A 57671-nucleotide genomic window follows, 5' to 3' on the forward strand; every position below is an offset into this window, starting at 1 on the left:
AACGGTAAGATAACCGATGGATCCTTTATTTTCGCCACCAAGTTCATTCGCGATTCAGATGACATGCATCCTTCAAAGGCCTTGGCCATTACCAAGGAAAAAACACTGAACGCGGCATATGATGCCATAGAACACAAAGCCCAATTTTCGGAATACCTCAATCAGATTCCGTATCGCCATCCGGCCCAATTGTATGAAGGGGTCTGTTATATTTTCCTTTTTATACTCTTGTATTACCTGTACTGGAAAACCGACAAAAAGGATAAACTGGGATATCTTTTTGGCCTATTCCTAGTAGTGCTTTGGACCATTCGATTCTTTGTTGAATTCGTCAAGAAAAGCCAAGGGGGCTTTGAGGAAACCCTAGGGCTTTTGTCAACAGGACAGTGGTTGAGCATCCCTTTCATTATCATAGGCCTTTATTTTATGCTAAGACCAAGCACCCAAAAATCCTAATTTGACTGTAACTTGGTCCTTTCATCTAGACATCATGAAAAAACAAAGCCAGCTATCACTTCTTATTTTGATCATGCTTATAGGATTTGTTTCCTGTAAGGATGACACCAAGAAAGTCATCAAAACGGAAGCTGTGACCTTTACCAAAGAAGGCACGCTGACCATATACAAAGCACAGACCGATTCTGTCCTTACCTCTTTGGATATTGAGATAGCGGAGTCGGATTATGAAACCGAAACCGGACTTATGTACCGCAAGGGAATGGATGAAAACCAAGGAATGCTTTTCATCTTCCCCGATGTAAGGCAGCATTATTTTCATATGAAGAACACCGAATTTGGTTTGGATATCATATTTATTGATGAGAACCTGAACATCGTCAGCTTTCAGGAAAATGCCCTCCCTTTTGACGAAACGTTGTTACCCTCCCAGGTACCGGCAAAATACGCTTTGGAGGTAAATGCAGGCCTTTCGGAAAAATGGCTCCTTGAAGTTGGCGACAGGGTGGAGTTCAAAAAAGACTAGCAAAGTGGATTGTCTTTTACGCGGAGAGACGTCTGAAAGATTGATTTACAGAGAGCTGGAACCATCCGATTTCCATGATTGGCTCCCTTTCTTCTCCGACCCAACGAGTTCCGAGTATTGGTCTGAAGAAATATTACGCCCCGAAAAAGCCTGCCAAAAATGGTTTGATAAGGCTTTTTTTCGTTACCAGAACAATTTAGGCGGCATGAATGCCCTTATTCATAAAGAAACTGGAATTTTTATAGGGCAATGCGGATTACTCAAACAAACCGTAGACGGTATTGACGAGCTCGAAATAGGATACTCTTTACTCCCTGAACACAGAAAGAAAGGGTATGCCACGGAAGCGGCAAAAAAATGTAAATCCTTTGCCTTTGAACATAAATTGTCCAATTCCCTGATTTCCATAATCCATGTAGATAACAAACCCTCACAACGGGTAGCCCTAAACAACGGAATGTTATGGGATAAGACCACAACCTATAAAAACAACCCAGTCCATATTTATCGCGTCATCAACAAATAGGACCTACTCGTTTTCTTAATTCCACCCACTGATCAACCCGTATTACGATTGGCTCCTGCTATGGCATTGATTGTAAGCATAAGTTCTATTTGGGTTGTTTGGGCAGCCTCAGGATTATTGATTTTCTCCGTTCTCCACCGATCCAACAACGCCACTTGCTTCGCATGCAAACTATCCATCAAGGGTGCTCTTAGGTGATTGGAATAATACAGATCCTTTCGCCTTTCCTCTATAGGTTTCCCCGTTAGATCATCCATATGATGGTGCATTAACTTCAATTCATCCAAAAATTTTGTAAGGAACCTATGCTTCAATTCCGCATCAGGGACAAGCTCCGAATATAATCCCATAGTCTTCTCGTCGGTAGCAACAAGACTACTATCGACATTGGTAAATACATATTTTAAAAAGGAGTCTGTCTCTATCACCTGCTTAAGTTCTTGATATTGCTTTGGTCGTTCGGTCTTCAATTTTTTCAAGGCAGAACCCAATCCGTACCAACTGGTCATATGGTAACTGGCCTGACTCCAAGAAAAGACCCAAGGTATTGCCCTTAAATCCGCCAAGGTATTCGCCCCTGTCCTTTTGGAAGGCCTAGATCCAATCTTACTGGTTTCTATGGCATCTATAGGTGTTGCAGCCCTAAAGTACGCTATAAAACCATCGGAGTTTATTAGGCTGGTATATTGATTTTTACTCTCTTCAGCCAACCATTCAATAATCTCAGCATTATCATGATAGCTGCGATCATTGTTTTTATCCATTAATGTTTTGCTCAGGGTATTGGCCACCAATAATTCCAGATTAAAAGCCGCATTCACTTTATGGGCATATTTCTGGGCAATGGTTTCCCCTTGTTCGGTCAACCGGACATTTCCATTGGGGGAATTATACGGCAGTGCCTTAATAAAATAATGTGTGGGGCCAGACCCCCTACTGATGGAGCCACCCTTACCGTGGAAGAAACGTATATCGATATTATATTCCTCGCCCAACTGCGCCAATTTGTATTGGGCCTTGTACAAATGCCAGTTACTGGACATGATACCACCATCCTTATTACTATCACTATAACCAATCATGATCTGTTGCATAGGTCGTTTTAGACCTTGTTGTTCCTGATGGTATTTTAATGAACGTTGCACGATTGGATTTAAAAAGTAGGCTTCCAGGATGGCAGGACCATTTTCAAGATCCTCTATGGTCTCCAACAGCGGCACCACATGGATTTTTGAAACCAAACCTTCCTCTTCCATAAACGTGAGTCCGGCTTCTTTGGCCAAAAGATAAACGGTCATGAGGTCTGAGAACGAACGGGTCATACTCACAATAAACGATCCAATACAATTAAAACCATAGATGGCTGTGTGTTCCTCAATTGTTCGATAACAATCCATTACCGCCTTCGCTTCCTTGTCCAATGGCATCTTTACATGCACAAATGGTCTGGCATGTTCCAATTCCTTCAATAAAAAGGCAATTCTTTTTTCTTCATCCCAATCCATATAGGAACTTTCGTCCCAATGTGCCGCCTTTAAAAGCTGCCCAATGGCCTTATCGTGAAAATCACTGTTCTGACGTATATCCAACGCCGCAAGATGAAAACCGAAAACCTCCACAATACGCAGGGCTGAAGTCACTTCCTCATAGGCTGTGGACTTTGCCCCATACCCCAATAATTCTTTTTGCAACAATCGAAGATCCGATTGCAACTGGGAGGAATGTATATACGCCCCTTGGGTCTTCGATAATTTTGTAGCATGCCCGCGCTCTGTATCCACCGGTAATTTTGCGATCATCAAAGAGATCATTTGCCGAAAAGCCTCCCCTACATTACGGTGCAATACCTTAGCTCCACGTTCACCCAATTCGGCAACCATTTCGTAGGTGCGTTCTTGATAGGCTTTGGAACATTTTTCCAAGGGAACGCTAAAACTAAGCCGACGAACCAATTCATTCAATTTTCGACCGATGACCACAAAGGCATTAAGCCTAAGATGCAACAGTGTATTTTGTGTAACATCGGCAGTCACCAAAGGATGACCGTCACGGTCTCCCCCAACCCAGTTTCCAAAGGTGATTTTGGGATAGGCATGATTTCTTTGGATAGCACCCTTATTCAGGTCCAACACATCCACAGCCTGTTCCAACCGCTGATCTACGATTGGGATAACCTCTGGAAAAACATTCACCAAATAATGTACAATGTTTCGCAATTCGGATTCCACATCGGGTTTTTCCAAATAGATCTCACCGGTTTTCCAAAGACGGTACAAACTCAATTTTATGGTATTCCTGATATGGGTCTTTTCATGTTTTGAATACATGGTGTTCTCCAATTTCACCAACAACAGGTACAGCTCACGATGGTGCTCCAAAACCGTGGCCCTTTTAGCCTCGGTGGGATGCGCCGTAAGGACAGGCTCTATGGATATTTCCTTTAACAAAGGTATGATCTCCTTCTCGCCCATTCCCCTTTCCTTCAAAAATTTAAGGTTAGCGGCCCAAAGACCATTTACCCCCGCAAGATCGTCTTCTTCCAAAGACCTTCGGTTCTGGACTGCATTATTTATTTCTACCATATTCACCAATTGAAACACGAGCGAATACAATTGGATGGTTTTGGGAGTGATGGGGAGTTCATGCAGTTGGCCCTTATTGATCCAGGGGATAAACTTTGCTATATCAGCCTCGCCATTTTCAATCAAAACCTCATATAGGGCTTCAAGCAAAAACCGAAGCCCTTTATAGGCTTTACCCATTTCTTTCTCAACAGTATCAAGTGTCATCCCTTTTTCCATTTCCATATCATTTTAATCGGCTAAACCGAGCATGGAAAATACCTTATTATTTTCAAAAAACAAAGGTGACCAACCTTATAAACAATATAAAATCATTTCAATAACCTTATTATATCGGTTTGTTCAAAACAAGGGTAAAACCTATTTTATCAAACCTTTTAATATGCTTCCCTTACGACGTATATTTGACAAAAAATTGTTTCAAGGCATGAAGAAAGAGAAACATTGGGCTATTTTCATTGACAACACCTCCAACATTGGCAAGTTCACCGAGACACTTTTCAGTAGCTCCCCCGCTAACCCATTTGAATCACTTTCAGAACTAAGGGGAGCCTTATTCTCCAAACTGACCTTACTTAAATTCATCGATGAGGAAAGTCGACATGGCCATAGTGGCATACCCCATGGAAACCATCAAAGTTTGCATTCCATGTCGAGTGGGGAACAAAAGAGGGTACTTCTGCATCATTTATTGGAATCGAAACCTGATTATTTGGTACTGGACAATCCTTTTGACAATCTCGACAAGCAGTTTCAAGAAGCGCTACAAAAGCAGCTTAATGACATTGCCAAGCACACTACCATTATTCAAATCATAAGCCGGAAGGATGACCTTTTGCCCTTTATTGCCAACTATGCCAAACTTGAAGGGAATACCATTATTGAGCCAATAACTTTGGAATCCTTGACAAACACAGGGAAGGACCAGGTATTCACGGGTAACATACCCCAGCCTTTAAAACCAATGGACTATAAAGACGACTTGTTGATACAGCTCAACAATGTAAATGTCAGTTATAGCGAAAGGCCCATATTAGAGAACATAACCTGGCACATAGGAAAGGGGGAATTTTGGGAACTAAGTGGACCCAATGGAAGTGGTAAGACCACCATTCTTTCCATGATTACCGGAGAGAACCCTAAGGGTTATGGACAAGAACTCTATCTTTTTGGAAACAAAAAGGGAAGTGGGGAAAGCATATGGGACATAAAAAAGAACATTGGTTATTTTACCCCATCTATGACCGACAAGTTTACGGGATACCACACGTTGGAGCATATGTTGATTTCCGGTATCCTGGATTCTATCGGATTATATGTACAACCAACGGAAGCCCAATTACGATTGGCCAAAGAATGGTTACAACTTATTGACATGTGGCATTTGAAAGACACACTTTTCCACGATTTGACCATGGGCCAAAAACGTTTGGTGATGACGACAAGGGCCATGGTTAAACACCCTCTACTGTTGATCTTAGATGAACCTACTGCCGGACTAGATGATGAATCCGCAGCATTATTGGTTTCATTGGTCAATAAAATCGCAAAAGAGAGTCAGTCTACAATCATTTTTGTATCCCACAGGACTGAACCCAACTTGCTACCCCAATACAAATTCGTATTACAAAAAACCAAAGAGGGTTCTAAAGGACTAATTACAAAATCTTAAAGTTGTATTTTCACTACTGATGGATGTCATTTGGCAATTCCGCCCAAAAGGCTATATTTATTTACTTTTCCAGTTCAGCAACCTTACCGAATTAAAATGCCAGTAGAGCTTACCCATCAGATTGAAAATCCCTATTCAAAAATAGAATTGACCGGTGAAAGAACCGTAGGAAATAAAGCAAAGGGGGGTATAGGTATTTGGAAAAATATAACCGATCTTCGCGAATTATATAAATTGAACCGAATACTGGTTCGTTCTAAGACAGAAGGCCGATTACCGCCAACCGACATATTTGAAACAACTGAGGTCATCGTTAGGTATTCTTAGGGAAGAAAATTGCGCGGCCTTATTGAATTTCACGATTAAAACATTTACGCTGGAAGCAGAAGCCTTACAATGGCTACTAAAATAAAAAACAAACGCTTATGCCTATCTCTCTCAAACTGACCGTACATGATGAGTACCTGGAAGCTGAATTTAACGGCAGTCGTGATACTGTTGATGAACTGGGTGAAACCTTTGAAGCATGGTCAAAAATACCCATTGCGTGCGAAAAACACGGCCTCACCAAAATATTGGCCATATCCAAATTGGACAAAAGGCTCAAACTGGACAATACTTTTGTACTTACCGATAAAATGACCGACATCGGATTCAAACCCCATTACAAAATATCAGGTGTGATCTATGATGATCAACTGCATTTGGAATATGAGGTCACGGCTACCTTCATTCGCAATTTTGGTTTTCAGTGCGAAATATTCACCACAGAGAAAGAAGCCAAAAAATGGTTATTGGATTCTTAGTTAAATAAAAAAAGACCGCTCTAGAGCGGTCTTTTTTTTTATCGTAATGATTTTTGATTATTCTTCTATTTCCTCTCCTGAGGCAATCTTCCTTTTCAATGTATCGAACATGACAGGAGTCGCAATGAATATCGATGAATAAGTACCTACAACGACACCCACGATCATAGCGAACATAAACCCTCGCAGCGATTCACCACCAAAAACAAATATCGCCAATAACACGACCATTGTAGTTAATGAGGTGTTCAACGTACGACCTAAGGTACTGTTTACCGCAGAGTTAACATTGTCCCCACCGCGCCAGCCACGCTCTCCGATAATTTCACGTATACGGTCAAATACCACCACGGTATCATTCAGCGAATACCCAATTACGGTCAATATAGCCGCAATAAAGGCTTGATCAATCTCCATATTAAATGGCATAATCTTACCCGTTAAGGAGAAGATACCCAATACAATCAGCACATCATGGAATACGGCCACAACCGCACCCAATGAAAATTGCCATTTTCTAAAACGCAAAAGAATGTATAGGAACACCACCGCCAAAGAACCTAAGATGGCTAAAAAGGCATTCTTCTTAATATCATCCGCAATGGTAGGCCCTACTTTAACGGACTGCATGATACCTACCGCTTTATCCGCACTACCGACAATGAAATCGGATTTGGTAGTTCCGTCGGGAAGGTATTTTTGCAGGGATGTATAGAGTTTATCCTGAATCTCATTATCAACCTCTACCCCTTCCGCTTCCACTTTATAGGGAGTTGTTATTTTAATTTGATTGGCCTCACCATAGGTTTTCACATTGGTACCACTACCAAAAACCGTATTCAACTCAGAAGCAATCTCGGAAGGACTCACCTCATGTTCAAAACGAACTTGGTATGAGCGTCCTCCTATAAAATCGACCCCTTGTTGCAAACCAGGTCCAAAGAACAAAGAGAACAATCCTATTCCAACCATAACCGTTGAAATGATATATGCGATTTTTCGTTTGGCCAAGAAATCAATATTCATGTTTGTGAATAGATTCTTCGTTAAGGCAGTTGAGAAATCCAACCTTCTTTCCTTACCGCTCAAATACCAATCTACCAATAACCTTGTAATAAATATTGCAGTGAACAAGGAAGTAATGATACCTATCAATAAGGTAGTCGCAAATCCTTTAATAGGACCTGAACCAAAAAGGAACAAGATCAATGCTGTTAAACCAGTAGTGATATTGGCATCCAGAATTGATGAAAGGGCATTGCCAAAACCATCGGCAACCGCTTGGGACTTTCCTTTTCCCCTAGCTACCTCTTCCTTGATCCGCTCAAAGATAAGTACGTTGGCATCAACCGCCATACCTATGGTTAAAACGATACCGGCTATACCAGGTAATGTAAGCACCGCACTTAAGCTGGTCAGCACTCCAAAAATCAAAAGAATGTTCAACAACAAGGCAACATCCGCAAAGATTCCGGCCTTACCGTAATAGAACACCATCCAGATCAACACAATGGCCATTGCAATCAAAAACGAAGAAAAACCACTATCAATAGCCTCTTGACCCAAAGAAGGCCCTACAACATTCGATTGTATGATTTCCGCTTTCGCAGGAAGTTTACCGGCGCGTAATACGTTGGCAATATCCTTGGTTTCCTCAACGGTAAATGAACCTGTAATCTCAGTACCACCACCGGAAATACCACCTACAACGGAACAACCGGGAGCCGTATATACTTTATTATCCAGAACAACCGCAATACCTGTATTATTAACATTCGCATCGCTGGTTAATTTCTGCCATTCCTTAGCACCCCTTGAGTTCATACTCATTGATACCGCAGGCTTATTGTATTCGTCATAAGTATCACGTGCATCACTTACGACATCCCCACTTATTCTTGGGGAATTTGACCTATTTGATTTTAAGGCGTATAGATCAAGTATTTCCACATCACTGGTAGAAGGTCGCTCCCACAAGAACTTCGTATACTGGATATCCGCAGGCAATAACCTTCGAATTTCAGGCATCCTAAGGTATTCCCCTACTTTGGCAGTATCCTTAACCGCTGCCCTAAACATGGCATGGGTACCAGGATTGGCAGGCAATAGGATATCATATAAAGGATTTACTTGACTTGCAAGATCCAAGGAATCGGTTACATCGGATAATAAGGAATCCAATTCAGACTCTTCTTTTACCGGCTCTTCGATTTTTTCCGTTTTAACAAGTGACTTTAGTTTTTCATTGGCAGCAACAATAAAGTTTCCAAAACTAGGATTGTTCTGCTCATAGGTTTCCCAAAATTCCAACTGGGCGGTGCTTGACAAAAGCTCTTGGGCCCTTGCTATATCCCTTGCCCCTGGCAATTCGACCAAAATACGACCGGAATTCCCTTCCCTTTGAATATTAGGTTGTGTAACCCCAAATCCATCGATACGTTCCCGTAATACTTCAAAAGCGGAAACGACGGACTCATCGATCTTTCTTCGTATGATGGGCTTAACCTCATCATCGGTCATTTGAAAGTTCACCTCATCACTTAACCCTTTATTCGCAAAAATATCAGGTGAGGCCAATTTGGTATCTCCCTTAATATTATCGAATGCCTCAAAGAATAGATCTACATAAGTATCATCACTACTCTTGGATGCGGCATCGGCATCGGCCAAGGCTTTATTAAAGATAGGACTGTTTGTGTTATCAGCGAGACCTTTCAAGATATCCTTTACAGATATCTGCAGTGTTACGTTTATTCCACCTTTAAGGTCAAGACCTTTATTCAGCTCTTTCTGTTTAGCCTCATTATACGTGGTATATCCTAATATTGAATTGCCTCCAATGGAATCGAGATAACTGAGTTCAACTTCTTCCCTTTTCGAAAGATAATCCTCCTCGGAATTCGATATTTTATTGATTGCATATTCTTCAGCATCGTTTTCAATTTTAGCCGTAATAAACGTGTATGATAATTGATAGATACTAACGAGCCCGAATAAGAAGGCAAAAAGCTTTATAAGTCCTTTATTTTGCATTGGTAATGAATATTTTAAGTGTGCTTTTCTCAACAGCCTGCAAATATATGATTTACCCTAAGAATTGGCAATATATTTATGAGTTATTGTAAAAAACAAAGGCACCCCGATTTTTTTATCAGGATGCCTTGGATAACATTTTGCTTTACTTTGTCTTAAACGTCCAAAAGTCCGTTGGTTTTCGAAACACCTTCAGCACTCTCTTTCATTTTTGCTTTTTCGGCATCGGACAATGGAATATCAACGATTTTCTCTATACCGTTTTTACCTAAGATAACAGGAACACCGATACAAATATCGTTAAGACCGTATTCGCCTTCCAAGAAGGTAGAACATGGAAACATTTTCTTCTGATCGCAAGCAATGGACTGAACCAAGGCTGAAACCGCAGCACCTGGAGCATACCATGCGCTGGTACCCAATAATTTGGTTAAAGTGGCCCCACCAACTTTCGTATCCTCAACAACTTGTTGTAGACGGTCCTCTTTTATAAATTCGGTTACCTTAATACTATTACGCGTAGCGTGGGATGCCAATGGCACCATTCCTGTATCACTATGACCTCCTATTACCATACCATCAATATCGGAGATTGGCGCTTCCAAGGCTTCCGCCAAACGATATTTGAAACGGGCACTATCCAAAGCGCCACCCATACCAATAATCCTGTTTTTTGGCAATCCTGTTACTTTATGAGCCAAGTAGGTCATGGTGTCCATAGGATTACTAACAACGATCAAAATTACATTTGGTGAATGCTCAATAAGACTCATAGCCACCGTTTTGACTATTCCGGCATTAATACCGATCAGTTCTTCCCTGGTCATTCCCGGTTTTCTTGGAATACCGGATGTGATTACAGCGATATCACTACCAGCTGTTTTGGCGTAATCACTTGTGCTTCCTGTAATTTTTGTGTCGAACCCATTTAAAGAGGCTGTCTGCATCAAGTCCATGGCCTTACCTTCGGCATACCCTTCCTTAATATCCAATATCACCACCTCAGAGGCGAAATCCTTAATAGCAATATACTCGGCACAACTTGCACCAACAGCTCCTGCACCTACTACGGTAACTTTCATATGATTTTGTTTTTAGTTGTTAATTTTAACGGTACAAAAGTACTGAAACGTACGCAAAAAAATATGACAAAAATCAGTTTATATTATTCTTCCTTACCAATACAAACTCCTTTAAAATACGGCTTTTGTTAAAGAAAGGTACTGTTCAACGAAGATATGGCAAATTTAGTGTCATACATCGAATTTTAGCAATACCCAAACAGCCTTCATCGTTATATTTTTATTGACCCCGAATCTATAACAACATACTGATGAAAAAGCTATTTTCATTCCTTGCAATCGTAGGCATCATATTTGCCAGTAATTGCTCAAGAATACCAGAGAACAATGACCCCGTAATCGGAATATGGACTAGTTCATCCGCACTCACCTCTAGTGATACCGGAAAAGTATCCACACGTTTTGAATGGATTTTCAACGACGCCTACTTGGGTCGTTACCACATTAAGGAAAATGGCGTGGTTGTAGCCAAAACGGATTTTAGCTGGAAAGAAGTAGATGGCGTATATACCATCTGTTATCCCGGATTGGAAGACAAGCCAGACGATAAGGTTACCATGAAGGATACACCGGAACAAGCTTCACTTATCGATGATAAAGGAAACATCATTGCGGTAAGGGAATAATATCCCCAACTTATCGATTACATCCTTAAAACGATTAAGGATTCTTGGACTGAACACAATCCATCTTACTCAATTAAAAAAGCCACGATCCCCAAAATCGAGGCTTTTCTTTATTTTAATAATCAAATAAACCTACTTAATCAAAAGCCCTTCACACCTCCTATGAAGGTTTATCTTATTTCCTTCCAACGATCAAAATCCTTACCCCAAAACAGAACGTTGTAGAAACTCTTTATACAAAGACATACAGTATTTCAAAATAACATACTAAACAGAATCAAGAGAACGATGTAACACAATTCCCAATAAATTTTGTTTCCAAATTTTCAGCATCCAAAATCATTAGGTCCCCTTCTATTTGTTTTGTAACACATGCCGAATGTTTACCGAACAACCTTAAGACGTGATATTCATACCATTAGTATGAAGATTCGACAAACGGTTCAATTTATCGGTTGAAATGCATTTAAAAGGCCATGTGTTTTCGGATTAACAGCAAATATATCAGATAAACCGTAATGGACTTTTACACAATTCCCAATACAAACCCCACTTACAAGTACTTTAACCTGTATAAAACAAGATTAAATAGTAATGCTACTTTTGAAATTTTGAGGAAAGATTTAATCTGTAAGCCTATGAAAAAATATTGATTACCATAAAAGGAGGCTAATAAAAAAGCCTCGATCGTCTGTTAGGACAACCAAGGCTTTAAAACATAGTTCTGTTACCCAACACTACCTAAAACCAAAATTAATACCCACCGATAGGGTATTGAACTCTGCCAAGGTATAATCGGCATGCAACCTAAAGAATCCCAATTTTAATTTCGTGCCAAGGTTTGCGGTCATACCGCTAGCCTTCTTTTTAATGGAGAAGGGATCGACATATGTTTGTTGGAAAGGTCCTGACTGAACCCGGTAGGTACCTAGTACATCGGTAGTTGACGACCCGGATAGATACCCTAATCCACCATAAAAATTAATGATGGGAAGCTTTGTAGATACCACTGCTTGAAAAACCCAGGTATTAACATCAACCTCCAATTTCTGATCCGCACCATCTACGATGCTGGAATTGGAAAAATCATAAGACCCATCCAAATGGGTATATCCAATAATCGCTGATATGGCCACAGGTAAGATCTTATCCGCAGGAAGGAGTTTGGTGAAATCATGTTGGATTCCCAAACCATACATTCCTATTTTATACTCATCCGTACTGACTTTCGGCAAGAATCGCGCCTTTAACTCGGTACCTTTTATGAGTCCGACACTCGCTTGGATAAAAGCGGAGGGTACAAAGTTGATGTTTTCAGAGGCCAATCCGGTGGGCAATTCAATATCTTGCCTCAACAAGCCATTCTCATCCTCGATATACACATTGACCCCCTCAATATCACCCAAAGCACTGGATACTAATTTTGAGGTACTACCGTCTGAAAATTTCAGGTTGTCATAATCGGCCGTATTCAATTCAAAGGCCTTTTTATCATCCTTGTTCTTATAACCGGCCATATTCCCGATTATTGAAATCTCAAAACCTCCCAAAGGTTTGGCATCGGCCGTATTGTACCAACCACTGGAAAGACTATATATAAATCCTTCTGAAGCCGGAGCGAGATAATCGGTGGTGAATCTTTCGGCATCATTGAGTCCTGCTGCCAATATTTCATTGATATTGGATTGTGCTGCAGCCTGTAAACCAAAGGCTAACGCTACTAGGGATACTATTCGTTTCATTTGTATGAATTTTCCCTAAAACTAAAAATCCCGACGTTACCGTCAGGATTTTTGTTGTGTAACTACCGTTTCTTATGCGTCAATGTTCGCATAAACGGCATTTTTCTCAATAAATTCCCTTCTAGGGGGCACCTCATCGCCCATCAACATAGAAAACACCCTATCCGTTTCTGTAGCATTGTCTATGGTAATCTGACGCAAGGTTCTAAACTCAGGATTCATAGTAGTATCCCAAAGTTGCTCAGCATTCATCTCACCCAGACCTTTATACCTTTGTATACCTACGCTACCATTAAAACTTTTGGCAATTTCATCACGTTCCTCTTCGGACCAAGCGTATCGTTTCTTACTACCTTTTTTCACAAGATACAAGGGAGGGGTTGCAATATACACATGGCCCCCATCTATCAACTCACGCATATAACGGAAGAAGAATGTTAAAATCAAGGTTTCGATATGACTACCATCAACATCGGCATCACACATGATGACTACCTTATGATAACGAAGCTTTTCGAGGTTCAATGCCTTACTATCCTCTTCGGTTCCTATGGTAACCCCAAGTGCCGTATAAATATTCTTGATTTCCTCATTTTCAAAAACCTTGTGTTGCATGGCTTTCTCAACATTCAGAATCTTACCCCTTAGCGGTAATATAGCCTGGAAATTTCGATCACGTCCCATTTTGGCCGTACCCCCCGCGGAATCACCCTCGACAAGGTACAATTCGCAATTCTCAGGATCCTGGTCGGAGCAATCCGATAATTTACCCGGCAGACCACCACCTGACATCACATTCTTACGCTGCACCATTTCACGTGCCTTTGAAGCGGCATGTCTGGCCTGGGCAGCCAAAATAACTTTTTGGACAATGATCTTGGCATCATCGGGATGTTCTTCCAAATAATTGGTCAACATCTCGGATACCGATTGACTCACTGCCGAAGACACTTCACGGTTACCTAATTTGGTTTTTGTTTGTCCCTCAAATTGGGGTTCGGCCACCTTAACCGATACGATTGCGGTCAAACCTTCCCTAAAATCATCCCCTTGAATCTCAAACTTCAACTTGTCCAACATTCCAGAGGCATCCGCATATTTTTTCAAGGTACTTGTCAATCCCCTTCTAAATCCAGATAAATGTGTACCCCCTTCATGGGTGTTGATATTGTTTACATAGGAATGAAGATTTTCCGTATAGGAGGTATTGTATATCATAGCCACCTCAACAGGAATATCATTCTTTTCACTTTCCATGGAGATCACATTCTGGATCAAGGATTCCCGATTACCATCCAAGAACTTGACGAATTCCTTTAACCCCTCATCGGAGTAAAAGACTTCTGACACGTACTCCCCTTTTTCATCCTTTTGTCTTTTATCGGTAATGCTTATGGTAACCCCCTTGTTCAAAAATGAAAGCTCCCGCATTCTATTGGACAAGGTTTCATAACTATACTCTATGGTCTGTTTAAAAATTTCCGTATCAGGATGAAAAGTTACTTCCGTACCCCTTTCGGTGGTTTCCCCTATACTTTTTACAGGATAGATGGATTTGCCACGCTCATATTCCTGCTCCCAGATTTTCCCATCGCGATATACCGTAGCCTTGAGGTGATCGGAAAGTGCGTTTACCACGGAAACCCCTACCCCGTGTAAACCACCGGAAACCTTATAGGAGTCCTTATCGAATTTACCACCAGCACCGATTTTGGTCATCACCACCTCCAAGGCCGATACCCCTTCTTTCTTATGCATATCAACCGGAATACCTCGACCATTATCCCGTGTTGTAATAGAATTGTCTTCGTTTATGATCACACTGATGGTATCACAATGGCCACCCATGGCCTCATCAATGGAGTTATCCACAACCTCATACACCAAATGATGCAACCCTCGAACACCAACGTCCCCGATATACATTGAAGGACGCATTCGAACATGCTCCATACCCTCTAGGGCCTGGATACTATCGGCTGAATAATTCTTTTTATTTACTTCTTCACTCATAAATTAAGTTGTTGTAGTCATTATAATTTTTGCAATCTTACAAATATAACCAATACCCTATGGAATATAGGCCTTTGGCTTTTTTTTAACCTTGAAGTTATCAACAATAATTGTGGAAAATATGGCCCAAATTATTTGGTGTTTTTCAAGCAATAACTACTGGTTTGCTTTCCTTTTCCTCCCATAGGCCACAAACAGAAAAGAAGCATCAAATGAATGACACTTCTTTTTTGACTAATTCAACTAAAATCCGAAACTATACACCTCCCTAGGAAGGCTATCAGATTTTTTTATTTGCTTAAAATCGCTTACTCTTAATAAGCATCGTCATGAACATTGGCCACTGCCCTTCCCGATGGATCGTTCATGTTCTTGAACGCCTCATCCCATTCCAAGGCAATCTTTGTACTACAGGCCACTGAAGGTTCCTGGGGCACACATAATGCGGCGGCATCGGATGGGAAATGTGATTCGAAAATAGTTCTATAATAGAACTCTTCTTTCGTTGTAGGTGTTTGCAATGGAAAACGGAATTTGGCGTTCGCCAATTGCTCATCGGTAACTTCCGTTGCCACAACTTCCTTCAAAGTATCGATCCAACTATAGCCAACACCATCAGAGAATTGTTCTTTCTGTCTCCATGCCACACTTTCTGGAAGCATTTCCTCAAAAGCCTTACGAACCACCCATTTTTCCATGCGTTCCCCGTTGATCATCTTATCCTGGGGGTTGATCCTCATGGCGACATCCATGAATTCCTTATCCAAGAATGGAACACGCCCTTCAATTCCCCAAGCTGCCAACGATTTATTCGCCCTTAGACAATCGTACATGTGTAGTTTACTCAACTTACGAACGGTTTCTTCGTGGAATTCCTCAGCGTTCGGTGCTTTGTGGAAATACAGATAGCCTCCGAACAATTCATCGGCTCCTTCGCCTGAAAGCACCATTTTTATTCCCATTGACTTAATAACACGTGCCATCAAATACATTGGGGTGGAAGCCCTAATGGTAGTGATGTCATAGGTTTCCAGGTTGTATACCACATCCTTGATGGCATCTAGCCCCTCTTGGATGGTAAATTTGATTTCGTGGTGCACCGTTCCTATATGGTCGGCAACTTTCCGGGCTGCCGCTAAATCCGGTGAACCCTCCAAACCTACTGAAAAGGAATGTAATTGGGGCCACCAAGCATCGGTTGTATCATTTGACTCGATACGTTTCTGTGCATACTTTTTCGCTATGGCAGAGGTTACCGAAGAATCAAGTCCTCCAGAAAGCAACACACCATAAGGCACATCAGACATTAGCTGTCTATGAACCGCTGCTTCCAAAGCTTCTTTTATCTCTTGGATACTGGTTTCATTATCTTTAACGGCATCGTACTCCATCCAATCACGGGTATACCATTGCTTCAATTCCCCATCACTACTATGTAAGTAATGTCCGGGAGGGAACAATTCAATTTTGGTACAGGTACCTTCCAACGCCTTTAATTCAGAAGCCACATAGAAAGTTCCGTTCTGATCCCATCCCATGTATAAAGGAATGATCCCCATATGGTCACGGGCTACAAAATATTCGTCTTTTTCAGCATCATAAATGGCAAAACCGAATATCCCGTTCATCTCATCGATAAAGTCAACTCCCTTCTCTTGATACAAGGCTAGAATCACTTCACAATCGGATTCTGTCTGAAAATCATATTTACCCTCAAACTGCTTTCGTAGCTCCCTATGGTTATATATTTCCCCATTGGCGGCAAGCACTAACTTCTTATCAGGACTGAACAACGGTTGTTTTCCCGAGGCTGGATCGACAATAGACAACCTTTCATGAGCCAAAATAGCTTTCTCATCCGCATATATACCGCTCCAGTCTGGTCCTCTATGCCTGATTTTCTTGGACATTTCCAACAATTGAGGCCTTAAAACTTCTGTACTTTCCTTTACGTCAAAGGCACAAACAATTCCACACATACTTTAATATTTATATCAATTTATAGGCAAATATCTATTTAAACTTTCATTTAAAAAACATAATATCACATAATGATTACATTTTATTATCTTAAACATAGATTAAACTACATATTGATACCATTTATACGGAAAAACAAAAATAACCGCCCATTATGTAAGTTGGGATAATTTTAACGACTTTTTGTATTCCAATAAATAGAGAACTATTTAGTTTTGGAAAAACTAAACCTGAAACGAATTCAGGACAAAAAACAAAGACTAAAATGATTATGAAAAAACTAGCAACACTATCCCTTATCATGCTTGCCTTGATATGCACGAGCAATTTATCTGCCCAGAAGTTCAGCGGATTGGACAAAAGTCCCATGGACATGACATCATTCCCTTCCAGTTACAAAGTAGCCGACAAAGCGGTTCGTGTAACGTACAGTAGACCTCAATTAAAAGGTCGTTCCGTTTCAGAACTTGCACCCGCCGGTGAAGTATGGAGAACCGGTGCCAATGAAGCCGTTGAAATTACTTTTTACAAGGATGCCAATGTAGGCGGTACCGATGTAAAAGCAGGTACCTATTCCTTATTCACTATTCCTGGTAAAGGGGAATGGACGGTTATCCTAAACAGCAACCTCAACCAATGGGGTGCGTATTCTTATGACAAAAAAGCAGATGTAGTAAGGGTCAAGGCTGCGACCAGTAATGACAGTGAGTCTTTGGACGCATTCTCAATGGCCTTCAAGGAAGTAGAAGGTGGAGCACAATTGGTAATGGGTTGGGGAACCGTTAGGGTTAACCTACCTATTATGTTCTAAGACGATCGATCTAAATGATCAAGAATGAAAAACCGAAGCAAATTGCTTCGGTTTTTTTATGTTTAATGAACCCGTTTCCCGGCAATATAAGTCTGTTCTGCCATGATTTTTGGAACATTTTCAATAGATACTTCCATCAGGTTGTCGCTATACACCGTGAAATCGGCGAACTTCCCTACTTCTATACTGCCCTTCTCATCTTCCTCAAAATTGGAATACGCCGCCCAAATGGTCATGCCCTTTAAGGTTTCTTCGCGGGTCAATGCATCTTTCATCTGATAGCCTTTCTCGGGATAACCCTCCAAATCCTTCCTCGCCACAGCGGCATAGAACGTTAGGAACGGACTCACTTTTTCCACAGGAAAGTCGGTTCCCAAAGCAATAGTCCCGGCTTTTTCCAATAAGGCTTTATAGGCATAAGCTCCTTTTTCCCGTTCTTCCCCTATCCGATCCCCTGCCCAATACATATCACTGGTCGCATGGGTCGGTTGTACGGAAGGGATAATCCCATCCTTGAAGTAATCAAAATACGCTGGGGAAATAATCTGTGCGTGCTCAACTTTCCAACGTCTATCTTTTTTACCTTCCAAGGCTCTTTTATAAGTCCTTAAAACAACGGCATTGGCAGAATCGCCTATGGCATGTGTATTCATTTGGTATTCGGTTGCTGCAATGCTATCCGCCAAACGCTCTATTTGGGCTATAGGGGTAACCATGGCCCCATAATGTCCCGGTTTATCAGAATAAGGTTCGCGCATAGCCGCTCCTCTTGAACCCAGGGCCCCATCGGCATATACCTTGAAGGAACGCACATTCAGGTGTTCGGTTTTAAAGGGTTTACGCTTCAAATAATAATCCAAATTACTTTGAGAAGCGCTTATCATCGCATATATCCGAATGGATAGATCCCCGGTTTGCTGAAGGCTATCGATCAACGCTATGGTTGAACGAGCAAGTCCCGCATCATTCACAGTAGTCAATCCATAATCCAAACAAATGCTTTCGGCATCCTTTAAAGCTTGGATTTGGGCCTCCCTATCCATGGGAGGAATTACGGCATAGACCATATCCATGGGGTTATCGATCAAAACACCGGTCAATTTCCCATCTTTCTTGACGATTTCACCACCATCGACCTTGGTATCCGTATCAATACCAGCCATATCCAATGCTTTTTGGTTGACCAAGAGTGCGTGCCCATCGATTCGGATTAGGGCTACCGGTGTATCTGGAAACAAGGCATCCAATTTATCTTTAGTGGGAAATTCCTTTACCTCCCAATCGTTCTGATCCCATCCATCCCCAAGGATAAAGTCCATCGGATCACGTTCCTGAAACGCCTTGACTTTTTCAAGTACCTCATCATAACCCTTGGTCCCCATCAAATCGACCACTTGTTGTTTTTGGCCCAATCCGTAAAAATGGCAATGGGCATCAATGAGTCCGGGAGTAATGGTTTTTCCTTGGGCGTCCATGATAGTATCGGAAATATATTTCGCTTGAATTTCATCCGATGTGCCTATGGCTAAAAACTTACCATCATTTACCGCAAAAGCCTCGGCTTTGGAAAAATCCCCATCTACGGTATAGGTATTTGAATTGATTACGATCAAATCAACATTTTCCTTTTTTTGGCCACAGGCCATAACCAATAACAAAAAGAGTGGCAGTATATATTTCATAAACATAGGGTTGGTTGTTTAAAAGTTATATGAATTGGGGGATTATCAAATTTAAGCATAAAAACCCAATCGTTTAAACCCCCAAAAAAGCTGAACGCTACACTAGTTGCCTATACCTGCCCAGTTTATGAAAACCATGCCCTAAGACAACCTTCAAGAACGTCTTTTGCCCTTAACCATGAACGTTCCTTCATTGGTACTGCTTTTTCCCGATATCCCATCACTTGTGGCTGTCAATTCCACCGCTACGGTTTGCCCTTCTATAAAAAGATTGAATTTTATGGAATTCCCGACCACTTCAACATCCTTCCCTTCCAATTCACCTTGCTCCAACTTTATCTTAACGGTATATGCCGTATCTAACTTATCGATAACAATGAGCCCTTTACTATATTCATAGAGCACATTATCAACCGTATATTCATACGTACCGACCAACGCTTCGTTGAATGCTGGGATATCTATTGTTGTTGCATTTGAATTTTCACTGGACCAGGTAATAGATGAGGCCATCAGGAATAAGGCGAGGAATACTATTTGTGATTTTCTATGTATTGTTTCCATATGATGTACTTAAAGATTCTATCCTATAAATTTAGACCATAGAATATAGGTCATTCTTGTTTTATATTGAAACTTATGGACTTAAACCCCTATTTCTTTCGGGAGTGTGATGATTTTTTTTCTTTCACCTTTACATAGACCAACTTATTACGGCCCCGGGAATCCTCTCTACGGTCCAATTCAAAATTCTTAATAGCCGACATTAAAGGCGTCAACTTCTGAAAACCATAATTACGGGAATCGAAATTTGGATGTCTTTTTTGAAGCAAGCTACCTACATCCCCCAAGAAGGCCCAGCCATCATCATCGGCCACATCATCAATGGTCGAAGCTATAAGTCGAATATCCTTTGGAGTGATCTTATCTACATTACTTTCCGGAACATTCTCACTTTGGTTCGTCCCCAACGTTTCCTCTGATTGGGCTTTAAGAATCTCGATATAGATAAACCGATCACAGGCCACAATAAATGGTTTGGGGGTTTTCTTTTCGCCCATTCCTATCACTTGCATACCGGCTTCCCGCAATCTTGTAGCCAGACGCGTAAAATCGCTATCACTACTTACGATACAGAACCCATTGACCTTGCTGGAATATAATATATCCATGGCATCGATGATCATCGCCGAATCCGTAGCGTTCTTACCCGAGGTATACCCGTATTGTTGTATCGGGGTAATGGCATTTTCCAAGAGAACGTTCTTCCATTTACCCAAACGCGGATTGGTCCAATCCCCATAAATACGTTTGATCGTCGGGTTACCGTATTTGGCTATTTCCGCCATCATCTCCTTGACGTAAGCGGAGGGAATATTATCCCCATCTATAAGTACTGCAATATTTAAATCCATTTTATATTTTATTTTATTTTATTCTTTATTATTGAACGATTTATCTGGATATGCGGGTGGTTTTGGCACCTCCCTCGGGTCTTCCTTTATTAATTTTTCAAGGTGTGTAATAGCCGCTTCCAATTGGGCATCTTCCCCTTTGAAGGTTGCATGCGGCAGGTTATCAACTACAATATCGGGTTCAAAACCATGACCTTCGATAAGCCATTCCCCATTTTCCCCATAAACCCCCATCATGGGTGCCCTAGCCAAACCACCATCACTTAATCGATTCGCCCCGCTCAACCAGATTTCACCCCCCCAGGTACGCGTACCTATAGCCGTACCCAAGCCTAATTTTTTAAAGCCATCCGCAAATGCCTCACCATCGGAGGCCGTATTACCATCGACAAGGATAACGATATGCCCACGGAAGGCATACTGCATATTCCAATACGGCTTTCCTGAACGTGATTTCCAATACATCCAGGCTTTACGAAGCAATTTTTCCAATATGAAACTTTCAATATTACCCCCTCTATTATGCCGTACATCAATGATCAGTCCCGGTCTATCAAAAATAGGATAAAACTCCCTATACCATTGGTTTAGATCCCGACTGCCCATGGCCTGTAAATGCAGGTATCCCACTTTTCCTTCGGTAGCCTCCTCTACGGCCAAACGCCTGGAATATTCCCAATCGCGATATCGCAGACTGTAAATATTCCCCTTGGGTTTTACAATGATATCTTTTTTTATGGTGCCACGTTTTACCGTCAACCTTACCTGTTTATCTTCCTGGTTCCGGATCAATTCACCCATGTCCAAGGCGGACAATGCTGGCTTACCATTGACATCGGTTATGATATCCCCGACCTTAACATCGAGATATGGATCATCCAAAGGCGATTTTTCATCGGGATAATCCGGGTCTGCTTTATAAATATAATCAATACGGAAACCACCTTGGCCTTCATCACGAACCAATCTTGCCCCTAAGTCCGCAACAGGGATATTCACATCATCATTCCTCATATCACCACCCCTTACGCTGGTATGCAAGGCAGACAACTCCCCTACAAACCGACCTATGAGATCGGACAATTCACTTCTAGTGGTTATACGATCGGTTAAAGGATAATATTTATCATACATGGCCTTCCAGTTCACCCCATGCATATTCTTATCATAAAAATAATCACGTTCCATACGCCAGGCATCGGTAAAAATCTGCTTCCAATCCTCTTGGGGGGTTATCGCAAATTTCCATCCGGAAAGATCTATCTTATGATCATTCAAACTACTGACCTTATCGGTCCCGGCATCGACCATATAAAAATTGTTCTTTTGCCTAACCAATAATTTCTTGCCATCGGCGGTCATGTTAAAACTTCGGACATCCTCAACCATGGTTTTCAGTTTCACCTCCTCCTTATCGATTTTCAAAACCCCTAAATGCGTCTTCGCATCAACACCGGTTTCGCTGACCAAGGTGTAGATGGCTTCTTTGGTCACGGCCAATCCCCTATAATTACCGGGCTTCAACGGCACTTCCTGAATTCGTTCGACAATTCCTTCCTGATCAACAATCACATTGACTTTTTCCTTCCCTTTTTCCTTTTCATCATCCTTTTTGGTCTTGGGTACCAATTCATCGTCGGGTCGAAAAGGAGACCTAGTTCCTTTTTGTAAGGCAATATGATACAGTTTCTCACTGGCATCAAAATATGGTTCCGGTTGTCTTGGTCCCCACGGACTTCCCACTAGGGTCGTAAAGCTTCTATCTGAAAGAAAATAAATAAACTTGCCATCGGGACTCCATGCCGGATAATTACTGTTCGCCCTATTGGTAGTTATAGGAAAGGAGTTGCCCGATACCACACCGTATAAATGTACCTGCGCCATGGTATTATCCGCTACTTCGGTAAAGGCAATCCATTTACTGTCCGGTGCCCATGATAAAGCGTAAATACCTTCTTCGTTGGTCGATATTTTTTTACTTACCCCCGTGGCAATATCCAGTATAAACAAATGTCCTTCCAAATCATCATAAGCCAACCATTTACCATCGGGTGAAGGCTTGCCCGCATATCTTAAAACTTTACCATCTTGGGTAATCGATTTATTGGGTCCTACGCCATTACTGGGCATACTAACAAATTCGAATTCCCCACTTTCATCGGAAAGCACATAAATCCTTTTTCCATCGGGGGAAAAAACAGCATCCCTAAGCCTGACATTCTTCTTATCGGTAAATGCTACCCAACGGCCCGACTTCACCGGCACCACAAAAGTCCTTCCCCTAGCCGTGATCACTACCCTTTCCCCTTGGGCATCCGGTTTGACGGCGGTAATATATTTCGATGGGTCCTCTACCCACTTTTCACGTAATTGATCCAGGTCCGATGTCAATCGAATGTCTATTTTCTTCTTGGTTCCATCCGCAATGGTATAATGCCATATATCGGCTCCAATTTGATATACGATATTACCATTGTGAAGATTGGCATATCGGACATCAAAACCGGTATAATCGGTGTGCTGTTTTAGATCATTGCCATCCCCGTCCATAGACCAAATATTCATGATCCCATCGCGATCGGTAATGAAATAGACCCTTCCGTTATACCACATGGGATGATGGCTTTCACCGGCATATCCTTTGGTCAACTGAATGGCCTCTGGACTACCTTGGGTAAATTTCCAGATTTGTCTGGCCGTACCCCCTTTGTATCGTTTGGTCACATTGCCATGATAGGATGGTCTCACAAAAAAAACGGTGTTCCCCGAAGCATCAAAAGAGGCCTCACTGGCTTGACTCAAGGGAATTCGTTCCTTGATTTTGGTATTCATATCTACGGTCACCAATTGACGATCTGGCAACGTGGCATAGGCACGGGTATCATATACGATCTTCCCGTCTGGTGTCCAACCATTAGCTATCGAAACATCACTTTCATACGTCCAACGAACCGGAAGCCCTCCGGTTATAGGCATGGTGTATATTTCGGTAGGACCTTCGTAACTTGCTGAGAAGGCAATGGTCTTTCCGTCGGGGGATATGGCAGGATATTGTTCCTCCTCGGTATGGGTTGTCAACTTTCGTGCCAACCCTCCGGCCAAAGGAACCGTCCAAATATCACCTTCCGCGGAAAACACCAAGGTATTCCCGTGTACATCGGGATATTGATAATACCCTTCGAAACCCTGGGCATAAATCGATTGACTGACCATGCACCATAGCACCGCAAAGGTGCTTAATCGCCCAAAAATTCCATATTTAGATATCATATACCTTGTTTTTAATCTTTTTATTTATGTCGTACCGGAATCCAAATCTGCTCTTCGGATTCGGGGTGGTTGTTCTTGTACTTTTCCCCCAGCACCTCAAAATGGGGTCGATTATCCAAAATATAGTCCGAGTTGGGCAACCAAGAGGAAAAGATATACTCAAATATCCGACTATTGGTACCGGAACCTTTGTAGTCAAAAACAGCATATAAGCCTGCCTGTAAGACAAAAGTACTACATTGGCCGGGAACATTAATGAAATCAACCACCTCAACCATAGCCCACTTCTCGAATTCGATTGTGGGATCAAAATTATCAAAATAGTCTTTTGGATATACCTGTAGTGAAAATTTATTGTCTGAAATGGTGTTGGAAATCGTTTTGATCATTGGCATGAATGAACCCCACAGTTCCTCGGTCCTGTTTTGGGCCAACGACATTCTAAGGTGTTTACCTACCAATCTTTTTTCTTTTAAAGCTTCAATTCTTGGTTTCAACATAGGCACACTTATTCTTTGACCATTTTGATGTTATAGTCCAACAACCCCATTTTCCCAGTATTTCCGTGACCGGGTATCACCACTTCCACATCGGGATATTTCCTCTTTAAGCTTTCTACGGTATTTGACCATTCATGCAGGTTGGCATCACCAAGATATCCTTTACCGGCACCTTCGGACTTAATCAAACATCCTCCGAACAGGACTTTCCCATTGGGGTAATAGCTGACAATATTATCCTTTGTATGCACGGTCAGTTTCGAAATTATGAGATGCCCTGATTCGTAACTGGTATGGGTGCTGCTTTGCGACCTAGCCCCTATAAACAAAAAGGGGAATATCGGGAAAAGATTTTTTTCGACTTTCATATGCGACATCACGGCAATTTTAAAACAAAACCCACGTAAAGCAATTTAGAGAATTATTTAAAAAAAGCCTACAAAAAAAGCCTATCAATATTGATAGGCTCCTGTCTTAAAAAATTAAATAGTATATATTAAACTACTTTTACGTTTACCGCATTTAATCCTTTATTACCTTCTTCTAGATCAAATTCAACTTCATCGCCTTCACGAATTTCGTCTACTAATCCAGATACGTGTACAAAATGATCCTTGTCAACGCCTTCTTCAGTTATAAAACCAAATCCTTTGGCATTATTGAAGAACTTTACTGTTCCTTTACCCATTGTTAAAATTTTAATTAATTACTTTTCTTAAGACAAAGATAGCCCCAATAAATGTAATTGGGGGCTTTTTTAACCGTAAAGCACTATAAATAAATTATTTATACTGATTTTATTGACCTAAGGGCGAAATATTTTTTTTTGTCAATTATTGCGGATTATCTGCTTTTATAGAACCTACGACCAAAAAAAGCAAGAAAGCAAGAGCCAAATACCCCAATAACCCATACGAATCAAAGGTTGAAAAGCACAAACTAAAGACAGAGGGAGCCAAAGCGCTGGCGAATACAATCAACCCCATGATCTTCCCGGTTATGGCCCCTAAATGATCCCGTCCATAAAACCGCGGCCAGGCGATGGCATTCAACACTGCAAAAAAACCACCCAAGAGCCCAATTCCGGCAATCAAGAAATACATACCCATAGGGGAAGACAACATCAACAACCCCAAAGAAGCGATTATACCCCCAAAAAGCATTAAATACAAATACAGTTTTAACGAAAGGTAATCGCTTAGGTAATTGAAAATGCTCGAAATAGTAACAGCCACTACCGACGCAGGTAAGAAAATCGAAATAGCTTCTGATTTAGGATACCCTTCGTTCGCGAAAATCGAGACCACATGGAAGGTTAGTCCCGTGATAAAAAAACTATTGAAGGCCAACATTAACCCATACATCCAAAAAGCACGTGTAGCTTTTGCTTGCTGCAAGGTATATTGTTTCCTCTCCTCCTTAACTTCGGTCTGTGTATTATCCGGAATATCGGCCCCATCGGGCAAAAGACCATGTTCTTCCGGTCTGTTCTTATAAAACTGTAGAATGAGGATACTAAAAACCAAAAGTGCCAAGGCCAATATACGCCACGCCCCATCCCAACGATAGTCCTCAATCAGTAAATTGACCCATAGGGGTGAGGACGAAAAACCAAAGGAAATGGCAATACCACTAAAAGCATTTACCTTACCCCTGTTTTTATCGAACCAGATCATGATCATATTCCTAGAGGCCATTGTCAAAACCCCTTGTCCCGAAAAACGGATCAAAAAGAACAGCAAGGTCATTACACTAAAAGGGACCAACCAGGAATCGATAAGGAAGGTGGTCTTTACCAGATTGCTCATCTCAAGCGACAACGAACTTAGAAACAGGGCGAAAGCCAGAGTCAGTGCCGCAAAAAAGGCCGTATACCGTGCCCCATAGCGATCAAACCAAATCCCGGCCTTACCGATAAACAGGGAACTCAATATGGTCCCTATCATATAAGCGTTACTAAATTGATTTCGAGAAAGCCCCAAAGCATCTTTTACGGGATCGGTAAAAATCGAAACCCCAATAGTCTGTCCGGGTATACTGAAGTATATGCCCAAGGAGCCCACAATGAGGACAATATAACCGTAAAAAATTGGACTTTTGGCAGGATTTATAAGTGAAAAACGATTGACTCTATCCATAGCGAAATTTCAAAGGGCGAAATTACGTGTTTTGTATTAAACAACAGGATTGAAACTGTTTTAAATAACCACTACCGACCCCCAATAACGAACGGAAGTTATTCTTTTCAAATGCATCATTTTGATCGCTCTTATTGTAGCCTTACCCTAGTTCAACACTATAAAAAACCTGGCGAAATCGCCAGGTTTCCTGTCACACTTAAACCCCTAACATCGGTTTCCCTAGCTATTGTCCCATTCGTATTGCCTTTTGTATCATATCATACGTTAGTCTTAACTCTTCCTCGCTCATGGCCTGCATTTCAGGGTCATCGGCAGTTACCATTTCTTTCCAATCTTCATAGGACATATTTTTCACAAACTCCATATTCTCTTTCATTTCATCCATATCGACATCAAAGGATTCGCCATCCATAAAACTTTCTTCCGTTATCACAGGAAAGTCAGGAAGTTCAAAACTGGAATTTGGAAGACTTTGATTGAACTTTGCGCTAACAGCCTCTTTGATCGTGGTGATTCCCATTAAGGTACCTTCGGTTTTCAACAACACCCCTTTATACAACCATTGTTTTATGCCCATTAGATCCCAGATTTCACATTCATAGCCTAAAACCACTTCGGTTCCAATCAGTTTACCTCCCATACTTTCAAGAAGCTCCTTCCCCACTTTACCGGCATCTGCATCTTTTTGGAACATTTTGGTCATACCCATGGCCAAATCGTCCATTTGATGGATTTCCTTTCGTTTAAAATCAACCGAATAACTTTTGCCATTATCCAATTTGACCATCGTGTGTGACTCCGAAACTTCCTTGGCTGTTTTACCAAAGATAGTTGTGGTTGTGGTTTGGGCAGTCGCTTCTTCCTTGATTTCCATAGCTCCCCAGTCCTTAAAGAGTAGGGTTTCAGTACCTGTTCCCGAAATCGTTGTTCCCATTACATTCCCTGAAAGCACCGACTTATAACGAATACTACCCGACTCTATTTCGTATCGTTTTAACTGTTTATCCTGGATTCCATTGGTCAATGTACTATCCAAAGTAGCTTCATCCTTTCCTTTACAGCTTATCGTAACCAAGCATAACAAAAAAAGTGTTGTTAATTTTCCCATTGTTTCTATTTTTAAATTATCATATTCTTTATTTATTTTAATTCAAATACGCGGCAAAAACCGGAATCTTAGTTGGTATTTTCATCAATGATCTTTGAACTATATTTTACTGATTATCAACATCTACCGTAAACCCTTTGCCATTATCCAATTTACTGATAACGTGAGGTTATTCTTTGTCCTCCATTTTATCACCCAATCTTTATAACAAACAGTTTCTGCCATATCTCCAGACATGGTGCTTCCTAAGAGTTTATCATTACTTGTAAATTCATCTTTACAAAACCTCATTTTATTTGTTATCATTTCAATGCCCTTTTACCGTTGGTATTACACCCTAACAACGAAGCTTACAAGAAAATCAATAGGCTTGACTTTTTCATTTGTTGGGATTTGGAGATTATAAAGGATTTGCCGTAACTTCCAATTCAGCTGTGACTTCAATATTAAAATTCACCTCACTTTCATTTGAAGTAGTTTGTCCTGAAATACCAACAGTTATACTTTTGTTGTTTTTTAGTAAATCGGCCATACTATTTAGTTTATTAACATCCGTAATTTCAAAAACAGTAGCTGCATCATAAGCTGATTTCACATTAAAACCTTCTGTTTTTAAAATAATAGTGTTAGCATAAAGATCCACATCAACATAGGCTTCCGTATTTCCAGAAAAACTTATGATCTTGTACGTGAATTTTTTGATTTTTACATCCTTAATCTTGTCTAAATAATCATGGGTATCGTTGTTGTCCATGCTTAAGTCGACACTTTGGTCAATGGTTTCCTGACCTTGGTCAACGTGAGCAACAATGGTTGATTTTACGGTTGTATCAAAATCCACATCCAAGAGATCCTCATCACAAGATGTACATGCGAAACAAATAAGTAATGCAGATAAAACATTAACAGTTCTTTTCATAAGGTTATTTTTATAGGTTTTTTGTTCAAAAAAAGATATCACAATTTGGTAGCAAGCCTCTTATCCTTTTTATTTCCAATTCATTTAAATGATTTTCAGAAATATTAAGGTTGTATATATTAGTTAATTTACTGACTGATTGGGGTAAGCCGCTTAATTGATTGCCTTCCAAAGAAAAGCTGTTTAAACCGGTAAGGTTACCAATTGAATCAGGTAGGTTTACCAATTGATTATCTTCCAATGAAAGACTGTTTAAATTTGTGAGGTTTTCGATTGAATCAGGAAGATTTACAAAATAATTATTGTTTAAATTCAAAAACGATAAGTTATTAAGTTTCCCTACTGATTCTGGAAGCCCGGACAATTGGTTGTTTTCTGCATAAAGCATTGACAAGTTCATTAAGCTTCCAAAGGTTTCAGGCAACTTCTTAAGCTTGTTATTGGTAAGGTATAATTCTTGAAGATTGGATAAATTCCCAAAAGATTCCGGAAGTAATTCTAATTGATTTCCATAAAGATTAAGGATATAAAGATTGTTGAGGTCACCAAAAGATTCTGGAAGTGTTTTTAATTGATTAGCACTTAGATTAAGTTCATTTAATGTTATAAGGCTTGTAATAAACCCAGGTAAACTGTTTAGTTTATTACCACTTATATCAAAACTTTCCAAATTCGTTAACTTATTAAGCGATTCCGGTAAGTCTATAAGTTGATTATTACTAAATGAGATTTTGGTCAAATTAGTTAAGTTGTCAACCGATTTAGGTATTTTACTTATTTGATTATCTATCAGAAATAGTAGTTTTAGATTTGTGAGGTTCCCAACAGATTCCGGTAACCCATTAAGTTGGTTTCCCCCTAACGATAGTTCAGTCAAATTAGTAAGCTTGCCAATAGATTCTGGAATACTTGTCAGTTTACTGGAAGAGATATTGATAGTTTGTAAACTATCTAATTTACCGATGGATTCTGGAAGGCTCGATAAGTTACTTTGTGAAACAGAAATGCTTTTTAAATTAGTTAACTCTCCTATAGACTCCGGTAATTCGGTAATTTTACTAATGGAGATATTTAGGTGTATTAAATTTTTAAGATTTCCAATAGATTCTGGCAGATGGGTAAATTGGTTCATTCTAAATTCAATAATTGAAAGATATTGCAGTTTACCGATTTCTTCAGGGAGATTTGTGATTTGTGTATTGGCTATGGTTAGGTATTTTAGATTTTTGAGTTTCCTAATTGAACTGGATATACTGGTGATTTCCTGCCCACTTAATTCTAAATTAAAAACTTGATCAGGAGTTCTTAATGCCTCTTCAATGGATGTATAGGTTTTATTCTCCTGCGCAAATACACTTGCACTTAGAATAAATAAGAGTATACATATTACTGATTTTAATAGTTTCATTTTTAAAGTTTTTAAGTTTCACATAACCTAAGTGGATTGAAAGGATTACAATTATCTGATGAATTTTGATTGGATACTTGGCATTTACAATCACCATCTTCAGTAAAAAAATCTTCTTCTAAAAAATCAAGTATTGCATTGGATTCTTCTTGGATTCCCTCATGCTAATCGATTGTCTCGATATACTTTTTAAAACGATAGATTATGCCCTCCTTCCTATATTGCAGAGTATCGCTGCTTAATTCCAATATTTCAGCATTACCATTCAAGACCTTTTCATCGGCACTGGTCATTACAATCGTATTTTGATTTTCATCGTATGCCCAGGTTCCTACCTCCAATATCTCCTGCATATGAAAAAAACCCATTTTAAGCACCCCATTTTCAGCAAAAATCACCCCCGAATCAACTTCCTTTATTTCCTCCCCCTTTTGCATTTCAGTGAGCACCCACTTACCCATGACCAATGACTCCTGCTCTTTCCCAGATATTTTTCGTTCCACAATGAATATTTTGCCATCATTTTCCAACTCAAGCATATCATCAGTGAGCCTAACTATTTTGTTTTTACCAATTGGCATATTTTCACCACGTAAACCAATCATGATCAGAGACATGTCCTTCTTGTTAAAAATCCATGTGCCTTTTAGTTTTGTTTCACTATTTTCTGATTTCTGAATTATTGTAAATTCATCAGGTTCCCTAAAACTTATATATGAACTTATATATTCCGATGGCAGATTCTTAAACTGCCACATCCCATTGATATTGGACTTTTTATTACTTGCTGCGATTTCAGCCCTATCCAGTTTTTCGTAATTAATTTTTGTCCCATCCTTTAGAACAACCAACTCGGCACCTGTTAATTTTAAAATCTTTCCTTCCCCATTATAATCCTTATCAAAATCGGACATCATAATAATGGCATTACTTTTTTTATGGTAACCCCAGGTCCCTAACTCTTGCCCCATAACTTCCAATTTTCCATTTTCTTTAAAATTTTGAATGAAAAATGGCTCGTATGATTCATCTCCCTGTGTAATTTTCGTCACCAACCAATGGCCATTAATCTGTTCCTCTTGGGCGTTAGAAAATCCAACACAGGAAGTAATAACTATTACTATGAGATATATCTGTTTCATTGTCAAGAATTATATAGATTATGCTGTCTTTTTATGGTTTCGATTTAATTATATGTTTTTAAAAAGTTAGAAGAGAATACACTTAAAGGCATAACCAAGGGTCCATGTATTCTCTTCAGTTATATATATTAAATACTATTTGCTTTTATTACATGGTATGTTTCTCGTTATTCACAATTTACACGGGAAACAAGATTGGCTGTTGCCTCAAGCGTAAAAGAGTGGTCTACCAATGGGTCACTCATATACCAAACAGAACAATTAATAATTATGTCGTTGGTCGATGTTCTTGTTGCTGAACCAGCAGCAGAAGTATAAACCTCTCCCATAAACACTCCTCCTACTGAAAACCCATCGTTTTCCATACAAGTATTGTACGGACCCTCTTCCAGATACCTTACGTCACAAAAACTACGGGTTTCACCTACTAATATTTTAGATGATTGTATTGTTAAATTTGACTCATCTGGGGCCGTACCATTAATTATGAAATAACCATCCGGACAAACAGATATTTCACCTATAAATTCGGTTGCAGTAACACCATCTATTTTTAGTGTGTACTCGCCTACCTTGAAATCTTGATCGTCGTCATTATTAGAGTCATTATCACTGTTGCATGAGCTAAATGCCAAAATGGATATGCTTAATAAAACGGATAGTATTAGAATAGATTTTTTCATGATTTACTTATGATATGATTGATTCCTTGGTTTAAACGGATTTTAAAAACGATACAACATACCTGCGCTTAGTTGTAAGTATCCTCCGTTGTTTATTGCGTATTTAGCTTCTCCCAAACCGAATAAATTATCAGATAGTTTATAGCGCCCACCTACACCTACATTTATACCCGTATCTGTACTGCTTATCGTACCAGTTGATGCAGTAGGTTCTTCGTCATAAGGAAAATCATAATCTTCATAATAACCATCAAAACCTGGAATACTGACCCGCATAATATTTATGCCTGCAATACCATAGAAATCTAGATTATCGGTTTTTGAAAACACATAATGTGCATCAAGATCAAATCCCAACCATTTTATTTCATACGCTCCTTCTCCTTTTGGGAAGTAATAGTTAATCCCTAGAGAAGCTTCCCATTCATCGTTTATAAGATAAACGCCTTTAGCAAAGACGGCAGCTGAATTTATATCGGTTGCATAGGCTAAACCCCCTCCTGCTAAAATTTTAGAATCCTGTGCTTCTAGTTGTTGTGTTGTTATTGCAAGCATTGCAATCATTGCAGTTGTAAAAAATAATTTTGTTTTCTTCATAATTAGGTTATTCAATTGTTTATTTAAAATTTCACGAATTCGACTCTTCTATTGTTTGCTTTTCCTTCTGCTGAACCGTTATTGTCTATTGGTTTAGACTCTCCATCCCCATCATAACCATTTTTCCATCTTCAGTATTTTCGGCCATCATATAGGGATTTTCAATTTCACCGTTAACCTCAACCTTGGTCACCAACCAGCTCCCCACAATTTTTTCTTTTTGCGAATAGGCCGCAGTAACAAAAACCATCAAGAGAATTATTACATATTTCTTAATGCTATTATTTTAAAACTTTTAAAATTGTGGTTTCATAAGGGTAAAGAATCTCGCCACCATTTCTAAAATCCGCTTGGTCGGGTTCTACACCCTCATTTCCTGTGTCTAAATCACAAGTAAAAGTTCCTCGGATTTCCAAATTATCGGATTGACTATGAACGGATCCATTGTAGTTGTAGGTAACATATTTAATGGTAAGCTTATTATTGTCGTTTTTATCAATATCCAAAATCTGCATTTTACCCATATTGCCATCTGTAGTTGCATAAATGATAACAGTACTAGGTCCATTTACAATTCCGGAATTATTTGACATAGGAATATTGAAACTATCTGGTAGTGATTCCAACTTTGCTCCAATTGTTTTTTTATCTAGCTGATCAAATGTTGGATTATCGCTACTGTTACTGGTGTTATTTGAGTTTGAATTTCCAGTGAATTTCACGAATTCCACACGTCTGTTATTGGCTTTTCCTTCTGGGGTACTATTATTATCTATGGGCTTACTCTCACCAAAACCGTCAGATTTAAGTCTGTTTGCTGAAATTCCCATGGTAATAAGTTTTTCCATAACGGTTTTTCCTCTAGCTTTAGATAATGTCATATTTGTATCGTCTCCACCATCGCTATCTGTATGACCTTCTACACTAAAATTGATTTCGGGATTTTTTTGCATCAACTGATAAATTTTATTGATTGGTCCCATACTTTCTGCTTTTAGGGTTGCTTTGTTGGTGTCGAATTTTATTCCGTTTACCACAATTTTTCCTTCAGAAAGTACACGGTCATAATATTTTACACCACCTTTAGCGATGCGGATGTTTTTGATGTACATATTGTCATTACCTGCTTCAATAGTAATTCCAGAAGGATTAATTTCTAAGTGCGGAACATTTATTAAACGTGTATCATTAAAATAAGCTTTGAATTTCCCTTTGGTATAAGCAATAGAAATGTGTTTCCACGATCCTTCAAGTTCATTTGCCCATCCTATCTTTTCAGTTCCTGGATAAGACTTATCTGAATCCATAAACGATAAAGCATGAGGCATTACAACCAATCGTTCTGTATTTTGCCTATTGTTTTTTTGGTCACATAAATAAATCCATAATCTGTTTGATGTTGTGTATCCTTTTGCAAACCATACATCTAATTCTACAGTAAAAACATCGGGCAAATAATCTTCATTAGAATTTTTAAGGTAGGGTATAATGTAAGATTGGTGACTAAGAAACATAATCACATTTTCGCCATCAACATTCCCAATTTCAGCATTACCTTTATATAAATCCCACCGACTTGGAAACTCTCCATTTTCTTCGTCGTTACTTGGTCCATCTTCGAAAAGTACTGTATCTCCTGGTACATAATCGAACTTGCTCCATACCACGTTAGGACCTTTAGATTCTTGAAGCCCTACATCTTCTGCATCATTTTCCGAGGAACCTGACTGCGTCCCATTTTGTTTAGTAGTCCCCGTCGTGTTTTCTTCTTCTTTTCCATCGATGGCATCCTCGGCCTTATCGAATTCCTCATCGATTTTTTTATTGACCCTCTTTTCTGAACGGTTGTCAGCCTCACGCTCTATTTTTGCCTTGGCCTTGTTCGCTAGCTTTTTTAAAAATTGACCATGGGTAACTTGCGGTGCAAACAAGAAAATGGTCAACAGGACAGATAATCTCCAGAGTAATTTCATAGTTTAGGTTTTCTATTTGTTCAAGGTCAAAACTACCTTACCCTATGCTATTGGACGTCATCAAAAAGTGTGATTCATATCACCCGAACGGGTGATTTAAGGAAATACTTGGGGATAAATAGCCAATTTTATGAATAAAGGTTATATGGTAGTCACCTTTTTCATGGCTTGGACTCTATTCTTCACATCCAACTTGGTATAAATATGCTGAATATGGGTTTTAATCGTGTTTTTAGAAACAAATAATTTTTCAGCTATTTCATCATTGTTATAGCCTTTGGAAATCAATTGAAGTACGTCGATCTCCCTTTTGGAAAGATCGAATTGGTCCATGTTCGAAATCCATTCGTTTTCAACCTCATCTTTCTTGGTTTTTACCTGGGCCTGTAAATCCCTTATACGCTCAACATACTTCTTTATTTCCGTATTTTTTCCGTCTAAAACCAGTTCCCGGTTTTTGTGTAACAAATTGATCAACAACAATAGAAAGGCAATGATCAAAGCACTTACTATCGCCCCTACCCATAATGTAAGTGACCTTTTCCTTGTCTTTTCAAGGCTCAATTCATTCTCTACTGCCAACTTTTTTATTTGAGCATCTTTCTTTGCGCTTTCATATTCTATCTGAGCCGCAATCATACTCTTTTTTGATACTACATTCACAATACTGTCATGATATGTAGTGGCATTTTTATAGGCCAGTAAAGCTTCTCTGTAGTTATCTGTTTTCGAATGATATTCCGACAATGCATGATACCCCAGTTCTATATTCTCTCGCGAATGTACCTTTAAAGCATTTTGCAACCCTACCTGAATGGATTCCAATGCTTGGGGATACTCCTTAGAAGACGTCTTATTTATACCTATACTAATCTGGGTATTACTTAAATAACGCTTGTTATTGAATTTCATCAACAATGGTATCGCCTTCTCGTAATTTTCTGTAGATTCTTTGAAATTTCCCTCCTTTTGGGACAAAAGACCTAAAAAATTATAAATTAAAGCAACGCCTTCCTTCCTAGGATGATCAACTGCAAGTTTTAGGGCCCTATTAAAATAAGCCCTGGCTGAATCGAATTTTATATTATTAAGATAGACCTCTCCAATATTGGCATATGCATACTCTTGCCCCCTAAGATTGTTGTTTTTCCTTTCAATTTCCAGGGCCCTTTTAAAAATAGGAAGGGCTTGGCCATATTCTTCCGTATCCAAAAAAACATTACCTATGCCACTTAGTGCAATAGCAATACTCTTGTTGTCATTTGTAGCTTCTGAAAGTCGCAAAGCATGTAGATAATTGTTGTAGGCCTCACTCTCTAAATTCAACTTTCGGTACGAAACACCTATACTGTTCAGACATTTTATTTTTGACAAGGTATCCGTACTCTTCTCAAAATAATTCAATGCCCGTTTGTGATAGGTAATAGACTGAATATAATCATGATCATACCGTGCGGTGATTCCCATTCTGTTATAGCATTTCCCTATGCCATTGATATAAAATATGGATTCGGATATGAGCAGGGCCTCGTCCAATATATCTTTTCGAATGGCCCCTTGGCGAATTGAAGTTTTATAAAGATCGATGAGTTTCTCAACCTTTAAGGTATCATTTACCCGTGTTTTCAAGGCACTGAATTCGTTGGAAACAGCAACAGGGGTTCTTGTATCCTGGCCGTAAGATTTACCTAATAGTAAAACCAAGAACAATAAAAAAGAAGACAGATATTTAAAACGAATCAACAACAAAGGGAAACTACATTTTAAGCATGACCAAAGCTAATCAATTAACCGTTGTTTCTTTAAGATTTCTTTAACGATTTCACATAAATAAAACCGATTTCCAAACACTGCCTTTTCACTTGCGTTCGGCAATAATGAACTCTACCCTTCTATTCTGTTTTCTACCGTCTTCGGAAGCATTACTGACAATAGGCTTGGCTCCCCCATGGCCTTGCCAAAAAATCCGTTCCTTAGATAGACCCAGAGCCATAAAATATTCCGCAACCGCCCTTGCCCGCAATTCGGACAACAGTCGATTATAGGTCTCGGACCCTATGGAATCGGTATGGCCGTGAATCTCGATTTTCAGGGCAGTGTCTTTTTTCAACACCTTAAAAATACTTTGTATTTCCTCCTGGGATTCCTGCAACACCTCGGATCGGTCAAAATCAAAAAACACATTTTTAAAAATATGTTTTTTATCCAATGCAATATCCCCAACGGCCAAATCATTGGAAACAACCATGGGTTCTTCCACAAAATCATTGGGTTCGGCCGACTCCAACAACATCATATCCAAATAATAATACGCCCCTTGTTTCGCATTTCGTTTGGTTTTGAACAGGCGGGTTCGTTTGTTGTTCTTGAAATTGCCGAAGGTTAGAAACCGTTCCGTACCCTTGGCTTCGAATTGTGTATGCACTAAAATCCAATCCTTGGTGTCATCAATAAAATTGGAATACCCGATTTCCATATAGTGGTATTCATTTTCAGTGTCTTTGTACAGATGCATCTTGGAGAGTTCCTTTCGGATGGAAAAGTCCAATTTGTTTTTTGAAAACAGCAGTCCAAATTCCTTAATGGCAAAATCCGATCGCTCAGCCAGGCTTACATAAAATGAGATTTTATACTTCTTACCTTTCTTCAGGGGTTCCAATAATTCAGCTTGAATATATTCCCGATAATCCCCTGGGGCGTAAAGGTATAATCCGGCATACCCCACGCCAAAATCCGCGGGTTGTGATCCATTGAAATTTTCCGGGGTACCCATGGCGGTACTACACCCATTGAAATAATCCGTAGAACCAATTGTTGGTGTAGACCAGCTTTCAACATCCTCATTAAAACTGCCCAAGGTATTCGGACAAGCATTGTATATCTCGAAACTAGGATTTACAATGAGGTTTTGTGACACACCTATGGCCATGCTAAGGATGAGCACAACCAAACTGATATGTTTTTGAAGGGAATTCAATAGATCCAAGGCTACTTACGACTACCCTAAAGTAATCAATTTCTACCTATTATCACCTTTTGATCAACGGCTTTATGAGGTGTTTCCGTTTAAAACCGAGCGACCCGCTATACGGTACGGTTTACCCAAAAAGGTGTCACCACCCTGGAATCCGACAGGAACCTTTGAAAGCCAAGTCCCAAAATGGTTTTCCTTATCCTTAAAAATCAAATTTATAAGTGGCCCCTCCCAATATCTGAAAGCCCTGAACCGGGAAGTTCGCCCATTTCCGATAATCGTTATTGGATAAATTCGCCCCCTTTACAAAAAACGACAATTGATCGTTTAACCGATATCCCACATGGGCATTGGCATCAAAATAGCCATCCAACGTTATAAGGGTTGCATTGGCTATCCCTGGGGTAGGATTTTCAACGACCGTAGCCGAAAAATCATCACGTTCACCCACATAGAATAGATTAACACCCATATACCATTTTTCATCAATCTGATAATCCATAAACAAAGACCCTTTAATATCGGGTAGATTCCAAGCCGGGTTATCGGTTTCGGTATCATAATCATACACTTCGGCATTGACGCCCAATGTAAAATTCCGATTTACATCCACATTCAACTCCGCGAACAATCCCAATGTTTTTATATCATCATAGAACACCTGAAAAGAGTTTCCATAATAATACTCCTTTTCATCGTCCCTAAAACCGTTCTGTGGATTTAAATGGAACAATGGCCTGCGATTCTCGGCCGTATACGATCCTTTAACGTTATAACTTAAATTCGGCAACAACTGCCCTTTAAAACCAACATACGCATCGTATTGTGTATCTGTTGGCTGTATGGCCAAGGTAGGTGACACATAGGGGTTTTCCTCTACAAAACCGTAATACGAATTCTGTCTCAATTCCCCTTTTACCCCACCATAGGCAATGACGTTTTCGTCCAACAAACGATAGGAGGCCGCAATAGCCGGATAAATATAGAAATTACTTTCACTTTCTTCCATATCCATACCATAAACCAGGTTCATCCCCAAGTCCACGGTAAGATCATCCCTCAATATGCGCAATGTCGGGTTTATCCCTACCTGGAAATTACTGTAGTCGATGCCTTGGTCATTGGTCGGACTATTGACATCGGCATTGGCAAAACTACCTCCGACGTAATCGAGCTTTACATTGACACCTAAAGACTCATCCCCAACGGGCAGTTCCAATCCGGCACCCAATACGACCCTATTCTCCCCAGACTCAACAGCATCCCAAAATCGTCGGTATTGAATATTGGCATTCTTGAAATAAGCATCCTCAACATTTACATAGGCACCCACTTCACCCATAAAGTAATTTTGTTTTGCATCGATACCGTTAATGGTTTCCGCATCATAAGTTTCCTCGGGCAGTCCGTACCAATTGTACAATTGATGTTGTAAACCAACATCAGCACCCCAGTTTATATCGCGGTCCCTTTTGGAGTAAGATGCATCGATTTCGGTATTGGCATACTTGCTATCCAAGGCAACGCCATCGATATCGGCCAATGATGAATAATGATCAAAACCAAGATCCAAGCGTTCATCCCTATTGATTGCCCTACTGGTATAAAACTTCGCCATAAGATTACCCGGGTTTCCCAATCCGGCCGATGCATAGGAATTATACAACTCCGGTGGTGGTAATTTCTTCACTGCCGAAGCCTTGCCCTTAGCCGGTGTAAAGGTGGAAGCCACAGGGACTGAAAAAATATTGTATTCAATCTGTTTTTTCTGCAAAACAATCGAATCGTTTAAATTGGGAATGGATTTAAGCTTGAAGGCATCGGAAATCGTAGGCGAATAGGCCTTGGTAACCGTTACCGTTTCCGTACCAATGGAATCTTCCTCTTCCTGGGCCTGTACCAGTTGGGAAATTCCTAAAATTGCAATAAGAAGATATAAATGCTTCAACATAATGTGTTCTTTATAGGGATATTAATTTCCGTTGGGATCAACCGATGAGTTACGCTGGGCCTCCTTGGACTTGATGATGGCCAATTCACCCTTCGCCTCAGCCACAATCTCAGGATATTGACTGAAATTGGTACTGACACTTTCCAAAATATATGTGGCTTGATAGGCATCGTCCAAGGCGTAAAAGTTCTTTGCCATAAGCACCAAGCCCTTACCTCCCCATTCCTTATAACTCGAATAATCCTTGGCCAATTTTTGTACCGAAGTATTTGAGGCCTCGAATTGCCCTGATTGGTTTTTAAAATACGCATCGTAATACAGTGCCTCTGCTGCGGTTTCCCCACTGGCAATTTTCAACACTTCTGCATACGCTGCCTCTGCCCGCCCCATATCGTCGGTCTGAATGGCCGATCGGGCAATCATGATGTGGGCGTCACTTTTTATACGGTCGTCAATACTGTTAGTTGCCAAAACCTTTTCGGCATACGCCAAGGTTTGTCCGTAATTTCCTTGTTCGTAATACCCCTTCATTAAATTCGATTGGGCAAAGGTCCTGTTCTGTTGAATATCGGCCTGATCCTCCAAACGTTCCAAGTAGGGCAATGCCGTAGTATAATCTTTGTTTCCAAGATAGATTTCGCAAACCCTTGTCAGTGCCTGTTCGGCATACTCACTTCCTCCCAAGTCGGCTACTTTCCTAAAGTAGGGCAAAGCCTTTTCCTTTTGATCTTTTGCAAAATACAATTGCGCCAATTTAAAATTCGCGCTAACTGCGTGCATCCCATTCGGGAATTGCTTCAGATAACCCTCGTACCCCCTAATGGCGGCATTCGTATTGCCCTCTATATGTTGTTTATCAGCGGATTCGAAACTGGCATTATCCAATTCGGTATCGGTGACCTCAACGAAATCCAAATCGCGTACCCATGCCGCATACTCATCTACACGGCCCAGATCCACATATACCAATTTGGCCGTGGCAACGGCTTGAATGGCTTCCTGTGTATTGGGGAAATCACGAACTACCTGCTTGAATTCCTCCAAGGCTTTTTCATTTCGATTGGCATTATAATGAACCAACCCCTGTCGCATAATGGCCTGGGGCACCAATGAACTACCCTTGTACCCTTCAATTAGACGGTCGTAGGTAATCAGTCCCTTATTCTCCTGGCCGGCGGAAATATATGAATTACCCAATTCAAAAAGGGCATCATCCTTTAAGGTCGATTTTGGATATCTGGAAACAAACTTGTCCAACTCCTCGATCTTTGAATCGCTTTTACCCACAAAACCATAACTCAATGCTTTTTGAAAGGCAGCGTAATCCTTTTCGGGTCCTGTCAACGCCAAGGACTTGTTATACGTTTCAATGGCTGGCCAATATTTACTGGTCACAAAATAGCTATCGCCCAATCGCAGATAAGCATCATTCAATTTTGTTTGATCGGTAACCCCTGATTTGGAAAAACTATCAAAGTAACTGATGGCATTGCCATAATCCTTCAGTTTAAAATAGGTATACCCCATATTATAATCCACCTCCTTAGCCTCTTCTGTAAGCCGGGCGCTTGGGTTTTGTTTAAAATCGATATAATTGGCCAATGCCTCCTCAAAACGGTTCAAGGTATACAGGGCCTCTGCATTCCAATAATTGGCCCTTGCCTTAAAAATCGCATCTTCGGCGCTTGACAAGGATTTTGAGAAATTTTCGTGGGCACCTGTATAATCCCCATCGATAAACAATTCCACCCCACGGTAAAAGGCCACTTTTTGATAGGTGGACTTACTCGCATAATCGCGGTTTTTTTCGAGTAGCTCCATGGCCCCCTCAAAATTCTTTGAGGTTATATAGGAGTCTACCAACAACCCTTGCATTTCCTGGGCATGGGCATCATTGGGATATTTTTCCAAATAGCTTGATATAACCTGGGGTACCGGTTCATAGGCATTCCCGATTTCATAACTCAATCGCGCATAGTTCAAATAAGCATCTTTTTGTATCTCTTGGGAGAAATCCATTTGGGATGCATTACGGAACGCATTCAAAGCTTCCTGTTTTTTATCCAATTTCAAATAACATTCCGCCAAATGGTAATAGGCATTTTGGGAAACACTGTTCGTACCCCCAATGATTTTATTGAATTGCTGTATGGCATTCGCAAAATCGCCCTGTTTATAAAAACAATATCCCAACAAGTAATAATCGGTATTGTTCCATTTCCCCCTTTTTCCTTTATAGGCCTCTAAATATGGAATGGCATTTGCGTATTGTCCTAGGTTGAAATAACTCTCCCCGATGATTTTATTGAGTTCGGAAACCTCATTCCTGTCCGATTTGGGCAATTGTTTCTTGGCCACGGCAATGGCCTCCTCGAATTTTCCCAACTTAAAATTCATGTCGGCCTGATAATATGACAATTTTTCATCCAACAATTCCGGGTCCGTGATTTGGTCGAAACGCTCATTGGCCGCCTCATAATCATCTTGTTGATAAGAGATATACCCAAGGTAATATTTAGCCTGCGAACCATAAACCGGTGAACTGACCACCTTGTTCAGATATCTTTCAGCCTGCTTGCCCTTACCAGAGGAAAACAAGGAGTATCCGTAATTGAAATTGAACTTGTCCATCTCTTTTCGGGACATCGCACTTTGATCTACCTTATTGTACCATTTTAAGGCATAGGGATATTTCCCCGTTTCAAAATAGTAATCGGCCACATCGGAATACGCCGAGTTCCGTTTGGTTGAAGTCGGGTATTTTTCCACGAAATCCTCCATGAGGCGATCCGCCCCCAATTGATTTAAGCGTACGGCGGCATTGGCGGCATAATAGGCGCTATTTGCCTCGGTCTCATAATCTTGGGTCGACAGTCTTACCTTCTCGAAAATCGTCTGTGCAGCCTGGTATTGTTCATTGTTGTACAATGCCAGTGCATCTTGGTAATCCTTCTGTTCGTGGGTGTAGATTTTGGTCTCCTGGGCAGTGCCTAGACAAAACATCCCCATAAAAATGGGAATAAAAACGGTGATTCTTTTTAGCATAGTGTTCTAACTATTTTAAAAATTCCGTAGTGGAATTTAAAAACTCCTTAAACAAAATTCCGCCTTGGCGGAAATAACTTTTCAGTGATACCTTAGCGGTTAAAACAATAACGGCAAATATAATACCTAAGTATAACCTTAACATAATTGTAACAAGAACAAAGTAAAATATTTTTAACCGGGCGGCCTTTGATTTCATGTAGAACTTATTACTTTTATATCAACAATATAAATATGTCAGAATCTATTTTAGCATTGAAGGATGTCGGTGTTTTCCAAAAGGAGAATATGGTGTTGAACGAAGTAAGTTTAGACATTAAGAAAGGGGAATTCGTTTACCTGATCGGAAAGACCGGAAGCGGCAAGAGTAGCTTTATGAAAACCCTTTATGGGGATTTGCCCTTACGCCAAGGCGAAGGCAGCATCGTAGGGTTCGACTTAAAGACGCTAAAGGAGAATGATATTCCGTATTTACGTCGAAAATTGGGCATTGTGTTCCAAGATTTCAAATTATTGCCCGACCGCAACATCAACAACAACCTGCAATTTGTCCTTAAGGCCACCGGATGGAAAGACCAAGCCAAGATGAATGGGCAAATCGAGGATGTTCTGGACAAGGTAGGCATGAAAACCAAGGGATTCAAGTTTCCGCACGAACTTTCAGGTGGGGAACAGCAACGTATTGCCATTGCCCGGGCACTTCTGAACGACCCGGAACTCATTTTGGCCGATGAACCCACAGGGAACCTCGACCCCCAAACCAGTGTAGAGGTTATGAAAGTACTTCAGGATATCAACAAATCGGGAAGAACCATTCTTATGGCTACCCATGACTACGCCCTGATTTTGAAATATCCTTCAAAAACCCTGAAATGTGATGGCAGTAAGGTGTTTGAGGTCGTACAAAATGCCGTTTAAACAGACTACGATATAAACACCCCTTATCCTGTTCTCGATACCTAATAGACCTGAATAGATTCAACCCTAGGGCTATAATCCTTATAGTCTTCAAATGATGCAAGCATTTCCATGCTTTCCCGCTGTGCTACCCAATGCCTTAACCTATCCGACCCGTTGATGATATCCAAAGGTACGTTCGTATAATCATATTCATAAGGGGGATCCAACCATTGGAAATCCTCCCCCATCAAATGATACAACTCCCGCAGTAACCATTGCCCAACACGCCAGGGTTGAAAAACCGTTTTATCGGTCACATGGATCTGAAACCCGCCACATACGGACCCCTCATGTTTTTGAAATGTTGGCAGGAAGGTTATAGGTCGAATGGCCACTCCTTTTAATTTTGTTTCTTTTAACGCTTGTTTCAAGTGCCCTTCATATAAACCAAAGGGTTCAATTTTTGGGTGCCCGACAATTTCCAGGGGCTGGGTGGTTCCCCTACCCTCGCTTAGTTGGGTTCCCTCAAACAAAACTACACTAGGAAAGGTCAAAGCACTTTCTTGTCTCGCTAAATTAGGTGAAGGCAACAACCACGGTAAACCGGTCTCTTCAAAATACATACTACGTTCCCAGTTCCGCATTTTAATTACCCTATATGGTATTTGCTTATCAGCCCAATACCTTTGGTGCATCAGACCCACTTCCCCAATGGTCATCCCATGCCTTACGGGAATAGGGTGGCGGCCGATGAAGGAAGCGAATCCAGGTTCCAAAACATTGCCTTCCAACGTATTTCCATTCAATGGATTAGGACGATCCAGCACAATCACCTCAATATCCTTATCCATACACTTTTCCAATAAAAGTGTCAATGAATAGATGTAGGTGTACATACGACATCCCACATCCTGAAGATCTACAAAAAAATGGTCTATTCCTTCGAGCATTTCATCGGACGGGACACGAGTCTCCGAATAAAGGGAGTAAACAGGCATATTAAAATAAGGATGCACAAAGTGTTCCGTTTCGATCATATTGTCCTGGGCATCGGTAGAGAATCCGTGCTGTGGGCCAAAAAGCTTGACGAACCTAGGTCCAAAAAGGGATTTGAATCTTAAGGCGGCATGTTCAAATTCCCGGTCAATGGAAGCATTGTTACAGAGCAAGGCAACATTTCCCTTGAATTCTTTTTGAAGGTCCGGATCGTTCACCAAAACATCCAAACCAGTAGCTATCTTCATCATAATTACACGAATTAAAAAAGTCTTTATCCCCGTTATGCCTTATATTTCGGTTAATGCCATATGATTTACCCACTTTGGCCCTACAAGGTAATCCAAGACGATATGGACTGCCAACAACATCCATATTTCCCTTATAAAATTACAATTAATACAACCGTTTATAGCAAGAACAATTCATCTATTGGAATACCTTTCACTCTAAATCCATGAGTGTATATCGATTGCACTCTATTTCCCAATACCACTTCGAACAAAAAACACCAGGGATAGGCCAAATCAAACCAAGCTTACAGGATTTAGGGAACTTCCTACATTTTGAGCCTAAATCCTTTTCAACATATACTAACTTGTTAGTAAACTAGAATTGATTATGCCACAATTTGAATATATTGGTTTCAAATATGCCGAATATCCCTTTGCATATTTATACAAGGATGATAACGGTCAAAAAGGGGATAAAAAAATACATCAAATCATCTTTGGGGATTGGGTTGGGGTTTTGAAACCCAAAAAAACCGATGGGGACTATTTGTTCGTTCGGGTCCGTGGTGAAAATGGATGGATGCACAAAGATGCCCTTCGGGAGGAACGTGTTCTTGAAGTTGTCTTCTTGGATGTCGGCCAAGGCGATGGCGCTTTAGTCGTAACCCCGGATGATGAGCATATCATAATCGATGCCGGATTAGGGGATAATATGTGGCGTTTTCTCAAATGGCGCTATAATGAATTCAAAACCGAATGGACGTTCAAATACGCCATTGCCAGTCACCCTGACCAAGACCACTACGGAGGTTATCATTATCTGGCCGGGGAACCCAATGTGTTTTTCAATGAATTCTTACATAATGGGTTGCTTGAGTATCAGAAAAACATAAAACCATCCGATTTCGGGGACACCGTAAAAACTGACCGCACCTACTACACCGAACTATTCGACAGCAAGCAAAAAATCATGGATTATCTGGTTCATGAACCCAATTGGAAGCATCCTTCCGGCAACGAACAATGGGATAAGAATTATGCCAAGCTTTTAAAACGTATGCTCGACAACAATAAAATAAACGGAGAAATAAGAATGCTAAGTGAAACGGATAAATATCTCACTGGTTTTGAACAAAACAAACCCCTGAACATCCAAGTCCTTGGACCGGTCACCGAAACGGTCAATGGAAAAAAAGCGTTGCGTTCCTTAGGCAATAAGGGCAAAACCAAAAACGGGCATTCCATTGTCTTTAAATTAAACTATAAGGACATCAACATATTCCTTGGGGGTGACCTGAACATCAAGGCAGAGGAATTCCTAATGGAAAAACACACGGGTATTTCATTGGATTTTAATTCTGCCACCGAGGAAAACGAGTTTATTGAAAATGCCCGACAGTTTTTTGAGGCAGACGTCGCGAAAGCGTGCCATCATGGAAGTGCCGATTTCACCAGTTTGTTCCTCAGGTGTCTAAACTCGGTGGCTACGGTCATATCCAGTGGGGACGAAGAACAGCATTCCCACCCCAGACCAGACACTTTAGGTGCCATAGGCGTCAATGGCCGAGGGGATAGGCCTTTGATCTTCAGTACGGAATTGGCCCGCTCACACCGGGAGGATGAACGAAAGACTTTGGCAGAGATCAGTGAACTTGAAATAAAATTGGCAACCGCCACCACCAATACCCGCAGACTGAAACTAATCAACCAAATACAGGAAAAGAACGAAAAACTCAAAGAACGCAATGTCACGGTCTATGGATCCATAAATCTTCGAACCGATGGGGAGCGATGTATTATTGCCCAGAAACTGGAAAAAGGAGGCGGCAGTAAGGTTTGGGATATTTACAAATTGGAAAAAAACAATAATGGACGCTTCAAATACGTTCCCTAAATAGTATGATAAAAAAAGAAAAAGACAACCGACCCGATCAAAAAACCAGTCCGTTTATTGGACTATTACTATTCTGTATATCAATCCTACTACTAGTGATTACAGGTCCATTGGGCTTTATCTATGGTATTCTCCATTCTTTATTCACCAAGGGGTTTTCCGGTATTGGGGAGTTTTTATTGAAAATCGCCATATCCATCGATCAATTGGGCAATGTAATGATGCAGCATTTACTGAACCAACTTTGGATTAAAAAGGAAGGATATCGATTTGGCAATCGGGATGAAACCATTTCCAGTGTGCTCGGCAAGAACAAACAGAATGCTACATTGACCGGTTTTGGAAAGGCCATCGATAAAATCCTGGATACCCTTGACCCCAATCATTCCTTGAATTCCATCGATTATTATGTTGAACCGGAACATTAATAATCCGGCACACCTAAACCTGGCCGCTCAGATGGGTACAATACCCCTTTCTCAAGGCGAAATATATCCTTATAAGGGTCTGAAACCAACTCTAAATGTCCGTCAAGATCTGCATACTTCACATTTTGTCTCGACAAAGCAAAATGCAATCCTGCCGCTATTCCCAGACCACATTCGTCAATACACCCGACCATGGCCTCCAACCGTGCCGCCTTGGCAACGGAATCAATATGGGTTCCGACCATAATACCCCCTACTTTCTGAAGCTTGATATTCACCATATCCACCCGCTCATTCTGTGCCAATCGAAAAGCGTCGGTCAATGTCTTTAAGCTTTCGTCAGCCATCACAGGAATATGTACCTGATCGGTGACTTCGCCCAAACGCTCTTCCACTTCCTGCTTTGTAGGTTGCTCGAATATCTCTATCCCTATATCCTTTGTAGCCTTTACAAAAGCAACCGAATCCTTGACCGAATACCCCTGATTCCCATCAAAACGCAGGGTAATCTGTGGAAATTTTTCATGGATTTTGGTCATTTTTTCAATATCATCCTGAAGGTTATCGCCACCTTTAATCTTTAAGATGGAAAAACCTTGCTGCACATATTCCTGTGTATGCCTTAAGGTTTCTTCCACAGGCAAAATACCAATGGTAATACTGGTGGCAATACACTTTCGATATCCTCCCAAAAATTTATACAAAGGCACTTCGGCCTTTTTGGAAATCAAATCGTACAACGCCATATCGACCATGGCCAAGGCCGAGGATCGCTTGCCCAGTAGTTGCTTCAACTCCATCAACACAAAGGCGTAGGAAAAAGGATCCTTACCAACTAAATACGGAGCTATTATGGTGGTAATAGCATGCTCAACATCCTTAGGGTTTTCACCTGTCACCACCTTATCGGGAGCGGCACAACCATAGCCCAGCCATTGGCCATCGGTCTCCAATTTAAGAATAAAATTGGTCGTCTTGCTAATGGTCTCGTAAGCGATGGTGTAGGGAACGGAAAGATCAATATCCAAACGTTCGTAGGTAACTGCCGTGATTCTCATCAATATCTTTTTTGATAAAGTTCGTCCAAAGGTGTATTCTTGATCGATTCAACAAAACGCACCATATTCTTGATCATGACCTCCCACATTTTCTCTCCTTTTTCCTTAGTCGCTTTTGTGGCATCCCCCATGATTCCACTTTCCGAGATCTTATCGGTACGAACATACCAACTGATACTACGGTCATTGTCAAAATCGAGGTATTTGCTACCGAACTTAAGGGTCGATTCCTGGGCTTTATCCATTTGTACCATTTCCGGGCGAATCGCCAAGGTGGTACTCGTCTCAATTTCACCTGCATGGGCATCGTTAGGGGTCTCGACCATACCCGCCAAATCCACATCGCTGGTCTCACCGGTATCCACTCCCACAAAGATCTTTGCATCGCGGTTGATCATTTGGGCCGCATAACTCAATGTTGGGGCATTATCCCCATGGCCGTTTAGAATAATTATCTTCTTTACGCCGTTCTTTGCCAAGCTCATTCCCAAATCATAAACAAATTTGGACAAGGCATCATTGGTCACACTCAATGTCCCTTTAAAACCATCATGATGGTAGGATACTCCAAAGGGTATTGTTGGTAAAACCAGGGGTTTTGGATCCTCACAAGCTTCGGCTACTTTGTAGGCCATGTACTTGGCATCATAAAAATCAACATCCAATGGTAAATGTGGTCCATGTTGTTCTATGGCCCCACAGGGTAAAATCACCGTATCGACGGTTTTTAAATAAGCCTCAATTTCTGGCCAGGTAAATTCTTCCCATAGAAAACCGGCCTTTTTATTATTTGTGTTCATTGTTATTTTATTAGAAAATAAGGGGTTTCGTAATCCTCATTTTGCAAGGTGAAGGTATGCCATTTTCGGTCACGTAACTTTACTGACCCATCGGAATATTTTGCTAAAATTTCAAAAAGCGGTTTTCGAACATGTACAGGTAGATCACTCATCATACTTCGCTCATTATCAAAGCGTAACTTTACGATCTCTGGATGTTCCTTGGCCAATTTCAGGGTATGTTCGGTTTTATCGACCAACCCTTTTTCCATCAATAGATAGTACAAGTGCGATGCATCGCTACCGATTTGTTTTATACTACGGGCCGACAATGCCTTCAACCCTTTTTCAATCTGCTCCTCGGTGTACCCACATCGTTTGGGGTCTTCATCCAATGCTTTCAACATACCCACGATACGTCTACACTTTTCACAATTGCCACAGGGCAACATTCTACCATTTTCCTCATGGGCAGCATGGCAAGACACTTGATGGGTCTGCAATTCGGGATAACGTTTTACCAACACTTTCAAGATCAACAGTTCAGAAGTACTTCTTAAGATGGAGTATTGATACAGGTCCCAACCCTTCTTTTTATAATACCTAGTAAGTGCGTTGTCAAAATACTTACTCTGATCGTACAAGGAATTATAGTGTGATATTCCCTCATGGTTCCCCTTTACCGTAGTATCATATTCGTTACCGATGAGAACGTTCCCTATATTGCGTTTACGTACGATCGGGAGTGTTCCAAAAAGAAAAACCGCCACAGTCCATAAACGAATGGGATAGATATCGGCCCTGATGTTCTGAAAGTTCTCTTTGATAAAGGGCATCTGTTTCACCATCCAATTAAAAATACGGTCACTATTGCACCAAGGCTTCGCCGTATTGGGTTCGATTTCCTTATAGTATTTATGCGAATTGACCGCGGTAAACCAATGCCTACCGGATTCGTTGATAAAGACGGGATGGGCCTCACCAATTTCCTTTATGATTCCATAGGTCAAAAGGCTGTCCTTGCCCCCACTACTTAGAATCGCATATTTATTTTTATCCGTTTCATTGATTCTCCCTTCAACCTTCAAATGGGCATATTCGGTATTTATAAATTCAATTTTTGCAGCGGTATACTGCTTTAATTTCTCGACCTTCAAACTATCAAAGGGCGGTTTTAAAAATTCATTTTTATGAAAGAATTTATTGACCACTATTTCCCTAGAGGTATTCTCCATCATATCCCTCAGGAAGCTTTTATCGGTCTCGTCGAACAAACCATCAAATTGGATGGTTTCAAAAAAGAGTCCATAATTCAAGGCAACCTGTGCCAACATCATGGAGGCCAAGTTAACATCCTCGCCATTCTTCCTGTCAAAATACACCTTGTCATAGGAATAGATCAACTCATTTGAGACACTGGACCCATCCAGTTTATGAATGGTATAGGCCGCTTTCACCCTTTTGGGTTCCACAGTGACATTGTGAACCGAGAGTTTCGTAAAAACCACAAGTGACCGTATGGATGTCATTTCAATTGTTCCTTTAAGATAGCAATTAGTGGATCTGCACTGAATCGTAAGACGTCAAAGGCAGGTAATTTGGTCTCCAAGGTAATGTTCTTGCAGGCTTCCAAAATTTCTTCATCACTTTCCATCAACTCGTGGTTCACCGTTACAGCAATTACTTTTTTACCAGAGATTACCTCCACGGCATTGATCTGTTCTTTAAGGGAATGCAATTTGTAGCCCGGAAAACCATCATACTCCACTCTTTTGGGGGCGTGTTGCATGATTACAAAGTCGGGACGCCCGGCAGCCAATATCTCGAATCCGCCAGGGTATGCGGGATTCATAAGACTCCCCTGCCCTTCAATGACGATCACATCCGGGTTTTCATTTTCATAGGCACTAACGACCGCGTGTTCTATCTCACCAGAGACAAAATCGTTGATACAGCTGTCCATCACCATACTGTACTTGGCACCTTGCATCCATGCCGTTTGGCCCGTACCTACCATTTCTGCCTTGAGGCCTGCATTGCGGAAAGCATGGACAATGATCCATGCCGTGGTACGCTTGCCCAATGCGGAATCGGTACCCAAAATGGCCAGTTTTAGGCAATCGACCTTTTCAATATCCCCAGTAAAAAAATGAAGCTTATCCCTATCCGGGGTCTTACGTACATCACGGATCCTACAGTTTTTTTTCTTGGCCAATGCTACCATTTCGGGGTCATTGGTCAAAAAGTCGTGCAATCCGCTATCTATGTTCCACCCCATTTGCAGTGCCTTTTTAATGGTGCCCTTTGCCTCAAAAGGCAAACGTCCCCCATCAGGGGCCAAACCGATGACCAGGGTTTTCGGAATATTCGCCTTGGGAAGTCCTGCAACAGCCTCTTCCATATTCCCGAAAATGGGAATACCGTTCGCTTTTCCATCCAATACAAGACCGGCATCTTTCCCTGCATATTTTGTATCCAACACGCCCACGACCTCATAACGTTCGGTAAAACGCACCAATCCATGGGCTGTCTTCCCATTTGGGGTATTGAATGCCCCTTCGCAGTATACCAATGCCTTACCGTCTATTGTTTTTTTCATATCCGTTTATTTTTTTGCGGTCAATACCGCCACAAACCTACCAGGTTCAAAATTCAATTTTTCGTCCATTTCCAAAAGGGCAATAAGTCCGGCTGTCGCTGCCGGTAGAATTGTAAATCCTTCTTTTTTCGCCAACAAGGAAGTCATTTCCCTCATTTTTCTATCACTGATGTTAAATGCTTCCCCTTGTGATTCTTTCAAGGCATACAAAGCCTCTTCCCCATCAAAACTATGCCAGTTGATCAATGGTTCGTTGTATTTGGTCTCTTTAATGGCATCCGGTTTTAAATCCCTACAGTAATCAAGTCCAAGAATAAAGGACTGTACGATCGGATTCTTGCGACTCGAGGAAGCTGCTATCATTTTGGGAATCCTTGAGGTTTTACCCCGCTTATAAAGACTAACAAACCCCCTGTAGATTCCAGCGAACAACGTTCCGTTTGAAACCGGAACCGCACAATAATTGGGGGCATCACCCAAATCCTCATAGATTTCATTTGCAATTTGCGAATAGGCTGAAATCTGTAGGGGGGTATTGGACCCTCCGGGGTTGGCATCATACCAATCATTTTCAAGCGCTAATTCGCTACTCTTCATAACTACGTCCTCATAATTGCCCGGAAGCCTTATAATCTCGGAACCAAGGGCCTCCATTTCAGCTATACGATCCGTATGATAACTTTCCGGTATATAAATCTTACATCTTATTCCCGCTAATTTGGCCGCCAAGGCCACTGCCACCCCATAATTGCCACAGGTTGCCAAAGAAACAACCCCATAATCCCTTCGCAAGGCATCATAAATCTGGGCAAAGGCAATACGGTCTTTTTGGGTACCTGTAGGGTTATCCCCTTCATACTTAATGTACAATTGCCGAATACCGAATTCACGCTCCATGGTCTTGGCACGGTTCAGGCCCGTGTCACCGACTTCCAAATTGATGATGTCTTCGAACGACTCTAGGCGATCGACCATCGATTTGCTCTTATCCTTGACAAAAGCACTTAACTCTTTTGCTTCCTCGGACACATTATTTTCCGAGGTTTTCACTCCGTCTTTAAGATTCATTTGGCATTATTGGTTTACCTCTTTAAGGTATGTAAAATTTTCAAACGGGGCCTCGTATATTTAAATCAAAAATATAAGACCAAATTAGGGTACATAGGTAGTTAATTTTACGACATCCGGATAAAATTTAACATAGCTATATTTATACGTATTCAACATACATTTTGACTTTTATTTTTTCTTGTTTCAATGAAATCCCTTTAAAATATGGCTTTCCCGACCCCCAACAGACATATGCGATAAAATTGGCAACCTTAAAAGCATAACACTTTGTAAACAAGTTAATTACAACCCTATTGAAATGATTGAAAAAAAAGATAAAAAAAAGCGATTATTCAAAAAATTGTATTTCATTTGTGGTACAAAAGCAATACTAATTTTGCTTTCGTCACAGTATGAAAACCATTGGGCCACACCTGTCTTTAGGTAGTTCGATTCGCACTTCACTGTCGTCCGGTTTTATTCAAGAAAACAGGATGCCGGCCACTTCCGTTTTAACGGATATGATATATCACATTCCTTTCCTTTCTAATTCCCCAGTGAGGTAAATTACCTTAGTTGGGTTGGACTTCCGGAATGATGTTTAACCTTCAATAGCATTCGATTCTCTTTTTATTAATCATTTATTCATTATGTAATACCCATTATTATGAAAACACTTTTTATAACCTTGTTTTTAATCGTCTCCAACCTTGGTGGTGCAACCCTTCAAGAAACAGAAAAAATGACCGCCACCTTTGATGGCATTGAAGACGGAATTTACTATTTCACCGATGCTGACGGCTTTTCAAATGAATTTCAGCATATTAGTGAAGAGGCCCTTAACAACTTTGACCTTTCCGATGCCAAATACAAAGGGCAAACCTTTATCATTACCTATACTTCCGAGACTGAAACTGATGACCTTGATGAGGAAATCAGTGTGAACACCATTACCGGATTAAAATTGAAACAATAATCATAAGGGGCCTTGGGCCCCTTATTTTTTTATAAAGGTTTTTCTAAAATCCCCATTCAAATCAATTTCCAGCAAAGCTCTTTTCCTATCCCCGATTCTTTTTATTACTTTGCGAGTGAAACGTAAAAAATAAAAATGGTAGTTCTTGGTATTGATATTGGAGGTTCTGGAATAAAAGGTGCATTGGTTGATTCACTTACGGGTGAAATGCTGACAGAACGGCATCGTATACCGACCCCACCTTCTAGGAAACCCAAGGAAATGGCCATCGTGGTCAATGAACTTGTGCAACATTTCAATCACAAAGGACCGATAGGCGTAGGCTTCCCGACAGTGATAAAAAATGGCTACTGTAAATCACCTGGGAACCTACATAAGAAATGGCTGGGCTTAAATGTGCAGGAATTGTTTGCCGAGGCTACGGGTCTACCCGTAACGGTCATCAATGATGCCGATGCCGCGGGGTATGCCACCATGAATTACGGTATTGGCAAAGGAAAATTAGGCCTGGTAATCATGATTACCATTGGCACCGGACTTGGCAGTGGGGCCTTCTTGGACGGAGAACTCATCCCCAATTTCGAACTCGGCCAAATACCCTATAAAAAGTTCAAAAAAATCGAGTCATGGGCTAGTGCTGCCGCTAAGGAGCGTGAAGAACTCAGCTATGAAAAATGGGGAAAACGCTTTAATACCTTTTTGGGACTTGTAGAACTACTTGTTTCACCAGACCTGATCATATTAGGTGGTGGTACTTCTAAAAAATTCAATCAATTTAAACAGTGCATTACTATCGGCACTCCCGTAATTCCTGCCGAACTACGCAATGAAGCGGGCATTATCGGTGCTGCATCAGCCGCCATGCACCATGCCCCGAAAGACTTTGTAAAGGAATAAAAACAAATCAATCCATAAAAAAAGGCCTATTTAAAGGCCTTTTTTTATAATTGCGTTTTCAGGAACCGCAAAGAAATCGTCCTCGATATCTTTCACAAAATGGATATCGGAAATGTCAATTTGGGTAACGTACTCACCTGGCTTACCCTCTTTTGTCGTCCAATGGGTTTTCAATTCTTTAGGCAATAGTACGCCACTTACATCGATCAGCTCCCCAACTTCCATGAATTTTTCGGGATTGTGACCGCCATCTTTAAAATATTCCGGATAAGAAACAATGTATCTGTTTGCTGTCAATAAATGTGTTTCTTTATCAAATTGCAAAATATAATAATCATCCGGAGCATCTCCCGTACCTGCTTCGAAAGTTACCTTTACAACATCATTGATCTTGTTCTTATAGGTCACTTCGGGCAACAATTCCAAATTCACACCTTCCCCATCCAAAACAAATGGGTGTCCCATTAAATATAGGGGGGTCAATGCCCAGAACTTGGTATCATATACAAAGGCCGTGGAATCTTTCGCCACAACCCAAGCGGTTTTGCCATCCCAACCATATTTAGCCGTACTATCGGTAACACTCGTATGAACGGCCTTATTACGCCATACATCGACCACCTGATAACTGTCGCGGGCTGTTTTACCATCTATAGGCTGATAATTGAAACGAAAGGATAACGCCCCATTACCATACCAATTTTTTAAACCGCCATGTGCTTCCATAGCCGCCCAAACAATTTTCCCCGCATCGGACGTTTCCAGTCTAGCTTTCGCTTTAGAAACACGGTTATCGACCCAGGATCCGGGAATCGTATAATCTTGAGCCATTACCTGATTGGTTTCCTGTACCTCCTGCTTTTCTTCTTTGGATTGTTCCTTACATGAAGACAGTAAAGTTACCATTGCCAACATACCCGTTATCATTACTTTCATAGAAATCATTTACTATTTAAGGAATTCAGTCGCAACCCATCCTATTATCTTTCAAATTATAGCAATAAAAAGGCCCTGACGGTATCATCAGAGCCTTTTTTCTTATAGAATAACATCAAGTAGTTCTAAGCGGTCTTATTACGCTTACGATCCACTTCTGTCAAATATATTTTACGCAATCTCAAGAATTTTGGGGTCACCTCAACATATTCATCCTTTTGAATATATTCCAAGGCCTCTTCCAAAGAGAATTTAATGGCAGGCACAATTTTAGCCTTATCATCAGCTCCTGAGGAACGTACGTTAGACATTTTTTTGGTCTTGGTGATATTGATGGTCATATCATCACCACGTGAATTTTCACCAATAACCTGTCCTTCATAGATATCTTCTCCCGGATCTACAAAAAACTTACCCCTATCCTGTAATTTATCAATAGAGTAAGGAATGGCCTTACCTGTCTCCATAGAAACCAAAGATCCATTTTGTCTTTGTGGCACATCGCCTTTCATAGGCTGATACTCAAAGAATCTATGCGCCATAATTGCCTCACCCGCTGTGGCGGTCAATAATTGGTTACGCAACCCTATGATACCCCTTGATGGAATAATGAACTCACAATGCATACGGTTACCTCTAGCTTCCATACTGGTCATTTCCCCTTTACGAATGGAAACCATTTCTACAGCTTTACCGGAAACTTCGTCTGGCAAGTCTATCGTCAATCGTTCAACAGGCTCACATTTAACACCATCGATCTCCCTGATGATTACTTGGGGTTGTCCAATCTGCAATTCGTAGCCTTCCCTTCTCATGGTCTCTATCAATACCGAAAGGTGCAATACCCCACGGCCAAAAACCATAAACTTATCGGCACTATTGGTTTCTTCAACACGTAGAGCCAAATTCTTTTCCAATTCCCTTTCCAGACGCTCCTTGATATGTCTTGAAGTCACATATTTACCGTCCTTCCCGAAAAACGGACTATCGTTAATGGTAAAAAGCATACTCATGGTAGGCTCATCAATAGCAATTGTTTTTAAGGCTTCAGGATTTTCAAAATCGGCAATGGTATCCCCTATTTCAAAACCTTCAAGACCTACAATCGCACAGATATCACCGGTTATTACTTCTTTAACCTTTAATCTTCCAAGGCCTTCGAAAGTAAATAATTCCTTTATTCTTGATTTTACGATACTACCATCGCGTTTTACCAAAGAAATCTGTTGTCCTTCCTTTAGGCTTCCCCGCTGCAACCTACCGATCGCGATCCTACCCGTAAAGGAAGAAAAGTCCAATGAGGTAATCAGCAGTTGGGTATTCCCTTCTTTAGGTTCAAATGTGGGTATATGTTCAACCACCATATCCAATAACGGCTCAATGGAATCTGTTTCATTTCTCCAATCATCGCTCATCCAGTTATTCTTGGCTGAACCATAAATTGTTGGAAAATCCAATTGCCATTCCTCGGCACCCAATTCATACATCAAATCAAAAACCTTTTCATGCACTTCCTCAGGGGTGCAATTTTCCTTATCTACCTTGTTGATCACCACACAAGGTTTCAAACCAAGGTCGATAGCCTTTTGCAATACAAATCGCGTTTGTGGCATAGGCCCTTCAAAAGCATCAACCAACAACAACACACCGTCGGCCATGTTCAATACACGCTCCACCTCACCACCAAAATCGGCGTGACCAGGGGTATCGATAATATTGATCTTGGAACCCTTATAGACTACCGAAACATTTTTTGAAACAATGGTAATTCCACGTTCACGTTCCAAATCATTATTGTCCAAAATCAGGTCACCTGTGTCCTGATTGTCCCTAAATAGGTGACAATGATGCATAATTTTATCCACCAAGGTGGTCTTACCGTGGTCTACGTGTGCGATTATCGCGATATTCTTTGTTGACATAACTTTTATTTAATAGCTTGGCTATTTTCAGCGCGCAAAGATACTGCTATTTTTTGTAGTTCGTCACAAAAGAACCTTAATTCTTATTTAATTGATTCTGAGAGAGTTCAATCAAGATTATTTAGCACCAAAAACCCGTATCTTTGGACCGAAAATCCATACGCCATGAAACTTGACGAAATTCCACAATTAAAATATACCACAAACAGCAATTTCTTTCTACTTGCCGGTCCCTGCGCTATTGAAGGTGAGGATATGGCTTTGCGCATAGCCGAAAAGGTCGTAACGATAACCGATAAGCTGGAAATCCCTTATGTTTTCAAAGGAAGTTTCAAAAAAG

The 57671-nt window shown here is 40.6% G+C and carries 47 protein-coding genes and 1 pseudogene (2 of these 48 cut by a window edge); 14 read left to right on the forward strand and 34 right to left on the reverse strand.

All coding sequences use genetic code 11. The features are described from left to right. The 3 genes in view from lgt to HPE56_RS09515 are tightly spaced (at most 34 nt apart) and all read left to right on the forward strand, a layout consistent with a single transcriptional unit that may run on beyond the window. Positions 1 to 456: the 3' end of a prolipoprotein diacylglyceryl transferase gene (gene lgt / locus HPE56_RS09505; RefSeq protein WP_188243544.1), read on the forward strand. The gene continues 507 nt to the left of window position 1, outside the view; 456 of the gene's 963 nt are visible here — the last part of the coding sequence; its start codon lies beyond the left edge, outside the window; the stop codon is at positions 454 to 456. A gap of 34 nt (positions 457 to 490) precedes the next feature. Continuing rightward, entirely contained in the window at positions 491 to 982 is a 492-nt protein-coding gene (locus HPE56_RS09510; protein ID WP_188243545.1) for a DUF192 domain-containing protein, read from the forward strand. 4 nt (positions 983 to 986) lie between these two features. Further along, complete coding sequence (locus HPE56_RS09515) at positions 987 to 1508, forward strand: GNAT family N-acetyltransferase (RefSeq protein ID WP_317173195.1); 522 nt, start codon at positions 987 to 989, stop codon at positions 1506 to 1508. Positions 1509 to 1540: 32 nt separating this feature from the next. On the opposite strand, the gene HPE56_RS09520 is transcribed toward HPE56_RS09515, so the two are convergent. Further along, the gene (locus HPE56_RS09520; RefSeq protein ID WP_223170259.1) at positions 1541 to 4309 is read right to left on the reverse strand and encodes a phosphoenolpyruvate carboxylase; all 2769 of its coding nucleotides are present in this window, start codon (positions 4307 to 4309) and stop codon (positions 1541 to 1543) included. Positions 4310 to 4517: 208 nt separating this feature from the next. On the opposite strand from HPE56_RS09520, the gene HPE56_RS09525 reads away from it, so the two are divergent. From HPE56_RS09525 to HPE56_RS09535, 3 genes are all read left to right on the forward strand, one after another. Then, a complete protein-coding gene (locus HPE56_RS09525; RefSeq protein ID WP_188243547.1) occupies positions 4518 to 5762 on the forward strand; it encodes an ATP-binding cassette domain-containing protein in 1245 nt (414 codons plus the stop codon). A gap of 96 nt (positions 5763 to 5858) precedes the next feature. After that, complete coding sequence (locus HPE56_RS09530) at positions 5859 to 6089, forward strand: hypothetical protein (RefSeq protein ID WP_188243548.1); 231 nt, start codon at positions 5859 to 5861, stop codon at positions 6087 to 6089. 98 nt (positions 6090 to 6187) lie between these two features. Next, the gene (locus tag HPE56_RS09535) at positions 6188 to 6568 is read left to right on the forward strand and encodes a hypothetical protein (protein ID WP_188243549.1); all 381 of its coding nucleotides are present in this window, start codon (positions 6188 to 6190) and stop codon (positions 6566 to 6568) included. A 57-nt stretch (positions 6569 to 6625) separates the two neighbouring features. Here the strand turns inward: HPE56_RS09535 and secDF are convergent, their stop codons facing one another. Continuing rightward, a complete protein-coding gene (gene secDF, locus HPE56_RS09540) occupies positions 6626 to 9601 on the reverse strand; it encodes a protein translocase subunit SecDF (protein ID WP_188243550.1) in 2976 nt (991 codons plus the stop codon). Between the two features lie 155 nt (positions 9602 to 9756). Then, complete coding sequence (mdh, locus tag HPE56_RS09545; protein WP_188243551.1) at positions 9757 to 10683, reverse strand: malate dehydrogenase; 927 nt, start codon at positions 10681 to 10683, stop codon at positions 9757 to 9759. 251 nt (positions 10684 to 10934) lie between these two features. Here mdh and HPE56_RS09550 point away from each other — a divergent pair, with 251 nt between their 5' ends. Next, positions 10935 to 11309 carry a hypothetical protein gene (locus HPE56_RS09550; protein WP_188243552.1) on the forward strand — a complete coding sequence of 125 codons (375 nt, stop codon included), beginning with the start codon at positions 10935 to 10937 and terminating at the stop codon, positions 11307 to 11309. 737 nt (positions 11310 to 12046) lie between these two features. On the opposite strand, the gene HPE56_RS09555 is transcribed toward HPE56_RS09550, so the two are convergent. From HPE56_RS09555 to asnB, 3 genes are all read right to left on the reverse strand, one after another. Continuing rightward, complete coding sequence (locus tag HPE56_RS09555; RefSeq protein WP_188243553.1) at positions 12047 to 13051, reverse strand: DUF6588 family protein; 1005 nt, start codon at positions 13049 to 13051, stop codon at positions 12047 to 12049. Between the two features lie 72 nt (positions 13052 to 13123). Next, on the reverse strand, positions 13124 to 15064 hold the full coding sequence (gene gyrB / locus HPE56_RS09560) for a DNA topoisomerase (ATP-hydrolyzing) subunit B (RefSeq protein WP_188243554.1): 1941 nt from the start codon (positions 15062 to 15064) through the stop codon (positions 13124 to 13126). 314 nt (positions 15065 to 15378) lie between these two features. Then, positions 15379 to 17043, reverse strand: a complete 1665-nt coding sequence (gene asnB / locus HPE56_RS09565) for an asparagine synthase B (protein ID WP_188243555.1) — start codon at positions 17041 to 17043, stop codon at positions 15379 to 15381. Positions 17044 to 17315: 272 nt separating this feature from the next. Between asnB and HPE56_RS09570 the strand changes: the two genes are divergently transcribed. Beyond that, positions 17316 to 17855 carry a DUF2911 domain-containing protein gene (locus tag HPE56_RS09570; RefSeq protein WP_188243556.1) on the forward strand — a complete coding sequence of 180 codons (540 nt, stop codon included), beginning with the start codon at positions 17316 to 17318 and terminating at the stop codon, positions 17853 to 17855. Positions 17856 to 17917: 62 nt separating this feature from the next. Here the strand turns inward: HPE56_RS09570 and HPE56_RS09575 are convergent, their stop codons facing one another. The 20 genes and pseudogenes from HPE56_RS09575 to HPE56_RS09670 all read right to left on the reverse strand — a co-directional run bounded on the left by HPE56_RS09575 (position 17918) and on the right by HPE56_RS09670 (position 42663). Continuing rightward, complete coding sequence (locus HPE56_RS09575) at positions 17918 to 19537, reverse strand: amidohydrolase (protein ID WP_188243557.1); 1620 nt, start codon at positions 19535 to 19537, stop codon at positions 17918 to 17920. Positions 19538 to 19690: 153 nt separating this feature from the next. Further along, the gene (locus HPE56_RS09580; RefSeq protein WP_188243558.1) at positions 19691 to 20101 is read right to left on the reverse strand and encodes a hypothetical protein; all 411 of its coding nucleotides are present in this window, start codon (positions 20099 to 20101) and stop codon (positions 19691 to 19693) included. Positions 20102 to 20190: 89 nt separating this feature from the next. After that, positions 20191 to 20952 (reverse strand): NYN domain-containing protein, encoded by a 762-nt coding sequence (locus tag HPE56_RS09585; RefSeq protein ID WP_188243559.1) that lies wholly within the window; start codon positions 20950 to 20952, stop codon positions 20191 to 20193. Positions 20953 to 20970: 18 nt separating this feature from the next. Further along, positions 20971 to 24222, reverse strand: a complete 3252-nt coding sequence (locus HPE56_RS09590; RefSeq protein WP_188243560.1) for a S41 family peptidase — start codon at positions 24220 to 24222, stop codon at positions 20971 to 20973. A 20-nt stretch (positions 24223 to 24242) separates the two neighbouring features. After that, positions 24243 to 24722: a GyrI-like domain-containing protein gene (locus HPE56_RS09595; RefSeq protein WP_188243561.1), complete on the reverse strand. Its 480-nt coding sequence runs from the start codon at positions 24720 to 24722 to the stop codon at positions 24243 to 24245. Positions 24723 to 24730: 8 nt separating this feature from the next. Continuing rightward, a pseudogene (locus HPE56_RS09600) lies at positions 24731 to 24970 on the reverse strand (MBL fold metallo-hydrolase); the annotation flags it as partial. Positions 24971 to 25218: 248 nt separating this feature from the next. Then, positions 25219 to 25410 (reverse strand): cold-shock protein, encoded by a 192-nt coding sequence (locus HPE56_RS09605; RefSeq protein WP_188243563.1) that lies wholly within the window; start codon positions 25408 to 25410, stop codon positions 25219 to 25221. Between the two features lie 145 nt (positions 25411 to 25555). Continuing rightward, positions 25556 to 26860 carry an MFS transporter gene (locus tag HPE56_RS09610; RefSeq protein WP_188243564.1) on the reverse strand — a complete coding sequence of 435 codons (1305 nt, stop codon included), beginning with the start codon at positions 26858 to 26860 and terminating at the stop codon, positions 25556 to 25558. A 226-nt stretch (positions 26861 to 27086) separates the two neighbouring features. After that, the gene (locus HPE56_RS09615) at positions 27087 to 27971 is read right to left on the reverse strand and encodes a hypothetical protein (protein WP_188243565.1); all 885 of its coding nucleotides are present in this window, start codon (positions 27969 to 27971) and stop codon (positions 27087 to 27089) included. A 400-nt stretch (positions 27972 to 28371) separates the two neighbouring features. Further along, positions 28372 to 28890 carry a hypothetical protein gene (locus tag HPE56_RS09620; RefSeq protein WP_188243566.1) on the reverse strand — a complete coding sequence of 173 codons (519 nt, stop codon included), beginning with the start codon at positions 28888 to 28890 and terminating at the stop codon, positions 28372 to 28374. A 25-nt stretch (positions 28891 to 28915) separates the two neighbouring features. Beyond that, positions 28916 to 30298 (reverse strand): leucine-rich repeat domain-containing protein, encoded by a 1383-nt coding sequence (locus HPE56_RS09625; protein WP_188243567.1) that lies wholly within the window; start codon positions 30296 to 30298, stop codon positions 28916 to 28918. A 164-nt stretch (positions 30299 to 30462) separates the two neighbouring features. Continuing rightward, entirely contained in the window at positions 30463 to 31440 is a 978-nt protein-coding gene (locus HPE56_RS09630; RefSeq protein ID WP_188243568.1) for a hypothetical protein, read from the reverse strand. 167 nt (positions 31441 to 31607) lie between these two features. Next, positions 31608 to 32075, reverse strand: a complete 468-nt coding sequence (locus HPE56_RS09635) for a hypothetical protein (protein WP_188243569.1) — start codon at positions 32073 to 32075, stop codon at positions 31608 to 31610. A gap of 90 nt (positions 32076 to 32165) precedes the next feature. After that, positions 32166 to 32720 carry an outer membrane beta-barrel protein gene (locus tag HPE56_RS09640; RefSeq protein ID WP_188243570.1) on the reverse strand — a complete coding sequence of 185 codons (555 nt, stop codon included), beginning with the start codon at positions 32718 to 32720 and terminating at the stop codon, positions 32166 to 32168. 85 nt (positions 32721 to 32805) lie between these two features. Next, a complete protein-coding gene (locus HPE56_RS09645; RefSeq protein ID WP_188243571.1) occupies positions 32806 to 32970 on the reverse strand; it encodes a hypothetical protein in 165 nt (54 codons plus the stop codon). 31 nt (positions 32971 to 33001) lie between these two features. After that, positions 33002 to 34693, reverse strand: a complete 1692-nt coding sequence (locus HPE56_RS09650) for an OmpA family protein (protein WP_188243572.1) — start codon at positions 34691 to 34693, stop codon at positions 33002 to 33004. A 141-nt stretch (positions 34694 to 34834) separates the two neighbouring features. Then, positions 34835 to 36442, reverse strand: coding sequence for a tetratricopeptide repeat protein (locus HPE56_RS09655; protein ID WP_223170260.1), 1608 nt, complete (start codon positions 36440 to 36442; stop codon positions 34835 to 34837). 109 nt (positions 36443 to 36551) lie between these two features. Continuing rightward, on the reverse strand, positions 36552 to 37637 hold the full coding sequence (locus HPE56_RS09660) for an OmpA family protein (RefSeq protein ID WP_317173196.1): 1086 nt from the start codon (positions 37635 to 37637) through the stop codon (positions 36552 to 36554). Between the two features lie 232 nt (positions 37638 to 37869). Further along, on the reverse strand, positions 37870 to 39618 hold the full coding sequence (locus HPE56_RS09665; RefSeq protein ID WP_188243574.1) for a porin family protein: 1749 nt from the start codon (positions 39616 to 39618) through the stop codon (positions 37870 to 37872). Positions 39619 to 39639: 21 nt separating this feature from the next. Beyond that, positions 39640 to 42663, reverse strand: coding sequence for a tetratricopeptide repeat protein (locus HPE56_RS09670; protein WP_188243575.1), 3024 nt, complete (start codon positions 42661 to 42663; stop codon positions 39640 to 39642). A 234-nt stretch (positions 42664 to 42897) separates the two neighbouring features. On the opposite strand from HPE56_RS09670, the gene HPE56_RS09675 reads away from it, so the two are divergent. Next, positions 42898 to 43581 (forward strand): cell division ATP-binding protein FtsE, encoded by a 684-nt coding sequence (locus HPE56_RS09675; protein ID WP_188243576.1) that lies wholly within the window; start codon positions 42898 to 42900, stop codon positions 43579 to 43581. A 41-nt stretch (positions 43582 to 43622) separates the two neighbouring features. Here the strand turns inward: HPE56_RS09675 and HPE56_RS09680 are convergent, their stop codons facing one another. Then, positions 43623 to 44810, reverse strand: a complete 1188-nt coding sequence (locus tag HPE56_RS09680) for an exo-beta-N-acetylmuramidase NamZ family protein (RefSeq protein WP_188243577.1) — start codon at positions 44808 to 44810, stop codon at positions 43623 to 43625. Positions 44811 to 45180: 370 nt separating this feature from the next. On the opposite strand from HPE56_RS09680, the gene HPE56_RS09685 reads away from it, so the two are divergent. Both HPE56_RS09685 and HPE56_RS09690 read left to right on the forward strand, forming a co-directional pair. Next, a complete protein-coding gene (locus tag HPE56_RS09685; RefSeq protein ID WP_188243578.1) occupies positions 45181 to 46686 on the forward strand; it encodes a ComEC/Rec2 family competence protein in 1506 nt (501 codons plus the stop codon). 5 nt (positions 46687 to 46691) lie between these two features. Next, positions 46692 to 47114, forward strand: coding sequence for a hypothetical protein (locus tag HPE56_RS09690; protein ID WP_223170261.1), 423 nt, complete (start codon positions 46692 to 46694; stop codon positions 47112 to 47114). Here the strand turns inward: HPE56_RS09690 and HPE56_RS09695 are convergent. Genes HPE56_RS09695 through HPE56_RS09715 form a run of 5 tightly spaced genes read right to left on the reverse strand, consistent with a single transcriptional unit; the run spans position 47111 to position 52618 of the window. After that, entirely contained in the window at positions 47111 to 48172 is a 1062-nt protein-coding gene (locus HPE56_RS09695) for a mandelate racemase/muconate lactonizing enzyme family protein (RefSeq protein WP_188243579.1), read from the reverse strand. The two genes, HPE56_RS09690 and HPE56_RS09695, sit on opposite strands and share 4 nt — an antisense overlap. Further along, positions 48172 to 48972 (reverse strand): creatininase family protein, encoded by an 801-nt coding sequence (locus tag HPE56_RS09700; protein ID WP_188243580.1) that lies wholly within the window; start codon positions 48970 to 48972, stop codon positions 48172 to 48174. The genes HPE56_RS09695 and HPE56_RS09700 overlap by 1 nt, the downstream gene beginning before the upstream one ends. A gap of 2 nt (positions 48973 to 48974) precedes the next feature. Then, positions 48975 to 50480: a hypothetical protein gene (locus HPE56_RS09705; protein WP_188243581.1), complete on the reverse strand. Its 1506-nt coding sequence runs from the start codon at positions 50478 to 50480 to the stop codon at positions 48975 to 48977. Next, complete coding sequence (locus tag HPE56_RS09710; RefSeq protein ID WP_188243582.1) at positions 50477 to 51550, reverse strand: DUF1611 domain-containing protein; 1074 nt, start codon at positions 51548 to 51550, stop codon at positions 50477 to 50479. Before HPE56_RS09710 ends, HPE56_RS09705 begins: the two co-directional genes overlap by 4 nt. Positions 51551 to 51556: 6 nt before the next feature. Beyond that, on the reverse strand, positions 51557 to 52618 hold the full coding sequence (locus HPE56_RS09715) for a pyridoxal-phosphate dependent enzyme (protein WP_188243583.1): 1062 nt from the start codon (positions 52616 to 52618) through the stop codon (positions 51557 to 51559). 649 nt (positions 52619 to 53267) lie between these two features. On the opposite strand from HPE56_RS09715, the gene HPE56_RS09720 reads away from it, so the two are divergent. Next, the gene (locus HPE56_RS09720; protein WP_188243584.1) at positions 53268 to 53576 is read left to right on the forward strand and encodes a hypothetical protein; all 309 of its coding nucleotides are present in this window, start codon (positions 53268 to 53270) and stop codon (positions 53574 to 53576) included. A gap of 135 nt (positions 53577 to 53711) precedes the next feature. Further along, positions 53712 to 54473 carry a polyphosphate--glucose phosphotransferase gene (ppgK, locus tag HPE56_RS09725; RefSeq protein WP_188243585.1) on the forward strand — a complete coding sequence of 254 codons (762 nt, stop codon included), beginning with the start codon at positions 53712 to 53714 and terminating at the stop codon, positions 54471 to 54473. 30 nt (positions 54474 to 54503) lie between these two features. Here ppgK and HPE56_RS09730 read toward each other — a convergent pair whose 3' ends face one another. Both HPE56_RS09730 and typA read right to left on the reverse strand, forming a co-directional pair. After that, a complete protein-coding gene (locus HPE56_RS09730; RefSeq protein WP_188243586.1) occupies positions 54504 to 55409 on the reverse strand; it encodes a hypothetical protein in 906 nt (301 codons plus the stop codon). A 125-nt stretch (positions 55410 to 55534) separates the two neighbouring features. Continuing rightward, the gene (typA, locus tag HPE56_RS09735) at positions 55535 to 57331 is read right to left on the reverse strand and encodes a translational GTPase TypA (protein ID WP_188243587.1); all 1797 of its coding nucleotides are present in this window, start codon (positions 57329 to 57331) and stop codon (positions 55535 to 55537) included. 165 nt (positions 57332 to 57496) lie between these two features. Between typA and kdsA the strand changes: the two genes are divergently transcribed. Beyond that, positions 57497 to 57671: the 5' end (the start) of a 3-deoxy-8-phosphooctulonate synthase gene (kdsA, locus tag HPE56_RS09740; protein ID WP_188243588.1), read on the forward strand. It continues 647 nt past the right edge of the window; only the first 175 of its 822 coding nucleotides appear in the window; the start codon lies at positions 57497 to 57499; its stop codon lies off the right edge, out of view.

Origin of the sequence: Maribacter aquimaris (assembly GCF_014596745.1) — a bacterium.
Classification (GTDB): domain Bacteria; phylum Bacteroidota; class Bacteroidia; order Flavobacteriales; family Flavobacteriaceae; genus Maribacter_A; species Maribacter_A aquimaris.

Bases quoted from the DNA above. Each gene is read 5' to 3' on its own strand.
- HPE56_RS09585 (WP_188243559.1), bottom strand. From the start codon at position 20,952: ATGGATTTAAATATTGCAGTACTTATAGATGGGGATAATATTCCCTCC.
- HPE56_RS09710 (WP_188243582.1), bottom strand. From the start codon at position 51,550: ATGAAAAAAACAATAGACGGTAAGGCATTGGTATACTGCGAAGGGGCA.
- HPE56_RS09650 (WP_188243572.1), bottom strand. From the start codon at position 34,693: ATGAAATTACTCTGGAGATTATCTGTCCTGTTGACCATTTTCTTGTTT.
- HPE56_RS09590 (WP_188243560.1), bottom strand. From the start codon at position 24,222: ATGATATCTAAATATGGAATTTTTGGGCGATTAAGCACCTTTGCGGTG.
- HPE56_RS09720 (WP_188243584.1), top strand. From the start codon at position 53,268: ATGAAAACACTTTTTATAACCTTGTTTTTAATCGTCTCCAACCTTGGT.
- HPE56_RS09615 (WP_188243565.1), bottom strand. From the start codon at position 27,971: ATGGGAAAATTAACAACACTTTTTTTGTTATGCTTGGTTACGATAAGC.
- typA (WP_188243587.1), bottom strand. From the start codon at position 57,331: ATGTCAACAAAGAATATCGCGATAATCGCACACGTAGACCACGGTAAG.
- HPE56_RS09525 (WP_188243547.1), top strand. From the start codon at position 4,518: ATGAAGAAAGAGAAACATTGGGCTATTTTCATTGACAACACCTCCAAC.
- HPE56_RS09510 (WP_188243545.1), top strand. From the start codon at position 491: ATGAAAAAACAAAGCCAGCTATCACTTCTTATTTTGATCATGCTTATA.
- HPE56_RS09575 (WP_188243557.1), bottom strand. From the start codon at position 19,537: ATGAAATATATACTGCCACTCTTTTTGTTATTGGTTATGGCCTGTGGC.
- HPE56_RS09605 (WP_188243563.1), bottom strand. From the start codon at position 25,410: ATGGGTAAAGGAACAGTAAAGTTCTTCAATAATGCCAAAGGATTTGGT.
- HPE56_RS09730 (WP_188243586.1), bottom strand. From the start codon at position 55,409: ATGAAAGTAATGATAACGGGTATGTTGGCAATGGTAACTTTACTGTCT.
- gyrB (WP_188243554.1), bottom strand. From the start codon at position 15,064: ATGAGTGAAGAAGTAAATAAAAAGAATTATTCAGCCGATAGTATCCAG.
- mdh (WP_188243551.1), bottom strand. From the start codon at position 10,683: ATGAAAGTTACCGTAGTAGGTGCAGGAGCTGTTGGTGCAAGTTGTGCC.
- HPE56_RS09550 (WP_188243552.1), top strand. From the start codon at position 10,935: ATGAAAAAGCTATTTTCATTCCTTGCAATCGTAGGCATCATATTTGCC.
- HPE56_RS09625 (WP_188243567.1), bottom strand. From the start codon at position 30,298: ATGAAACTATTAAAATCAGTAATATGTATACTCTTATTTATTCTAAGT.
- HPE56_RS09555 (WP_188243553.1), bottom strand. From the start codon at position 13,051: ATGAAACGAATAGTATCCCTAGTAGCGTTAGCCTTTGGTTTACAGGCT.
- HPE56_RS09680 (WP_188243577.1), bottom strand. From the start codon at position 44,810: ATGATGAAGATAGCTACTGGTTTGGATGTTTTGGTGAACGATCCGGAC.
- HPE56_RS09535 (WP_188243549.1), top strand. From the start codon at position 6,188: ATGCCTATCTCTCTCAAACTGACCGTACATGATGAGTACCTGGAAGCT.
- asnB (WP_188243555.1), bottom strand. From the start codon at position 17,043: ATGTGTGGAATTGTTTGTGCCTTTGACGTAAAGGAAAGTACAGAAGTT.
- HPE56_RS09670 (WP_188243575.1), bottom strand. From the start codon at position 42,663: ATGCTAAAAAGAATCACCGTTTTTATTCCCATTTTTATGGGGATGTTT.
- HPE56_RS09630 (WP_188243568.1), bottom strand. From the start codon at position 31,440: ATGAAACAGATATATCTCATAGTAATAGTTATTACTTCCTGTGTTGGA.
- HPE56_RS09610 (WP_188243564.1), bottom strand. From the start codon at position 26,860: ATGGATAGAGTCAATCGTTTTTCACTTATAAATCCTGCCAAAAGTCCA.
- ppgK (WP_188243585.1), top strand. From the start codon at position 53,712: ATGGTAGTTCTTGGTATTGATATTGGAGGTTCTGGAATAAAAGGTGCA.
- HPE56_RS09675 (WP_188243576.1), top strand. From the start codon at position 42,898: ATGTCAGAATCTATTTTAGCATTGAAGGATGTCGGTGTTTTCCAAAAG.
- HPE56_RS09715 (WP_188243583.1), bottom strand. From the start codon at position 52,618: ATGAATCTTAAAGACGGAGTGAAAACCTCGGAAAATAATGTGTCCGAG.
- HPE56_RS09595 (WP_188243561.1), bottom strand. From the start codon at position 24,722: ATGTTGAAACCAAGAATTGAAGCTTTAAAAGAAAAAAGATTGGTAGGT.
- HPE56_RS09690 (WP_223170261.1), top strand. From the start codon at position 46,692: ATGATAAAAAAAGAAAAAGACAACCGACCCGATCAAAAAACCAGTCCG.
- HPE56_RS09640 (WP_188243570.1), bottom strand. From the start codon at position 32,720: ATGAAGAAAACAAAATTATTTTTTACAACTGCAATGATTGCAATGCTT.
- HPE56_RS09570 (WP_188243556.1), top strand. From the start codon at position 17,316: ATGAAAAAACTAGCAACACTATCCCTTATCATGCTTGCCTTGATATGC.
- HPE56_RS09645 (WP_188243571.1), bottom strand. From the start codon at position 32,970: ATGGTTTTTGTTACTGCGGCCTATTCGCAAAAAGAAAAAATTGTGGGG.
- HPE56_RS09695 (WP_188243579.1), bottom strand. From the start codon at position 48,172: ATGAGAATCACGGCAGTTACCTACGAACGTTTGGATATTGATCTTTCC.
- HPE56_RS09620 (WP_188243566.1), bottom strand. From the start codon at position 28,890: ATGAAAAGAACTGTTAATGTTTTATCTGCATTACTTATTTGTTTCGCA.
- HPE56_RS09665 (WP_188243574.1), bottom strand. From the start codon at position 39,618: ATGTTGAAGCATTTATATCTTCTTATTGCAATTTTAGGAATTTCCCAA.
- HPE56_RS09580 (WP_188243558.1), bottom strand. From the start codon at position 20,101: ATGGAAACAATACATAGAAAATCACAAATAGTATTCCTCGCCTTATTC.
- HPE56_RS09520 (WP_223170259.1), bottom strand. From the start codon at position 4,309: ATGGAAAAAGGGATGACACTTGATACTGTTGAGAAAGAAATGGGTAAA.
- HPE56_RS09700 (WP_188243580.1), bottom strand. From the start codon at position 48,972: ATGAACACAAATAATAAAAAGGCCGGTTTTCTATGGGAAGAATTTACC.
- HPE56_RS09685 (WP_188243578.1), top strand. From the start codon at position 45,181: ATGCCACAATTTGAATATATTGGTTTCAAATATGCCGAATATCCCTTT.
- secDF (WP_188243550.1), bottom strand. From the start codon at position 9,601: ATGCAAAATAAAGGACTTATAAAGCTTTTTGCCTTCTTATTCGGGCTC.
- HPE56_RS09530 (WP_188243548.1), top strand. From the start codon at position 5,859: ATGCCAGTAGAGCTTACCCATCAGATTGAAAATCCCTATTCAAAAATA.
- HPE56_RS09705 (WP_188243581.1), bottom strand. From the start codon at position 50,480: ATGACATCCATACGGTCACTTGTGGTTTTTACGAAACTCTCGGTTCAC.